This window comes from Streptosporangium sp. NPDC002721 (assembly GCF_042888905.1).
Lineage (GTDB): Bacteria > Actinomycetota > Actinomycetes > Streptosporangiales > Streptosporangiaceae > Streptosporangium.
Genome location: NZ_JBIAQI010000034.1, coordinates 1 through 57,671, shown reverse-complemented (window position 1 = coordinate 57,671; position 57,671 = coordinate 1). Strand labels below are relative to the sequence as shown.

The 57,671-nt window shown below is 68.0% G+C and carries 33 protein-coding genes (1 of these 33 running past the window's edge); 19 read left to right on the top strand and 14 right to left on the bottom strand.

Annotation, left to right across the window (positions count from 1 at the left end; all coding sequences use genetic code 11):
- The 3 genes in view from drmC to drmA are tightly spaced (at most 25 nt apart) and all read right to left on the bottom strand, a layout consistent with a single transcriptional unit that may run on beyond the window.
- On the bottom strand, nucleotides 1-503 hold the 5' portion of the coding sequence (gene drmC / locus ACFYWM_RS37765) for a DISARM system phospholipase D-like protein DrmC (RefSeq protein WP_389924357.1). 262 nt of this gene lie to the left of the window's left edge; the window shows 503 of its 765 coding nt (coding positions 1-503); the start codon lies at nucleotides 501-503; the stop codon falls past the left edge of the window.
- A 25-nt stretch (nucleotides 504-528) separates the two neighbouring features.
- Nucleotides 529-2,457: a DrmB family protein gene (gene drmB, locus ACFYWM_RS37760; protein ID WP_389924354.1), complete on the bottom strand. Its 1,929-nt coding sequence runs from the start codon at nucleotides 2,455-2,457 to the stop codon at nucleotides 529-531.
- A complete protein-coding gene (drmA, locus tag ACFYWM_RS37755) occupies nucleotides 2,457-6,356 on the bottom strand; it encodes a DISARM system helicase DrmA (protein WP_389924351.1) in 3,900 nt (1,299 codons plus the stop codon). Before drmA ends, drmB begins: the two co-directional genes overlap by 1 nt.
- Before the next feature lie 359 nt (nucleotides 6,357-6,715).
- On the opposite strand from drmA, the gene ACFYWM_RS37750 reads away from it, so the two are divergent.
- The 3 genes from ACFYWM_RS37750 to ACFYWM_RS37740 are packed head-to-tail and all read left to right on the top strand — an operon-like array spanning nucleotide 6,716 to nucleotide 9,802.
- Nucleotides 6,716-8,350, top strand: a complete 1,635-nt coding sequence (locus tag ACFYWM_RS37750) for an endonuclease NucS domain-containing protein (RefSeq protein WP_389924349.1) — start codon at nucleotides 6,716-6,718, stop codon at nucleotides 8,348-8,350.
- A 21-nt stretch (nucleotides 8,351-8,371) separates the two neighbouring features.
- Entirely contained in the window at nucleotides 8,372-8,845 is a 474-nt protein-coding gene (locus ACFYWM_RS37745) for a hypothetical protein (RefSeq protein ID WP_389924346.1), read from the top strand.
- Between the two features lie 57 nt (nucleotides 8,846-8,902).
- On the top strand, nucleotides 8,903-9,802 hold the full coding sequence (locus ACFYWM_RS37740) for a serine/threonine-protein kinase (RefSeq protein ID WP_389924343.1): 900 nt from the start codon (nucleotides 8,903-8,905) through the stop codon (nucleotides 9,800-9,802).
- Here ACFYWM_RS37740 and ACFYWM_RS37735 read toward each other — a convergent pair.
- Nucleotides 9,792-11,135 (bottom strand): serine/threonine-protein kinase, encoded by a 1,344-nt coding sequence (locus tag ACFYWM_RS37735; RefSeq protein WP_389924340.1) that lies wholly within the window; start codon nucleotides 11,133-11,135, stop codon nucleotides 9,792-9,794. The genes ACFYWM_RS37740 and ACFYWM_RS37735 overlap by 11 nt on opposite strands.
- A gap of 333 nt (nucleotides 11,136-11,468) precedes the next feature.
- Here ACFYWM_RS37735 and ACFYWM_RS37730 point away from each other — a divergent pair, with 333 nt between their 5' ends.
- Complete coding sequence (locus ACFYWM_RS37730; RefSeq protein ID WP_389924337.1) at nucleotides 11,469-12,122, top strand: hypothetical protein; 654 nt, start codon at nucleotides 11,469-11,471, stop codon at nucleotides 12,120-12,122.
- A gap of 20 nt (nucleotides 12,123-12,142) precedes the next feature.
- On the opposite strand, the gene ACFYWM_RS37725 is transcribed toward ACFYWM_RS37730, so the two are convergent.
- Nucleotides 12,143-12,946 (bottom strand): hypothetical protein, encoded by an 804-nt coding sequence (locus ACFYWM_RS37725; RefSeq protein WP_389924335.1) that lies wholly within the window; start codon nucleotides 12,944-12,946, stop codon nucleotides 12,143-12,145.
- On the bottom strand, nucleotides 12,943-14,439 hold the full coding sequence (locus ACFYWM_RS37720; protein ID WP_389924332.1) for a hypothetical protein: 1,497 nt from the start codon (nucleotides 14,437-14,439) through the stop codon (nucleotides 12,943-12,945). The genes ACFYWM_RS37725 and ACFYWM_RS37720 overlap by 4 nt, the downstream gene beginning before the upstream one ends.
- 269 nt (nucleotides 14,440-14,708) lie before the next feature.
- Between ACFYWM_RS37720 and ACFYWM_RS37715 the strand changes: the two genes are divergently transcribed.
- The 4 genes from ACFYWM_RS37715 (at nucleotide 14,709) to ACFYWM_RS37700 (ending at nucleotide 19,235) form a co-directional block, all read left to right on the top strand.
- Nucleotides 14,709-15,071 carry a GntR family transcriptional regulator gene (locus ACFYWM_RS37715; RefSeq protein WP_389924329.1) on the top strand — a complete coding sequence of 121 codons (363 nt, stop codon included), beginning with the start codon at nucleotides 14,709-14,711 and terminating at the stop codon, nucleotides 15,069-15,071.
- On the top strand, nucleotides 15,068-15,991 hold the full coding sequence (locus tag ACFYWM_RS37710) for an ATP-binding cassette domain-containing protein (protein WP_389924326.1): 924 nt from the start codon (nucleotides 15,068-15,070) through the stop codon (nucleotides 15,989-15,991). The genes ACFYWM_RS37715 and ACFYWM_RS37710 overlap by 4 nt, the downstream gene beginning before the upstream one ends.
- Nucleotides 15,988-16,692, top strand: a complete 705-nt coding sequence (locus tag ACFYWM_RS37705) for a hypothetical protein (RefSeq protein WP_389924323.1) — start codon at nucleotides 15,988-15,990, stop codon at nucleotides 16,690-16,692. Before ACFYWM_RS37710 ends, ACFYWM_RS37705 begins: the two co-directional genes overlap by 4 nt.
- 395 nt (nucleotides 16,693-17,087) lie before the next feature.
- A complete protein-coding gene (locus ACFYWM_RS37700; RefSeq protein WP_389924320.1) occupies nucleotides 17,088-19,235 on the top strand; it encodes a hypothetical protein in 2,148 nt (715 codons plus the stop codon).
- Nucleotide 19,236: 1 nt separating this feature from the next.
- On the opposite strand, the gene ACFYWM_RS37695 is transcribed toward ACFYWM_RS37700, so the two are convergent.
- Nucleotides 19,237-19,680: a hypothetical protein gene (locus tag ACFYWM_RS37695; protein ID WP_389924317.1), complete on the bottom strand. Its 444-nt coding sequence runs from the start codon at nucleotides 19,678-19,680 to the stop codon at nucleotides 19,237-19,239.
- Between the two features lie 85 nt (nucleotides 19,681-19,765).
- On the opposite strand from ACFYWM_RS37695, the gene ACFYWM_RS37690 reads away from it, so the two are divergent.
- Entirely contained in the window at nucleotides 19,766-20,056 is a 291-nt protein-coding gene (locus ACFYWM_RS37690) for a hypothetical protein (protein ID WP_389924313.1), read from the top strand.
- A gap of 27 nt (nucleotides 20,057-20,083) precedes the next feature.
- Here the strand turns inward: ACFYWM_RS37690 and ACFYWM_RS37685 are convergent, their stop codons facing one another.
- The 3 genes from ACFYWM_RS37685 to ACFYWM_RS37675 all read right to left on the bottom strand — a co-directional run bounded on the left by ACFYWM_RS37685 (nucleotide 20,084) and on the right by ACFYWM_RS37675 (nucleotide 22,513).
- Nucleotides 20,084-20,755: a hypothetical protein gene (locus ACFYWM_RS37685; protein WP_389924310.1), complete on the bottom strand. Its 672-nt coding sequence runs from the start codon at nucleotides 20,753-20,755 to the stop codon at nucleotides 20,084-20,086.
- Nucleotides 20,752-21,957, bottom strand: coding sequence for an AAA family ATPase (locus ACFYWM_RS37680; protein ID WP_389924308.1), 1,206 nt, complete (start codon nucleotides 21,955-21,957; stop codon nucleotides 20,752-20,754). Before ACFYWM_RS37680 ends, ACFYWM_RS37685 begins: the two co-directional genes overlap by 4 nt.
- Before the next feature lie 109 nt (nucleotides 21,958-22,066).
- On the bottom strand, nucleotides 22,067-22,513 hold the full coding sequence (locus ACFYWM_RS37675) for an ATP-binding protein (protein WP_389924306.1): 447 nt from the start codon (nucleotides 22,511-22,513) through the stop codon (nucleotides 22,067-22,069).
- Between the two features lie 353 nt (nucleotides 22,514-22,866).
- On the opposite strand from ACFYWM_RS37675, the gene ACFYWM_RS37670 reads away from it, so the two are divergent.
- Entirely contained in the window at nucleotides 22,867-23,757 is an 891-nt protein-coding gene (locus ACFYWM_RS37670) for a helix-turn-helix domain-containing protein (protein WP_389924455.1), read from the top strand.
- Nucleotides 23,758-23,771: 14 nt separating this feature from the next.
- Nucleotides 23,772-23,981 carry a DUF397 domain-containing protein gene (locus ACFYWM_RS37665; protein WP_389924303.1) on the top strand — a complete coding sequence of 70 codons (210 nt, stop codon included), beginning with the start codon at nucleotides 23,772-23,774 and terminating at the stop codon, nucleotides 23,979-23,981.
- A gap of 200 nt (nucleotides 23,982-24,181) precedes the next feature.
- Here the strand turns inward: ACFYWM_RS37665 and ACFYWM_RS37660 are convergent, their stop codons facing one another.
- From ACFYWM_RS37660 to ACFYWM_RS37650, 3 genes are all read right to left on the bottom strand, one after another.
- A complete protein-coding gene (locus ACFYWM_RS37660) occupies nucleotides 24,182-28,417 on the bottom strand; it encodes an Eco57I restriction-modification methylase domain-containing protein (protein ID WP_389924300.1) in 4,236 nt (1,411 codons plus the stop codon).
- Nucleotides 28,414-31,611 (bottom strand): DISARM system SNF2-like helicase DrmD, encoded by a 3,198-nt coding sequence (drmD, locus tag ACFYWM_RS37655; RefSeq protein ID WP_389924297.1) that lies wholly within the window; start codon nucleotides 31,609-31,611, stop codon nucleotides 28,414-28,416. Before drmD ends, ACFYWM_RS37660 begins: the two co-directional genes overlap by 4 nt.
- A 656-nt stretch (nucleotides 31,612-32,267) precedes the next feature.
- Nucleotides 32,268-32,564 carry a hypothetical protein gene (locus tag ACFYWM_RS37650; protein WP_389924294.1) on the bottom strand — a complete coding sequence of 99 codons (297 nt, stop codon included), beginning with the start codon at nucleotides 32,562-32,564 and terminating at the stop codon, nucleotides 32,268-32,270.
- A gap of 340 nt (nucleotides 32,565-32,904) precedes the next feature.
- On the opposite strand from ACFYWM_RS37650, the gene ACFYWM_RS37645 reads away from it, so the two are divergent.
- The 3 genes from ACFYWM_RS37645 (at nucleotide 32,905) to ACFYWM_RS37635 (ending at nucleotide 42,927) form a co-directional block, all read left to right on the top strand.
- Nucleotides 32,905-38,406 (top strand): hypothetical protein, encoded by a 5,502-nt coding sequence (locus tag ACFYWM_RS37645; RefSeq protein WP_389924291.1) that lies wholly within the window; start codon nucleotides 32,905-32,907, stop codon nucleotides 38,404-38,406.
- Nucleotides 38,403-40,430 (top strand): MBL fold metallo-hydrolase, encoded by a 2,028-nt coding sequence (locus ACFYWM_RS37640; RefSeq protein WP_389924289.1) that lies wholly within the window; start codon nucleotides 38,403-38,405, stop codon nucleotides 40,428-40,430. Before ACFYWM_RS37645 ends, ACFYWM_RS37640 begins: the two co-directional genes overlap by 4 nt.
- 370 nt (nucleotides 40,431-40,800) lie before the next feature.
- Complete coding sequence (locus ACFYWM_RS37635; RefSeq protein WP_389924286.1) at nucleotides 40,801-42,927, top strand: N-6 DNA methylase; 2,127 nt, start codon at nucleotides 40,801-40,803, stop codon at nucleotides 42,925-42,927.
- A 41-nt stretch (nucleotides 42,928-42,968) separates the two neighbouring features.
- On the opposite strand, the gene ACFYWM_RS37630 is transcribed toward ACFYWM_RS37635, so the two are convergent.
- Entirely contained in the window at nucleotides 42,969-44,474 is a 1,506-nt protein-coding gene (locus tag ACFYWM_RS37630) for a serine/threonine-protein kinase (protein ID WP_389924283.1), read from the bottom strand.
- A 205-nt stretch (nucleotides 44,475-44,679) separates the two neighbouring features.
- Between ACFYWM_RS37630 and ACFYWM_RS37625 the strand changes: the two genes are divergently transcribed.
- The 5 genes from ACFYWM_RS37625 to ACFYWM_RS37605 all read left to right on the top strand — a co-directional run bounded on the left by ACFYWM_RS37625 (nucleotide 44,680) and on the right by ACFYWM_RS37605 (nucleotide 57,597).
- A complete protein-coding gene (locus tag ACFYWM_RS37625) occupies nucleotides 44,680-46,380 on the top strand; it encodes a PD-(D/E)XK nuclease family protein (RefSeq protein ID WP_389924280.1) in 1,701 nt (566 codons plus the stop codon).
- 41 nt (nucleotides 46,381-46,421) lie between these two features.
- On the top strand, nucleotides 46,422-47,618 hold the full coding sequence (locus ACFYWM_RS37620) for a hypothetical protein (RefSeq protein WP_389924277.1): 1,197 nt from the start codon (nucleotides 46,422-46,424) through the stop codon (nucleotides 47,616-47,618).
- Nucleotides 47,611-51,297: a hypothetical protein gene (locus ACFYWM_RS37615; protein ID WP_389924274.1), complete on the top strand. Its 3,687-nt coding sequence runs from the start codon at nucleotides 47,611-47,613 to the stop codon at nucleotides 51,295-51,297. Before ACFYWM_RS37620 ends, ACFYWM_RS37615 begins: the two co-directional genes overlap by 8 nt.
- 29 nt (nucleotides 51,298-51,326) lie before the next feature.
- The gene (locus ACFYWM_RS37610; RefSeq protein ID WP_389924271.1) at nucleotides 51,327-54,290 is read left to right on the top strand and encodes a pPIWI_RE module domain-containing protein; all 2,964 of its coding nucleotides are present in this window, start codon (nucleotides 51,327-51,329) and stop codon (nucleotides 54,288-54,290) included.
- Between the two features lie 478 nt (nucleotides 54,291-54,768).
- Nucleotides 54,769-57,597, top strand: coding sequence for an AAA domain-containing protein (locus tag ACFYWM_RS37605; protein ID WP_389924269.1), 2,829 nt, complete (start codon nucleotides 54,769-54,771; stop codon nucleotides 57,595-57,597).
- Nucleotides 57,598-57,671 lie beyond the last annotated feature (74 nt).

Below are 57,671 nucleotides of genomic sequence, written 5' to 3'. Positions count from 1 at the left end.
GCGGGCTCCGCGCCGCCCAGCGCGGAGCCCGCACCTTGCAACGTCTCGACAACGGCCGTCACCGACACCCCACGTCGCACCGCCGAGGCGAGGGCGTCGACCAGAGGCGCGTACGGCGTCGCGGAGTAGGTCATGAGAAGCAATTCGTGTGACGCCTCCCCCACCAGGTCCACCAGAACCTGGGCGGTGGCCCGGACCGGCACGGGGTGGGTGCTCGGCCCGCTCCACACCGACTCCACCCGGATCACATCCGCCTGCTGCGCATACCCGTCGGCGACGCCCCGCAGATACGCCGCGGCCTCACCGTCCGGGATCCTGTCGTCCTCCTGCGCCGCCAGTACGGCCAGCGCCGCCTCGGCGAAGCCGGGGGCCGGAACCGACGAGGGGATCGCCGAGCGCAACCATCCTTCGGCGATCCGCCCCGCCAGGACGCGGAGCCGTACGGGTCCCAGACGGGCGGCGGCCTCCGCCACCGCCCGCACGAAACGCGAGTCCGGCGTCACGGGAGCTCGGGACGCAAACAGGGCTTCATGGAATCTCGGGGTAGAGGGCCAGATCGGGATCGCCGACCGGGACGACGAATCTGCGGTCGAGATAGCGGTTGCCCCGTTCGCAGGTCGTCTCCGAGACGAAGAGGCAGACGTGGCAGGCGGCCCCGTGCAGGAAGTCCTCGGGCCTGCGGGGCAGCCTCTCGGCGCACAGCGGGTCGGAGGAGCAGCGCCGGGCGTCCGACAGCGCGCGACGGGTCAGCCGTACGAGCTCGTCGGGCTCGGCGAGGGACACCAGGCCGCCCAGGGTACCCTCCGCGTCCGGCACCGCCGTGTAGATCAGCAGTCCGCTGCGCGGGTCGTCCTCGGTGCCCGCGTAGATCCGCTCGGACAGGCTCGCGGAGCTGTAGCCGCACTCCAGCGCGATCATACGGATCAGCAGGTGGGACAGGGTGTGCAGGGCGTAGTAGCGCAGGCCGGGCCAGCCGCGATACTTGTCGAAGCCCGCGGGGAGGCGGTCGGAGTAGCGGTGCTCGCGGAACCGGCCGTACGCCTCGCGGTGTTCCTCCGGAACCGAGTGCGTCTCGCGGCGCCCGTCCGCGAACGAGGAGCCGCGCACCCGCTTCTCCCACGCGGCCAGCAGGTCCTCGGGAACCCGCAGGAAGATGCCCTCACCGCGTACCTCGCTCGCCGGCACCCAGGCGGGCTTGGACCGGGCGAGCGGGGCCCGGATCACCAGTTCGGGGTCCTCGAAGTCGGGGGCGTCCAGCCGGGTGAAGCCGACCATCGCGCGAACCTCGCGCAGGCGCTCGGCCTGGACGACGTCCGCGTAGTAGCCCTTCAGCGGAGCGGGCACGCCGTCCGGATGCCGGTAGAGGGTGAAGTCGTCGCTCGGCTCGGGGAGCGTGGGACCGGAGAAGACCCGCCACTCGGGCGTGAGTAGATCGGTCCGGCTCTCCGGGGCGGTGCCCGCGCCGTCGAGCCGGTCTCGGTGGCGCTCGATGGCCGCCCAGAGCTCCCCGTTGTCGGGCCACTTCTCGAACTCGTAGGACAGCGGCGCCATCGTGCGCATGAACGGCAGGCTCTCCGGTCCGGGGACGTGCTGCAGGTTTCCCCAGAACTTCTCGATCCTGGCGTCGAGCTCGTTCGCCCCGCTCTCGGGTACGGCGAGCGCCGAGAGGGTCTGCGCGAACCACTGGTTGGAGGCGCCCACGACGAGGATGTGCGGCTGCTTGTCACAACCCTGCTCGGCGAACGTGCCGAGGTGGGGGTGGCGCCCCCGGCAGCTCGGCAGCTGGTCCCTGCCGCGCCGTCCCATGGCCTCGCGGATGTTGCGGTCGGCACCGCAGCGCTGGCAGACGATCCGCACGTTGGCGCCGATGTTTCCGCCGTAGTCCTCCATCAGGAGGTTGGGCTTGGCGACCTTGGCACACTCCTCGCCCCGGTGCACGAACTCCAGGTAGGGAAAGTCGTCCAGGTGTCCCGCCGCGCAGGCCAGCACGAAGCGGGCACCGACCACGCGACGTTTCTTGTTGCCGCGCCCGCACTCGTGGAAGAACTGGGCCTCGTGCGGCTTGCGCGCCTTGTCGTTCTGGAAGCCGAACGCCTGCGTGTCGATCGGCGCCAGCAGGTTGCAGGTGGTGCACCGCATCCAGCTCGGGAACGGGAAGACGGGCACCCCGACCCGCGAGGCGTCTCCGTTGGGGTTGGTGTCGATCCCCGGGAGCCACGGTGCGGGCCTGAGGTCCTTGACCGCCTTGCCGAGGATGGCCTGGACGGCGGCGAGCAGCCGGGGTTCGGCGATGGCCTGCGTGGCGTCGCCGAGATTGTCGTGCCGCCACTCGTCCACCCCCTTGACCAGCACCGAGAAGTTCGGCAGGTCGACGATGGAGCCGACGCCGGAGGTGAACATCAGGTGGCTGGGGCGCACCGCCCCCACCCGCCGCCGGTACGGTGCGGAGTCCGCCATCACTTGCCGCCCTTCTCGTCCAGCGTCGAGACACCCATCTCGTCGCCCTGGGGGATGTCCACGCCCTCGCCGTCGTCCTCGGGCGGGCGCAACGTCCACGGCGGCGCCGCGTAGGCGGGGGTGAAGATGTCCCCGCCGCCCGGCAGCAGCAGATTGATCTCGTTCTCCGTCTCGCGCATCGAGTTGCCGACCGTGAGGTCACCCCACCGGCCGTTGCTCGCGCGGTCCAGCAGACCGGCGACGATCTCCTTCGTGGTGCTCTTGCGCCGCTCGTAGCCCAGCCGCGCGGGACCGTTCTTGCGCAACTCCCAGGCGTCGGTCACGACCCTGATCCGCTCTCGCAGGTAGTCGCGGGCGCGGGTGTCACCGGCCGCCTCCGCGCGGGCGAGGAACCGGTCGACGATCCGGCCGACGACCTCGCCGGAGAGCGACACGTCCTCGGCGTCGCGGTTGCGCGCGTGGGACTCTTCCACGTTGCGCACCGCGGCGACGAACATTCCCGCCGTACCTCGGTCCAGGGCCCGGCGTGTGTACGGCGTGACCGACAGCGCCTCGACCTGGCGGTAGAAGGTGGCGTGGTAGTGCTCGAAGTCCTCGTAGTGCGCCAGGTCGCGGGGGCGCGACCAGTTGTAGAGCGTGATCACCAGGCCGGGACGCTCGGCGTCACGGCCGACCCGGGACGAGGCCTGGATGTACTCGGCGGTGTTCTTCGGCTGCCCGGTGACCACCATCAGCCCGAACCGGGAGACGTCGACACCGACCTGGAGCATCGACGTGGCGAGCACCACGTCGACGGGCTGCCGGGTCGCCCCCCGCCGGTACTGACGGTCCGCCAGCGGGTGGAAGGGCCGCCGCCTGTCCCTGTTCTTCTCCCTCATCACGTCACCGATCTCGGCGCGCACCTGTGAGCGCCGGACCGAGGTGTCCAACTCCTGATCGAAGCCGACCTCAAGCCGCCTGAGCACCTCGCTGATGTCCGCAGACGAGATCCGGGAGGTCAGCTCCACGATGGAGAGCATGTCGGCCGGGCTGAGAAGGCGATTCGACAGGCCCTTGCGCCTGCCGTGGGTCCGCACCCGCGTGGTCACGTCGTCGTCCATGTAGCGGCGCATGCCGGCGAGCTCGCGGGTGGCGTTGAAGTAACCGACGACGGTCATGTACGGGTCGGCGGGCTCGCCGTACCGGTCGAACATCGTCTGCCCGGCCAGGAACAGGATCTCGGCGAGCCTGATCTCGGCGGACTTGAGGCGCACCCCGTGCGCGCACACCCCGAGGTAACGGCGGCCGGGGGTCTTCGGGGTGACCGGCACCTGCCGGGAGAAGAACGTGTCGGCGACGTCGACGACCTGCGGCGGGAACACCGCGAGTCCCCGGCCGAAGACGCCGAGCACCTGGCGTTCGGCCCGCTTGGTGGTGGCGGTGGAAGCGATGATCTTCGGGCCGGTCGGCCGGCCCCGCGCCGGACTCCACGTACAGAGCTCGTCCACGGCCGCCTCGAACAGGCCGACCGTGGTGCCGAGCGCGCCGGAGATCAGGTGCAGCTCGTCTTGGATGATCATGTCCGGTGGCCGGAGCCGCACCACCGGGCGGCTGACGACCTTGGGCAGCCTCCCCTTGGCGTTGTGCCTGCCGCCGCAATTGACCTGGTCGTCCAGGTCGGCGTGGCGGTAGCCGTGCCGGGGACACCACTGGCCGACCCTGCCGAACAGGTGACCGGCGGCCCCCTTCCAGGGAAGCTGCGCCAGCTTGTCGACGGTGGCGATGACGAGGCTCGGCACCAGCCGGTAGATCTCCTCGTCGACGGTGAGGATCGGCAGGCCGTCCCTGCGCGCGGCGATCTCTCCGGGGTCGTCCAGCCGGGAGGTGAGCATGCGGTCCTCGCCGAGCCGCGAGAACGGGCAGAGGTCGGCGTCGCCCTCCCTGCCCCGGCCACAGTAAAGCAGCACCCGGTTGCGGTCCTCGTCGATGTCGAGGCTCCGGTCGCCGGTCAGCTTCTCCCCGCACCACGGGCAGGTGAGCGTCTGCAGCACGTTGGTCCTGCGGCTCGCGGGGGCCTGCCTGGCCTCGTCGATCTGGTCGGCCGCCTCCCTGAACGAGTTCGGAGAGACCGAGCCGCCGACCCACAGGCCGATGCGGAACGGCTCCTCGCCCCAGGTCGCCGGGTCCTCGCGGCGTTGCACCTCGGCGGCGCACACCAGGGCAGCGGCACGCTGGAACTGCTGCGCGGTGAGCAGCCGCAGGGTGTAGCGCATCAGCACCGACACCCCGGCCCGGCCGTCACGGGCGTCGGTGCCCGAGCCGACCAGCCCCTGGAGACGGCGGATCGCGAACGTGTAGGCGGTCAGGCCAAGGTAGGCCTCGGTCTTGCCGCCACCGGTCGGGAAGAACAGCAGGTCGACGGTCGCCGAGGAGTCAGCGGCCCGCTCCGGGTGCTCGGGATCGGTCAGTGACGGCAGGTTGAGCAGCACGAACGCGAGCTGGAAGGGCCGCCATCGCGCGGCCTTCGCCCCCTGCTCCTCGATCCTGGCCATGGCCTGCTCGTAGCTCAGGCCCAGCTCGTCGCGGAGCTTCCCGACGGCGGTACGGCGGCGCTGCGACGCCATCGCCGTACTGGCGAACCGGAACGCGGCCAGCGCGTCCGCGTGGTGCTCACGCTTCGGGTCGGTGAGCAGGTCGACGCCGTCGCGGATGCGGGCCGCGGCTCGCCTGGCCTTGAAGACGGCGACCTCGGCGGCTTCGCGGAGCGGTTCCGGCAACCCGGGGATGCGGCTCTCCTGCCCGTCCAGCCAGCCCGTGTAGCCGTCGGCGAGCGGCCTGAGCCCGGCCTTCAGCTCCTCGGGCGAGGCGACGGCGAGGGCGTCCATGGACAGCTCGACCTCGGCGAGGTCCGTGCCCTCGCCGTCCGGGGCGACGGTGGCGGGCACGTCGTGGGCGGGCAGCCAGGTCGTGCGCAGCCGCTCGGCGCACCGCTGCCCCTGCGGTACGTCCGCGTGCACGGCGACGTTACGGCCCGAGGCGTACCGGCGCTCGTCCCGGTAGAGCAGCCGCAAATGCCGCTCCTCCAAGTCCTCGCCGACGGCCTCCAGATCGTCCAGCGGGTCGTCGATCGGCAGGAAGACACAGGCACCGGGACCGGGCGCGGCGCGGTCGAGAATGTCATGGCCGGAGGCGGCACGATCGGGGGCGGTCACGGTCAGCTCGGCCTGGAACAGCCACGCGGTGTCGGTGTTGCGCTCCGGCTCGGCCTGCTGGTTGACCAGCGTCAGCTCGACGACCCGCCTGCCGTCCTGCTGTGGCCGTACGGCCATCCGCAGCAGGACGCCGGGATCGTCGGCACGTTCCATCGTGAGCGGGAGCCGCTGGGAGGGCGCGTCGTCGAGCCGGACCTCCCGGTCGTACCGGATCGGTTCTCGAGACCAGATCGGGACGGTCCGCTCCCTGCCTTTGGCGTCCTCGACCACGGTGTCGGCCTTGCCGTACCGGCCCCAGGAGGCGGTGACGGCGAGCACGTCGACATCGCCCGGCACCGCGAACGACAGCCCCATGGAGGAGGCCCAGATACGGCCGAGGTTCTGCGGGGTGAGCACCTCGGGCAGCTCGCCCTCGCTGCCGTCGCCCTCGGGACCGATCTCGGTCTCCGGCATCTCGCCGGCGTCCTCCCCGGGCAACCTGCGCGAGGGCTTGGGGCCGAGCATGCCGACGAGGTAACGCTCGCGCGGCCCGGACGCCCTGGGCGGGAGCTCCTCGGTGTCACCGCCCCACGGGCCGAGCAGGTCACGCCGGACGAGCTCCTCGAACGCGCCACGCACCTCAAAGGACGTGGCCTCCTCGAAAGCCTGCGGCACGTCCAGGGCATGCGGCGCCTTCTCCTGCTCGGCCGCGGCTGCGCCCCCGCCCATCAGGTCAAGCCCTTGCTGTTTGTCGCCTAAGTCCGGGAAAAGGTCCTCTTGGTCATTTATCACGCCCGTGGACACCTCTCGCCGAAGACCCCGCCTTGGCCGTTCATTACAGCAGAGTTTGCCTGCTCTTTGGCACGTCCGCGGACCGCGAACACACGGTCCGACAATGCCGGACCGGCCTTCGTCGCCCGTCCTCAGGCATCGACACGTGATCCGGCTCTCGCCACAACGCACCGGAGCTTTCCCGGTCCAATTCGTGAAAGCCGGCGAACCCGAAGTGCTTCACTCCGCCACGTCACCCGAATTGTCGTCCACGGCCTCTATGGTCGACGTTCCAGCGAGCAGCCAGGAGGCACAGTGTGACCACCACTCCCCACGAAAACCGCATCCGGGGGCTTCTCGCACAGCGACTGCATCTCCTTGAGTCAGGGCTGCGTCGTGTCGATGAGGAGTACGTCCTGGCGAACCCTCGGGGCACCGGCGGCCGGATCGACATCCTCGCTCGCGACCAGCACAACATGTGGGTGGTCATCGAACTGAAGCGGGCCAACCAGACGGCCCGCGAGGCCACACAGGAGATCGCGAAGTACGCCGAGCTACTCCAACGTGAGAAGGGGATTCGCGCCGACAGCATCAGGGTGATCGTGGTCGCCCTTGAACCGCAGTGGCAAGAACTCTTGGCCCCACTCAGCAATCTCGCCCGCGACTGGCAGCACGATCTTCGTGGGTACAGCCTGCGGATTGACGACGACGGGGTTCCACTTGATGCGCGACGGGTTGATCTTCTGCCGGAGCCGCTCGATCAGAGGCTGACGCCGATCCACTTCATCTATCTGTTCGAGCATCGCGACCGACGGGACAGGTGCTGGAAGCAGGTGGTTCGCCGCGCCGCCGAAGCGCACGTGGACGACCTTGTCGGTGTTGATCTCGACTACCGCGGCCCTTCGGGAATCGTGATGTATCCCCACGCCCTGTATCTGGGTTTCGGTCGCGTCAATTCTCGCAAGGGCCTCCTACCGTGTGGCGAGGACTGCGATCACGAGATCCTGGACGAAGCCGAACGTGACGAGTATGAACATCCTGATGAGTACGATGCGCTGTGCCACGTGACAAGTTCGGTTTTTGGTGACAGTGTCGCGACCGCCCATCCTGGAAAATTCTCCACCCTCGCCGACGATCCTCACTGGGTGGTCGATCAGGTTCGCACCTCGGGAGCTTTCACGCGCGGCCCGTACGAGACCCGCGATTTCATCAACGCCCTGCGCGGGAACGACGGCGGAGCACGGGTTCTCTTCCAAAGCAGCGCCAGCACAAAAATCATGTCGCGATGGAAGGAATTCCGACAGGCCGCGATGGAGTGCCTGGCCACCAATGAGGATTGGGCCGAGATTGTCGGCGGCTGGCTCGACCTTGTTGGCGAGCTGCCTGGCGAATACGACGTCAAACTGCACATCTACAATCCGTGCGATCTCATCGCGGCCTTGGTTCACGCGATGCCCCAGAGCATCAGGGAGTACCACGCGGAGACCCTGGCGAAGAGCCTGAGTGAGTGTGAGCCGATGGTCATGGCGATGGCTCAACCGCGCGACGAAGATCATCCGCACCACATATTGCGGGGTGCGCTTCGCTGGAACGGCATCGGCATACCCGACCTGCGCCGTCGCGTCGAACAGGTATTCCACGACAGCACGGACTGGCAACTTGCCAGGTGCGTTGACTTGGCCTGGCAAACCGACCACGAGCTGCTCAACCTTCTGGAAATGCGGTACGTAGCTCACGAGTCGATCCTCGTCCCGCGCACCCAGGGAGGATTCGAGAAACATGAGAGCATCATCCTGCCGAAGGACCTGAAGCCCGAAACCGTCGAAACCTGGGGCGGCCTGTTCTCCCTGACCGACTTCATCGAACGACATCGCGAAGAGATCTTCTTGCTTGTCCAGGAGTACAGGCGGCACATCCACACCCTAGACACCAGAAACCCGCCCTCCGTTTAGAACGGGAAACACTTCGAGGCCATGACGACCACCCTCTTCAGCACGCATTTCAAGGCCATTGTCTTCGCTTCTGCGACATTTACCTTGACGGCATGCGGTGCGCCCCACTGGGAGAATATCTATTTCACGACGCTGTCCGCCGACGAGTTGACCTTGACGGCGAATGTGATCTTCGGGGAACCCGCCGCAGACGGCACGCACTGCGAGCGAGTCACAAGGGCGGAGGTATCCGAATCCTCCTTCAAAGTGATCATCAGGGTCCAGGTGAGTGAAAGCGCCTGCCCCCACCTCTGGCCATGGGAAAGTGTCACCACCCACTCGATCGGCTACCTGCATCCTGTGCGGTTCCAGCTGAAGAAGCCACTCGCGGGGCGAACCGTCGTCGACGGCACAAGGCACAAAAAGATCGGAGGCAAACGATCGACGGACGCCTCCTGGCAGCCACCGGGCAGCCGGGGGACATCCCGGCTACCCGTTTTTTCGCAGTCGTCCTGATGCCTCTCACGAACGACCGATACCGAGCCTTCCCCCACATCTGAAAACCGGAGTTCAATGGTGGTCGCGCAGCGATACGAACTACGCCGGCCGATAGGCCGAGGCGGCATGGGTGAGCTCTGGGAAGGTGTCGACACCCGCCTGAGGCGCAGGGTGGCCGTCAAGCGCGTCCGGCGTGACCGGCTCGGCGAGGAGACCCTTCGGCGGTTCAGGCGTGAGGCCCGGGTCATGGCGTTGCTCCGCCATCCCGGTGTGCCCACCGTCTACGACTTCGGGGAGGACGAATACGGGTTCTTCCTCGTGATGGAGTTCGTCGACGGATGGGCGCTCACGCACGTGCTCGACGCGCACGAGAGGCTCCCTGTTTCGTGGGCCGCCCTGATCGGGGCACAGTTGTGCGCCGTGCTGTCGGCGACGCATTGTCATTCGCTCGTTCACCGGGATCTGAAGCCGGGCAATCTCATGCTCTGCCGGGACGCGACCCTCGTCGTCCTGGATTTCGGTGTCGCGACCGTCCTGAACTCATCGGACTTCTCGGTGATCACCGGGACGCTGGGGGCTCCGGGAACCGCCCGCTACATGGCTCCCGAGCATGTTCACAGCGGCAGGACCAGCGCGCTGACCGACCTGTACTCGGCGGGCTGCGTCCTCTACGAGATGCTCACCGGTGAGGGGGTGTTCCAGACGACGGGCCTCGTCGCCGAGGTTGGCGAACACGCTGGCCTCACCCCGATGCGTCCTGGAGCGCTCCGGGAGGCCTCGGTGCCCCGGGAGCTCGACGCGCTGGTGACGGCCCTGCTGGAAGAGGACCCCGACAAGCGCCCGCAACGCGCCGACGAGGTCTTTCGTCGGCTCCTGCCGTTCGTACGGGACCTGCCGCCGCTGCCGGGCGTCGTCGATCGCGTGACGAGGCCGATCCATCTGTACGCCGAGGCGGTGTCCCGGTTCAGCCGGTGACCGCCGTCATCACCTCGGCGGCCGTCGGCCGGTCCCGCGGGTCCTTGGCCAGGCAGGCGGCCACCGGGTTCCGGAGCGCCCCCGGTAGCACGGACAGGTCGGGACGGTGCTGGGTGATCATCCGGAAGATGTGCGGGTGGGAGGCGCCGTCGAAGGCGTGCCTGCCCGTGGCGCCGAAGAGCATGGTCGAAGCCCAGCTGAAGATGTCGGAGGCCGGTCCGACCGGATCGCCGGAGATCTGCTCGGGAGACATGTAGACCAGCGTGCCCCTGAGTCCACCCGAGGTCACCGTGAACCTGTCCACCGCTCTGGCGATCCCGAAATCGATCACCCGAGGGCCGTCCGGACCGATCAAGACGTTGGCGGGCTTGAAATCCCGGTGCACGACGTCCGCCGCGTGAATGCCGTTGAGCGCCGCCGCCGTCCCTATGGCCAGCCGGGTCAGACTGTCTCCGCCCCTTGGCCCCTCGTCTCGCACCAGCCGGTCCAGGGATGGGCCGGGCACGTATTCGCTGATGATGTAGGCCAGGTCCTCGACAACACCGACGTCGATCACCCTGGCCGTGGCGAAGGGACGCACCCGCCGAGCCATGGCCGCCTCTTTGACGAAGCTCTCGCGTTCGGCCGCGCCACCGATGATCCGGTCGTGCAGCACCTTGATCGCCACAGGTTGCCCGTCCGGGCCGTGCGCGAGGTGGACGGCGCCCTGGCCGCCCTCGCCGATCTTCCGGATCAGCACGTACCGCCCGATTCTGTCGATCCCGATCCCGTCGAGGGAGCCAAAGACGGGCATGGCGCCCATGTCGTTCCACGAAGGCCGGGGGGACGACGGGGGCGGTCCGGCGGGAACCCGGTAGGACGGCGCGGGTGGTGCGGGCGGAGCGGTGGAGCGTCGGTAGGGCGGCGGAGGTACGGGGTTGTGGCCCCGGTCCCACGCCGTCGAGGGAGCCGGACGCCTCGGGTGAGGGCGGAAGACCTTGGGCCGGAGGAACAACGCGTGCACCGTGCCGCCCAGCCAGCCCGCAAGAAGCCATACCCCTGCCGCCGCTGTCACCGGCGACTCCACCTCGGTCGCGGGGTTCCCGTCGTCCATGACACTGGCGATGGTGGCGTACGTGAGCAGGAACGCACCGTAGACGCCCGTCGCGAAGCCCAGGTTCCTGCTTCTCAGCCGTATGGCGGCGTGTCCGATGATGAAAGGAGCCGCGAATCCGCAGGTGTACAGCGGAGCGAATGCCCAGACGACACTGAGGGGAAAACCTCGCCAGGAGGACCGGTCGGGAATGCGCCTGTCGGCGCTGTGGCGAAAATCGGGGCCGCCGGTTGGAGACATGGTGTGAATGATACGGATCGTTCCATGCCCGGGGCGGTGAGGGCGAAGAATTCGTTACCGGACATCGGCTCGTTGAGCATCATCTCACCTGCCGGTTCGCGACAGCCGACCTCGACAACGTGATGTCCCTGGCTTGCAGGAGCGTGCGGTTCACGAAGACCTCGGTCGCGGCGCACGTCATGATGCCCGAGAAACCCGGCACCGCCAGGGAGCAGATCCAGGTAAAAGCACACGCTTCCTTTGTTGTCTTGTGCCGGGATTCTCTTTTCTCTCCTCTCTATCTTCGAACACGGCGCCAAAGAGGGCGCCCGTTCGAGATGAAAAGGATTTGACATGCCCACCGACATCGATCCCGGTAAGGGACCTCACACGACGCGAGGGAACAGGACGACGCGCAAAGCACTCCACCTCTCCCTGCTGGCCGGTCTCGCGAGCGCCGCGGTCGTCGCCACCCCCTCCGCCGGCCACGCCGCCGCCGGAGCCGAGGTCAAGGTTCACGAGAACACCATCAGTCACATGGCCGGGCCTGGGGAGGCCAACCGCGTCCGCTTCTACAGGAGCGGCACCAGGATCATGGTGCATGACGCGGTGCCCATCAGCGCGGGAGACGGCTGTGACCAGGTGGACGACCACAGGGTCAGCTGCACCTCCGACGGGGTGGGAGCGATCGTCGCCGAACTCGGCGACGGAAGCGACTCCATCGTGATCGACATTCCCCTGTCGAGCTACGTCGACGGCGGCGCCGGCTCCGACGCCTACTACGGGGGCACGGCCCCGGCCACGAGCCGGGTCTTCTACCTCGGCGGAGAGGGCAACGACTGGGTCAGCTACCAGCTCACCGCACAGCCCGTGAGCGTGACCCTGGACTACCGGAACAACGACGGCCGCGTCGGGCTCGACCAGGACAACATCCAGCCCAGCGTGGAGAACGTGATCCTGAACCAGGCCGTCACGACCGAGGGAATCCCTGCCGTACCGGCTGAATGAGAGACACATCGGCGAGCCGGTCACGGCCTGGTCCGCGCGCGGTGGACGACGACGTCGTCCCCGCGCCCCGGGTACACCATGATCAGCAGCCGCTGACCGGCGTACTTGTCGCCCTTCCAGGGGAGCCGGGCATGGTGGACGCGGATCCGATAGTCGCCCCTGCCGCGCACGGCGAGATCGGGCAGGTCGGATCTGTCCATCGGGTCCCTGAGCCTGATCTCGCCACCCGGGCTGTGGTAGCCGACCTCGACGACGTGGTGCCATCCCCTGGTTTCCACGGGCGGGCGGCGGGTGTACGTCTCGGTCGTGACACAACTCGCTGCGTCGGGGTGGATCCTGATCACCAGATGCCCGGGGAGCGCCGCCACCAGCCCGTTCTTCTGCGCGAGGTCGAGCAGGCCGTCCATGGAGGGATCACCGGCGTCCTCGGTCCCCTCGTACGCCTCCAGGACGCCGTGCTCCGTCCACAGGGGTGCCTCGTGCCTCGACACCGACTTCGCCCTGATCAGGGGGCGGCGTCGAGGCGCCTCAACGCATTTGCGCCGCTCCTCGACCTCCCACTCCAGCGTCTCGCGTTCCTCGGCGTCGCTCGCCACCTTCACGGCCGCCGCGGCGCGCGGGCAGATCCCGGCGAGGGCGGCGTTCAGGATCCGCACGTCGACGCCGGTCTCGCGGATGCGGGCGATCTCCTCCGGGTCGTTCCGCGTGTAGACGCCGCACAACCGGCGCCCGTACTCCACCAGCGCCAGGTCAGGGGTGCTTCGCGCGGACGGCAGCACGCCGGAGGTCCGCACCGCGCACACGAACGCCCGCTCACCGGTCACCGGGGACGGCTCGACGCGCTCCCCCGCCCTCTTTCCGGCGGCTCGCAGTCGCTCGCCATGGTGACCGGGCCGCGTGCCTGGTCCGCCACCGGGAGCAGGCAGAGCACCGCGACCAGCGCGAGGCACGCCGCCGCCACCCGGTACGGCGAGCGCCGGGCCGGACCCCAGCCGTACAGGGACATCAGGATGAGCGCGGACACGACGAGGGCCGCGCTGTGCCACAGCGGCGAGACACCGAGGACGAGGAAGCCGCCCTCCCCGGTGGGCGGGAACATCTCGTCGGGGTACATCCGCTCGCTCGCGTACAGAAAGGCCATGTCGGGGCTCGACAGCTCGGCGGCGGTGTAGGTGCCGGTCTCCCGGACGGTGGCCGCGGTGACGACCCCGGCCACGGCGGCGGCGAGCAGGACGCACGCCGTCGCCCGCACGCAGCGGCGCGTCCTCCGTGTCACCGCGGCCAGGACGAGGAGACCGAGACCACCGACCCCTACCAGGAGGTCGAACCACAACCACACCTGCGCCAGGCTCGCGAGGTGCGCGCGGACGGCGTACTCGATCGCTCCCCTCGGCCCGATCCAGAACGGCATGCCGTGGGCGAGATTGACGGCCACCGGGAGCAGCGGCAGCACAACCGCGACGACGGGCAGCGGCCACCGCCCCAACGACACCTTGACCGGAACCGGCCTCTCCTGCCGCTGTACGACCTTCACGCACGGACCGGCGAGATCGTGGGCGGACCGGGCCAACCACACCGGCAGCAAAACGCTGAGCAGGAGGTATGTCAGCGTGAAAAGGAAATCGCCGCCGAAGGGGAGAGCGAACGTCAGCGGCATGACGAGAAGCGGAAACGTCATGGACGCGGCCCCCGACCATACGGTGGCCCTCCCCCAGCGACCGTCCCGGGCCTGGGCGACGAGGGTCAGCAGCATCCAGAGAGCCCAGGCCAACCCATCCAGCTGGACAAGCTCGAAGATGTCCTCGACCGATCGAAAACCGAACTCGTCGGACACCCCTTCCCCGATCGAGCCCACCACGTCGAGCGTCCCGACCACGAGCGCGGTGAGCCGCAGGACGCGGGAGGCGCCGTCCAGCACCCGGTGGAACAGCACCACGAGAGCGAGCTGGCCGATCTCGACGACGACGTACGCCCACCAGGGCAGGTCGGACACGAACATGAGGACCGGATGGACGACCAGGTTGGCGTAGAGCGCCACGCGCAGCCGGCGGACGTGCCTCCCCGGCTCGCCCGGCTCTCCGGCCACCCGCCCGCGCAGGATCTGCCACAGGGCCCAGCCCTGCACCCCACCGGCCAGGACCAGGGGAAACACGTGCCACTTCGGGTGCTCGGACCACGGCCCCTCCCCGTGGAACACGAGTCGCCGGAGAAGGTCGCCGTCACCGGTGACCAGCGCGACGACAGCGGCCACGACGACCGCGGTCAGGTATCCGGCCGCGACGAAGGCCGCGGGACGGCCGAAACGATGGCGACGCACGCGCACTTCCCTGGGGAGAAAGGGGGAATAGGCGAAGCGCCCAACCCTAGCGAGTCACTCCCGTCTCCGGACGCGAACTGCCCGCACGTTGGGCACGAGAGCCCGCCGGAGCCCGCTGCCGGCCCCCGAAGCCCCGGACCATGGGATCCCAGAGCCTCGCCCGGCCTCGTCGCGAAGCCCCCACCCCTGCCGTGAAGCCGATGTTGACGCACGACCTCTTCGCTCCTATGGTTCATTACAAGAGTAATGAACCAACTAAGCGGGTGCCCATGTTCGATGACCAGAGCCCGATCTATCGGCAGATCGCCGATCGCATCAAGACCGAGGTGTTGAACGGCACGCTGGGCGGCGGCGACCAGGTCATGTCGACCAACCGGTACGCCGCCTTCTACCGGATCAATCCCGCCACGGCGGCCAAGGCGTTCCAGCAGCTGGTCGACGAGGGCGTTCTCTACAAGAAACGAGGCATCGGCATGTTCGTCAGTCCGGACGCCCGGGAGGCGCTCAGGAACCAGCGGCGGGAGAGCTTCTTCGCCGAGGTGGTCGCCCCGATGGTGGCCGAGGCGAAGGTGATCGGCATCCCCCTCACCGACATCGTCAAGAGGATCCACGAGTTGGAGGAGCGCGCATGAACATCGTGGCCGACGGCCTGCGAGTCGACTACGGCACCGTCAGGGCGGTCGACGACGTCACGTTCTCCCTCGACGGCGGCAAGATATACGGCCTCCTGGGGCGCAACGGGTCGGGCAAGACCAGCCTGCTGTCGGTGCTGGCCGCCTTCCGCAGGGAGTCGGGGGGCACGGTGCGGGTCGGGGGCCGTCCCGTGTTCGAGAACGCCGCCGTCACCCGTGACATCTGCCTGATCCGCGACGCGGGCGAGACGATCGACATCGGCACCGCCGCGGACGCGCTCGACTTCGCCGAGTCGCTCCGCCCGAACTGGGACGCGGCGTACGCCCGCACGCTGATGGACAGGTTCGCGCTGAAGGGGAAGGCCAATGTGAAGGCCATGTCCAAGGGGCAGCGGTCGGCGCTGGGAGTGGTGGTGGGGCTGGCCGCGCGGGCGCCGCTGACCATGTTCGACGAGTCCTACATCGGGATGGACGCCCCCTCCCGCTACGCCTTCTACGACGCCCTGCTCGCCGACTACATGGAGCACCCGCGCACGATCATCCTCTCCACCCACCTGATCGAGGAGGTCAGCTCGCTGTTCGAGGAGGTCCTGATCATCAACCGGGGCAGGCTGCTCCTGCACGAGCGGAGCGAGACCCTGCTCGCGCGCGGCACCTCGGTCACCGGGCCGATCGCCGAGGTCGACGCCTTCACCGCCGGGCTCACGGTGCTAAACACAAAAACCCTGGGCCCGACCAAGGTCGCCATGGTCTACGGCGACCTTGACGCCACCTCGCGCGCCAGGGCGGCCCAGGCCGGGCTGGAGCTCGGCCCGATCGCCATGCAGGACCTGTTCGTCCACCTCACCGGCCCCGACCCCGAAGCCCCCGCCCCCCTCGCCGCCCCCGTCCCCACCGAGCCCGCCGGAGACGTCCGATGAGATTCCCGACCCGCCTTCTGGGCGCCCCCCTGGTCTACACCGCCTTCCTGTGGGCGGGGTTCTACGTGCTGGTCGTCCTGCTCACGGTCGGCGTGGCGATGTTCGGAACACTCAGGATCAGCACGTGGGAGGTCGCCACGCAGATCCCCCGCTGGCTCGTCCTGTTCATCGGCGTCTCCCTGATGAGGGAGTTCCTCCCGCTCTACATCGCGCACGGGCAGACCCGCAGGCAGTTCGGCGCGCAGGCCGCGGTGACCGTCGTGCTGTACGCGCCGGCGTTCTCCGCCCTGATCACCCTGGGCTACCTGCTGGAGGCGCTCCTGTACAACCTGCTCGACCGGCCGCAGACCCTGATGAGCGCCCACCTGTTCTCCTCGCCGACTCAGGTGCCGCTGATCTTCGCCGAGTACCTCGTCCAGGGCCTGGCCTGGATGGTCGCGGGGACCCTCATGGGGGCGGCGTTCTACCGCTGGCAGGCCGGCGGGGTGCTCTCCCTGCCGTTCGGCGTCGCGCTGGTCGTGCTGGGCGAGTCGGCCATCGGCGGAAACCTGAGGCTGCCGTTCTTCAGCTCGGAGCTGGGCTTCGACCTCACGCCGGGTGTCACGACGGCCCTGGTGGCCGGTCTTGCCTGCCTTCTGCTCGGCCTGGCGATGACCTGGCCGCTCATCCGCGACGTCCCGCTTCGCAACAGGATCTCCTGAGCACGGGTCGCTTCCCGGTGGGGCCGCCGCACACGCCGGCCCCGCCGTCTTCCGCCTCCTCGACGAGCGAACGCGCAATTGAAGGGCTGACGCATCCTGTGGGGCGGAAATTCGCGACGCCCATTTAGCGTGCGGCCATAAATTCGCTGAATAGGTGACCGGAAATATCTTTAACCGCTTTTGGACCTTGTCGCGCTACCGAGACCCGGAGGTGGGGACGAGCTGTCCTGAATCGAGTTCACATTGAGGAGAGCTGATTGCCGCACGGTGACGGCGTGTGACGCCTGCCGGATAGACCATAAAAGCCTTAGGCGATCTGTTCTGCCAGATGAAAATCACTCGGTATGGAACTAGAGTGAAACAATTAAAAATAGGTCGAGGAGATGGTGGAGTCGATGTCGCCGGGAACGGGGCCCACGTCGCCGGACTTCACCGGAATCGACCCCGATCTGATGCGGAGCTTCGTCACGGCGCTGGAACGCGGCCGCGACGTGATCGGCGAGCAATCCGAGCGGATCCGGCAACTACTCGCGGCAGCTGAGGTGTCGGCGGCGGGACTGGGGCCGATCCGGGAGGTTGACGGCTGGGTCGGCGACGAGCTGCCGAAACTGCGCGAACGCCTGGAGACGATCAACCAGGACCTCCCCATGCTGGGAGAGGACCCCGGCGTTCCTGGACGGGCATCGACATGGACCGGCGACCGGTTCAACAACCCGTTCGAGTGGGGGCTGCTGCCCTACGACGAGAAGACGGGAAAGTCACCGGCGGGCAACGCCAAGAAGGGCACCGACCTCGCCGCCGAGTTCCGCCGCCTTCCCGAGTCCTCCCTCGGCCTGCCCAACGCCGCCTACAACCGGGTTCTCGAAAAGCTCGCCGACGGGCAGAAGGACGGCTACCTCACCGCCGGGTTCTTCCGGTCCATCGGCCCGGAGGGCGTGCTCAGCATGATCGGTCGCCTGGAGAGGTACGACAAGAAGGTGGCCGACAAGCACCGCAAGGTCATAGGCGACGCGCTGGGCACGGCGGTCGGCGCGCAACCTGCTCTCCTCGGCTCCGCCTGGCAGGCGGACAACCTCAAGAAAGCCCCGAAAACCCAATTGGCGGGCCTGCTCGCGTACGGCACCTTCCCCGTCCCGTGGCTCACCCAGATGCTGCGAGGCGGAGTGGGAAAGCCGATCGGTGCCGGCGACGGTAGCCGCCCCCGGCGATGGAAGACCGACCTCGTCCCGTTCCTGCCCGCCCTGGCGAACAACCCCGAGGTGGCCAGAGGCCTGTTCAACCCCATGTCACGTGAGGACCTCAGAGATCTGTTCACCGAGTTCAACCGCATAGAAGACTCCTTCCCCAACGCGAGACCCTGGGGCTTTGAGCACGAGATCAGCATTGAATACGGAAGGTCCAGCAGCCAGCCCTGGAAAACGGACTTCGATGTCCACACGGAGTTCGGCCGGATGCTCGCCGCCGGAGGCGGGGCCTACGAGAAGGGCCCGCACAGCCCCGAGGCCGCGAAGTTCGCCTTCAACGTCATGACCATCATGGGAAACCTCAAGGACACCGACGGCACCAGGGACTCTCCAGCCACCCCGATGGAGGTCGCGCCGGAAGTCAGGCCTTTCATGTCGACGCTGGCCGGCGCCTACGCCGCCGAGATCACCGAAGGTGCGAACATCGGTGACGCGAACATGACCGAGGAGAGCACGCTGAAGCCCTTCACCTCGGCGTTCGGCATGACGGCGGCGTTCACCCTGAGCCCGAAGGACACCTACCGCTTCCTGAAGATCTTCGCCGACTCCCCGGCGAACCTCGCCCCGTTCGACCGGGCGATGGGCGGCTTCTCCCAGAAACTCATCGCCAACGCCTCGGAAAAGGCCCGGCGCACCGAGAGTGTTGGCGACCTGTTGAAGGTGTTCAAAGCCCTGGGCAACGTACGCGGCTTCGAGCTGGCCGCCGTCGAGAAGGTCCAGGGCAACCTGGACGCGATCGACAAGCAGCAGAAGGACACGTTCAACTTCTTCCGCGACGCCACCATCGGCCTGGCGAGCATGTACATCGGATCCGGCCCGGTCTGGGCCTACACCTGGTACGCGCTGAGCACCGGCCTCTCCGCCGAGAGCGCCTTCGGCGAAGAGGACGAGACTCGGATGGACCGGGTCGACGAGGCGGACAGGGTGGCGACCCTCGGCCGCCAGCACATGTACGCGCAAATACTCATGGCCAATGGCTTCGTCCCCAAGGTGACACCCGCCGAGTTCCAGGCCGGACGCGAGTCCATCACCGACGCCAAGGGCAACCTCAAACCGTTCTCCGAGCTGATCAAGCCACCTGACGTTCCTCTCACCGATGCCAAGGGCAGCCTCAAGTCACCCTCCGAATTGCTCAAGGAGGGGAACGAGGGGCTTGAGGCATTCGAGAGGTGGGCAGTGGTCAACGGGATGGGCAGCGACGAAGATCTTTCTGTAGGAAAACTGTCCGACGACACGGCGAACCAGTTCGAGGCCGGCAACAAGCGAGGCCGAGCACGTGGCCTGGCCTTCGATAACTAACTCATGAGGTCGGTAGACACTCGGTTTCACCTCTCACCGCATATTGCCCATTGCCCGGCGACTCCAAAGTCATCCTTGTCTTGTACTCGTCATTGGCGAGCTTGAGAGGAGCGTCGCCGCGATCCTCAACGATGCGATAGGGGGCCACGCCGGAAAGCGAGCCCAACAGAAGGTCGTTAAGGCTGTCCGACTCTAGCTTCTCCGTTCCGTACCTACCGGTGGCCGCAAAAGTGCGCTTGACCTTACCTTCTCCACAAGGGATATCACGCCCACCAGAATCAGTGATTCGGACGTCCAGAGCGTGGCGTTCCTTCATCAACTCGGTGATGTGCGATTTGAGGGTCTCCCCCGCTTCGGCTGCCGTGGGGCCACTATCCCCACATCCGGACACTGTCAGCACCATCGCCGCGCAGACCAAAATCCCGCGCCATGCAAAACTTGTCATCCATTCCTCCGGGGCTGGCCGAGGTGCCACAGATCCAATAATGTCCAATAGTCCACCCGATGTATCGGCATCCGAAGAGGGACAGATGAATCCTGGCCCGGAAGATCTGGTGCCCAACCCGCGGCGTCAGGTGCTGGAGCAGACATTGGTGGAGCTCAGGGCGCGAGTCGCCATCCTTGAAGCCGCACTCGACCCGGCTCACGGCCAGTTCACCGGCCAGTCGGTGTGGGTCGGGCCGAAGGCCCGGACGTTCACCGAAGATCTCACCGCCCGCCGCACCCGACTGCGCCAGGCGGCCAGGGCACTCGTCGAGGCCCTCGAAGAGGAGATCCGGTCCGCCCCAGCGAAGGTTCCGCCGTCCGTCGCGCGGCAGTGACACGCCTGGCTCGACCGCACGCGGCGTTCAAGCGGATATGTGCTCCGAGCAGCAACGTTCGGCGTCGTCGCGTAGTTGCAGCCAAGAGCGGTTCGAGCCCACGGGACTTTTGAGCTTGCCGAGGGCTACGGCTTTCTCCAGGACGTCGGGGGCGTCGGACTCCCGATACCTGCGACCCTGCCGACTGACCTCGTCCATGAGGATCCGCTTGGGGTCGGTGAGCCTGCCGGTGTCCTTCCCTCGGTACTTCTGGGGGAGCTTCCACCCCGACACCAATGCTTCCAGCGCGTCGGGGAACAGCAGGAGCCACGCCTCCGTCTCCCAGACCGCGAGCACGTGGTGGGCGGAGGTGAACGCCTTCCCCAGTGCCCCGTCCACACGTTCCCGTATGGCGCGGTAGTCCGTACCGTCCGGCCTGTCGAGATCCTCATGCACGAACACGCACGCGACCTCGGCGCTCTCCCGCGCGGCCCGCGCGTTCACCAGTCTTCTGAGCCTTTCGACCCGTCTCTCCAACTCGACGCCCGTCGCGTCGCTGAGGCGCAGGGTGCCGTTGATCTCCACCAGACGGCCGCGCATGTCCGGGCAGTACGCCTCCAGGAGAATGCGCAGGCACCGACGGTCGTTACCGTCCTCCCCCGCGAGTACCACGATCGGCCGCCGGGTCGCGGCTATCCGCGTGCCACCCTTCCGGCTCACAGATCACCGCCCAGCGCCCCGGCGAACCACAGCTCTCCCAGCGGCTCCCCCTCACTGGCGGCGACGATCTCACGGATGCGCTGGGTGGAGAGCGCCGGAATCGCGGAGGATCCGTCATCCCGCCGCTCGCAGATCACCAGCTCTTCGGGCCTCAACCGGTCGGCGAAGGCCGGAGAGTGCGTGGCGATGAGAAACTGGGTCCGCTCGCTCGCCTCGCGAAGCCTCTCCACCAGCAGCTCCAGTGCCTGCGGATGGAGGCCGTGGTCGATCTCCTCCACACAGGTCAACGCCGGAGGGGACGGGTCGTAGAGCAGGGCCAGCAGGCCGAGAAGCCGGATCGTGCCGTAGGAGGCGTCGGCGAGCTGGGTGGGCCGGCGAAGCCCGCGCTCGTGCAGGATGACGACCACCTCGTGTGCCGCACCCGACGGATACTCGAAGCCGATGGACTCAAGCTGAGGAAGCACCGCGATGGCGTCCTCCTCAAGTCGTCTCCAGGTATCCCCGTCGTCCTTGCTGAGCATGAGCAGGGAGGCGGCGAGGTTGGCGGCATCGGCCCGGAGATCGGACGCACCTTGAGCAAGTCTGGACGGCTGCCGTGCGGCGTCGACACTCACGTCGAAAACACGGAGCCTGCCCAGGCGCGAGGCAAGGGTGCGCACCTCCTGCGCCCCGGCCTCCTTCGAAAGGCGCGGCAACGTTGACAGGCCGCTGCTGGCCCTGCTGATTCCGGTGGTGTACCGCACGTCGGGTGAAACGGGATCCAGCAGGCCGAGCTGGGAAACCTCGACCAGCTCATCGCTGACGACGATCCGACGCCACCCCTCCGGGTTCGGAAAGCCGAACCGCTCATGTCTGGTGAGCTCGGTCAAAGATCCGTGGTCGCCGGACGCGACCCTCAGCTCATATTCGTCGACCTTCTCAAGGCCCGCATGTGGCGTCCACGCCGCGGACAATTTGATCCGGAAGTGGTCGGGAACGACCTCACCGCCCCGGAACAGAAGCTCGTCGAAGCCACCGCGCTGATCCACCGCCGGGACCAGATCGGTGAGCACCATGTCGGCGAGAAACTGAAAGACCTTGAGCACGTTGGTCTTGCCCGCGCCGTTGGGGCCGACGAGCACGTTCAGCGGGCCCAGCGGGAGCTTGACGCTCCGCAGGCTCCGGAAGTTCTCCACCTCAAGCTCGACGAGCCGTTTCTCCACGGTCCACACCCCCACGAGTACCGATCGCCGTGAGACGGTCGCGGCTACCTGACAGGATCTACAGAGACTTACTTACACCACCGTGCCCGCGTACGGCGGACGCCTCCGTTCACTCCTCAGGAGACGCCGGTGGAGCCAGGGTGCACCAGACGATCTTTCCGCCCGGGGACGGGCGGTAGTAGCCCCACTCGCTCGCGAGCAGGTCGACGAGGTGGAGGCCGCGACCGCTCTCGTCGTCCGGACCGGGGTCACGGATCACCGGCGTGAGGGGGCTGGCGTCCCAGACGCGGAGCACGATCGTCTCTCCGACCCGGTAGAGGTCCATCCAGATGTGGTCCGGGTCGGCCTGGGCCGCCGCCTCCGTGGTCGCGGGGCACGAGGCGTGCGCCTTGACCGCGTTGGAGACCAGCTCGGAGGTGACGAGCACGGCGGTCTCGATCAGGTCGTCCCGGTGCCAGCTCTCCAGAACCCGCTGGACGTGCACGCGGGCGTAGTAGGCCGACGTCGGGAAGACGGAGAGTTTCAAATACTGCTCACTGCCGGTAACACCGGTCATTTTCACCCGCTCCTGATGGGCACGTCGGACATAGGACCGGCACCGTTCGCAGACGGGGGACGCCGCTCACCCCACGGGGGACGGGGGCACGATGCCGGTCCTACGGGAAGCACGGCCGGGGAGCGTCGCAGATGTGTCGCCGGTCGTACCACTGAGGCCGGACGGGCACCCGGTACGGGGTGGGGCCGCCTCGGGAGGGAAGATCGTCCGCCCGGCCGTCTGGGGAAATCACACGTTTCGCCTTCCAGCGGGGAGCCCAACTGGAAAACTTAACTCTGCGAGCATGCACTATCACGCTCAGTAAAAGCAACATGGCTTTTGCATTGCGTACATGATCCAGAAAGGTGCTGAAGATGCGGGAGAGAGATGAGATGGGCGGAATCACGCCTCCGCCACCCCGACGTCAACCACCCACGGTACGGCTGCGCCGTCTGGCAGCTGAGCTGCGTCGCCTTCGCCAGGAGGCTGGACTGGCCCAGAACGAAGTGACCGATAAGACCGACCTCAACCTCGCCACGCTCTATCGAATCGAGACGGCCAAGACCAAGCCACAACTCCGGACGCTCAATGCCCTGCTCGACCTCTACGGCGTCACCGGTAGCCAGCGCACTGACCTGGTGTCTTTACAAAAGGAAGCCAGACAGCGTGGCTGGCTGAACGGCTTCGAGGCCAATCTCAGTGATCAGTACACCGCCCTCATCAGCCTGGAAGCCGAGGCCGAGCAAGCCATCAACTACGAATCGCTGTTCATCCCCGGCCTGCTACAGACCGAGGACTACGCACGAGCAGTGATCCAGGCTGTGCCCCCAACCGCTACCGATGCCCAGGTTGAAAACCGCGTTACTGCCCGACTGCAGCGGCAAGCTCTTTTGGAAGGGGAGACACCGCTCCGTCTGTGGGCAATCCTTGACCAGGCTGCTCTCTACCGGACGGTTGGCAGTGATGCCATCATGCGCAATCAACTCGCGCATCTCGCCCGGCAGGCCCAACGCCCGCACATCACCATCCAGGTCATCCCGTTCTCCGCCGGAGCCCACTCTGGGATGTTGGGCAGCTTCATCCTCCTGAAGTTCGCCCGGGGTAACTCCGATGTGATCTACATCGACAGCATGGCCGGCGACCTGTTCCTTGAGAAGGAAACGGATATCGCGAGGTATAACGATATGTGTGAGCATCTTCGTGCGATAGCACTCAGCCCTGCTGACACGGCTGCGTTACTCGCATCCTCACGCGAAGATCACTAAAGGAAGGAAGCAGGATGCAGCAACCTGACCTCTCCGGTGCGCCTTGGCGCAAGAGCAGCCTCAGCGGCGAAGGCGCAAGCTGCGTCGAGATGGCATTCGTCGGCAAGGACGTCGCCGTCCGTGACACCAAGGACCGCGACGGCGGCACCCTCATCTTCCGCCGTAATGACTGGACCACCTTCATCAACGGCATCAAGAACGGCGCCCTCGACAGCCTCACCTGACAAGCCGCTCTGCCAAGAACATGACCATCTCCAGCAGGCTTCGCTTACAGAAAGCGCCGAACCGACGGGTTGAGATCAGCCCAGCGGACCAGGCGCGTCCAGAACCGGCGAGCGACGGGAGATCCGGACCGTCGACATGCGTGTGAACCGGAGGTCACGCAGATCGCCCCTACAGGGTCACAAACTTGGCGGAACGCGCTTCACCACAGGCCGCCCTCGGCTGCGGGCTTCTTCGCAGTCCGGGGGAGTTTGGGCTTGGCACCCTTGTTGTGCAGGCCCTTGGCGACCTCTTCGGCATAGCGGGCGTGGTTGAGCTCCAGCAGCCGGTCCACCAACTCCCGCTGCGCGAAGGGGCCAACGGTGTAACGGGTCTCCCGGCCCACGCTGTGGTGACCGTGGTCTAGCTGGTCGATCAAGTCATCCCAGCCATAGGCACGACAGACCGCCTCGTCGATCGCCTTGTGAATGCGACGGAGTTCCACGATGTCGTCGTCATGGCACTTGGGGTCGTTGACCAGGTTGTAGGTCACGGTCAGCCCGGCCTGCCGAGAGAGCATGAGGTTCCGGCGGAAGGTGTCGAGCTGATTGCCAAGATCGCGCATTTCTTGGGTGAGATCCGAGAGGGGCAACGTCTCGAACACGTCCGATGGCGAGTAGTTAATGTCCGTCTTCATCGTCGAACTGCGACTAACTGTCCACCAGTAGTGCGGGGCACTGGACAACAGCGCCAGCATCGCCGTGTCATCCGTCGCGAAGACGCCAAGCTTGTGGGCAAACACCTGCCCAGTCGGCACCATCACCGGCATCACGATCTTGCTCACTAGCGTGATTACAACTACCTGTTTCAACTCAGCAATAGCCTTTACTAATGCAGGCCGCTTGTCCGCATACTGCCAGTAGCGCTCCGGCAGTGGATTGCGCAATGCATAATTTCCATCTGACTTCTTACGCTGACGCTCAGACTTCACTTCACGATCGACAATCGCAAAGACATCCGAGTAGACCTCGGCCTTCTCCCTGGGCCAGTCATGAAAATTGATCACCCAACGACTGGCCGAGCAGTCTGGTCGCGAATTTAGGTCTTGTCCGTTGACATAAGGAAATAGCACCTCAGCGTTCTGGGGGTTATTTCCGATTAACGCCTTCGCGTCGCCAGGGTCCATCACAAAACCCATGCCAAGAACATATGACCCGATGAATGAGATCCCGGAGTTAACAAAAAGTCGATGCGGATTCCCAGTAACACGTGACTCAGGTTCAAGAGAAGGCGAGATAGCCGAGACCACGACACCATCCACGACTCGCTCAGCCTTCTCGCCAAGCGGAGCCCGACTGGTCCACACAGCACAGTACTCCAGCACCGCACTCCTTGATGGCCATGGCCTGCTCTTCACAGCCTGATGAATTTCGACTCCATCTGCTACGAGTTGATCAAGCCCAACTTCTCGCGTGTCTCCCTGAGCAAGCGTGTTGGTCGCGATCAGCCCTGCCTGTCCACTTGAATTGAGCAGGGCATGCGCTCGCAGCACAAAATAAGCGACAACATCCGCATGACCACGAGCCCCTCCCCCGATCGACTCGACGAGATACTCACGATAGGCAGAACCCAGTGATCCGCTGATCTTCTTTCCGCCAAGGAAAGGCGGGTTTCCAATGACTGCGTCGAAGCCAGAATTATCCGATCCAGACCGGCCCGGGAGATCGATCTCAAAATCCCCCGCGACCTTCCTCTTAAAGACCTCAGGGAAGACCAATGGCCAGTGAATCGGATGACGATCGAAGGAGCCCTCAATCTGATCAGCGGCGAGCCACTTGCGTCGTTGCTCGCGAGCGCTCACTTCAGCTTGCTCCGCTTTCTTGCTCACCGCATCGGCGATTTCAGCAGCTTTGAGTGAGGCAATATCCACACTTACTTTTCGGCCTTCGACTGTCGAACCGTATTGGCCATGATTGCCGCCAGAGCCGCTGATGTCATAAATCTCTCGTGCCAACGCACCACCGACAGCGAGATCAGCGAAAAGCCGAAGTTGCGCGGAAGTAACCTCCACATCAGCGAGCCGTGCCCGCTTCCTGGCGAGCGCCGCCAAAGGGTCGTCGCCCAACTCAATCTCCGCGATCCCCCGCCGCTTCTCAGCCAACTCGGCGACCTTCTCCCGCACCCCGGCCGTCCAGTTGAAGAGATCCTCGTGGATCTTCCGCCCCTTTACCGGGTCCATGTGCATGTATTCGAGCTGCTCGATCGACGTGATCCCCAGCAGCGAGTCCCCCGCCACCAGCCGGTCGTCCACGAACGTGAACGGCCTGGCCGGGTCCATGGAGACGAGCCATAGGGACAGTTTGGCCATCTCGACGGCCATCGGGTTGATGTCGGCGCCGTACAGGCAGTGTTCGATGACCTGGCGGCGGGCCTCGATGACGAGCGGGTCGGCGTCGGCGTCGGCCGTGCGTTCAGGGGCGCTCTCGCGGTAAGCAACGGCGCGCTCGTCGCCCTCGCGGGACCAGGCGTCGACCAGGGCCTCACCGAGATAGCGGGCTGCGGCGACGAGGAAGGCGGCCGAGCCCATCGCGATGTCGGCGACCTTCAGCGACAGGATCTCTTTGGACGTCTTCGGCTTCCACTGCGACCGGTCGGCGGTCTGCAGCGGCCCGACCGTGTAGATCAGCGGCTCCAGGGCTCCCTCGACGACCGACTCGGCGAGCTTCCTCGGCGTGTAGTGGGTGCCGGTGTTCTTGCGCAGTGCCGACTCGGTGACGTACAGCGTGCCGGGCAGGATGACGACGGGCAGGCCGCGCAGGTCGTCGCGGATGATCCCGGCGAACGGCAGCAGCCGCCGGGTCAGCTCGGCGTCGCCGCCGGTAACGGCGAGGAGCCTGCGGGTGGCCTCCAGCTCGGCGGCCTCGTCGCGCGGGGCCAGGTGCCGGGCGAGCGCTCCGGCGGTGCCGACGCCGGAGTCCTTGTAGGTCTCGGCGAGCTTGGCGGCGAACCCGTCGCCCGTCGCGCCGCCGAACCCGGCGGCGAGGTTTTCCAGGGAGGCCAGCTCGACCTCCGCCTCCCTGCCGGACTTGCCGACGAGCCCGACGACCGTGTCGGCCGCGCGGAAGCCCTCGTACGACAGCAGGCCCTCGTAGACGTAGCCGATCTGCTCGACGTCCAGGGAGCGGAAGCTGAGCCTGCGGCGCTCGCGGTTCTTGCCCTTGCCGACCTGGACGTACTGGACGGCCTGGAGCATGTGCAGGACGGTGCGGTCGTCGATGGTGAGCGGCATCCAGGTGGAGGGGTGCGGGTCGAACAGCGAGCCGTCGTGCGGGTGCATGCTGAGGCGGGGGTGCTCGACGCCCCGGTAGACGGCCTCGAAGACGGCGAGCAGCCGGTGCCAGGCGCCGTAGGCGTTCTCCAGCTCGGTCTCGCTGCCCTCGACGGCGCGCTGTTCCAGCTCGGCGCAGAGCCGTCCGGCGGAGTAGGAGGCGGCGTAGACCTCGTTGTCGGCGGGCAGCAGGCCGCGTTCCTCGGCGAACAGCAGGAAGACGATGCGCATCATCACCGCCACCGAGCCCCGGTAGACGTCGTGCGCGCCGATGTCGTCGCGGACGCCCGCGCGGCCGATGGCGGTGACGAGCAGCTCGACGGCCTGGCGCACCTGGACGCCGAGGGCCTCGGTGATCTCCTCCTGGCTGTCGAGGCTCGCGGCCAGCAGCGCGGGCAGCCGCTCGCCGGCGGGCACCTCGAAGAAACGGCGCAGGCCGAGCAGCGAGACGAACGCCCGGACGACGTCGCGTTCGGCGGCCTCGGGCCAGGGCATCGCGTCGAAGACGGCCGTGGTGGTGACGCCGCCCTTGGGCGCCCAGACCAGGGCCCACCAGCGGCCGTCGGTGACCAGGCCCAGCTCGACGCCGTGGTGGCGGCACAGGTGGGCCATCCGGTCGACGGGGGTGGCGGCCCAGGTGGAGGACTTCATCCGGGCGGCGGGGTGGCCACTGGTGATCATCCCGAGGAGACGGATGTCCTCGGTCGTACCCGGGCCGGGCGCGATGCCAGCCGCGTCCGAGTCCGGCGCGGGCTCGCCCCGCGCGGCGGCGGGCTCACCGCCCGGTACGGACAGCGCGAAGATGGGGGTGAGGGAGGTGTCGTGCTCGGGCACCTGGACGGTGAGCCGGTCGAGCCCGCCGATCTCGACGGCGTCGCCCCAGCCGAGCAGCTCGCGCAGGACGTACGCGATCCAGGGTCTGCGCCTCTTGTCGGCCTGCCAGGTGGCGTGCTCGACGCGGAGCCGCTCGCGCTCCCGCTTGTCCAGCGGGTCGAGGGCGGGCCAGGCCGAGCGCAGCACGGGCAGGCTGAGGAACGGGCCGGAGACCTCGACGAGGCTCAGCCAGTCTTGGTGCCGGCGCCCGGAGTCGCGCTCCGCGCCGAAGGACCTGCCGAAACCTGACCTGCTCATCGGGTGGCCTCCCGCTTCGGCACGACGAAGACCACGGCCACCGGGAACCGGTGCGGCTGCGGGGCGCGGTAGCGGGACGCGATCGTCTCAAGCTCGCGGTCGCGTTCCTCGGCGAGGCGGGACAAACGGTCCTCCCATGATCTGCGGTCCTTGCGGTACTGGTCGAGCTCTTCCTTGCTCTGGGCCGCCTCGATGCGGCTGAACAGGGCGTCGTCGTCCTCGTTCTCGGCGAGCCTGGCGCGGAGCGCGGTCTCGAACCGGGCCAGGTTGTCGGCGACCCTGCTCTGCTCGGCCTCCATCCGCTGGACGAGCTTGCGCTCCAGCTGGTCGCGCTTCTGGTCCTTGCCGTCGACGCGCCAGTCGATCGACTGCAGGACGGCCTCGCCGACCCTCGGCCAGAGCCCGGCCAGGCGGTGCCGTACCGGAGCGGAGGCGGGGGTGCCGCCGGTGAGCGCCCGGTCCAGGAGGCCGCCGAGCACGGTCAGGTTCTCCAGCCGCCGGAAGCGGCCGCTCTCGGGGATCCAGCCTCCGGCGTGCAGGACCTCCTCGTGCAGCCGTACGCCGTCGCCGCCGACCAGGACGAAGCGGAAGAACGCCCCGACCAGCACGGTCTCCAGGGCGGGGTCGTCGCTGACCACCGCGGTCACCCGGTGCAGGCCGACCTCCGGGTTGGAGACGGCGGTGCGCAGCAGGCGGGTGGACATGGCGACGAGCGGGTGGTTCAGGTGGGCGAGGACCACGTCGTCGCGGACCCTGCCGTGCGGGTCGAGGGTCGCCTTCTCGTCGAACGTGACCGGTCGCTGCCTGGGCGGCTCGTCAGCCCTTCTGAGCTTGCCGGCGAGCCCGGCCGTGGCCCGCTCCCAGGAGCCGGTGAGCGGCTGCACGTCGTGCAAGCCCTCGGCGAGGTGCTTGTCGTCCACGTGGACGCGGAGCGGCTGCTGGCGGGCCAGGTCGAGCGCGGTGTCGACGACCCGCTTCACCTTGGCCGGGGTGATGCCGAGCTCGCGTACGGTGTCGTCGAGGTTGGCGCGGAGCCTGCGGACCTGCTCGCCGACGTTCGTCTCGGCCTGGACGGTCTGCCGGGACTCCCTGGCGGCGGCGCGCTCCACGTCGTAGTCGGAGATGTCGCCCAGCATGCGCCGCTGGACGGCCTCGGCGAGCACCGCGTTGACGGAGCCGAGGTCCTCCTCCATCTGGGCGACCTTCCCGGCGACCCGGGAGAGGAACTCAAGGTCGGCCTCGTAGGAGTCGACCGCCTTCTCCCAGCCGGTGCCGACGAAGTGGCGGATGTCGGGGTTGTGCTTCTGGCCCCACCGGTCGACCCGGCCGATGCGCTGCTCCAGCTTGTTGGGGTTGAACGGGATGTCGTAGTTGACCAGCCGGTGGCAGTGGTTCTGCAGGTCGATGCCCTCGCTCGCGGCGTCGGTGGCGAGCAGGACGCGGACGGGGTGCTCGGCGGGGTCGGTCTGGAAGGCGATGCGGAGTTGTTCGCGCTCGTCGGCGGCGATCCCACCGTGCAGGATCGCGAGCCGGTCTCCGGCCAGGTCCTCCTGGCGGAGCAGCTCGGCCAGCCACTTCTGGGTGTCGCGGTACTCGGTGAAGACGACGACCCGCTCGTTGGTCCAGTCCTTGTCAGGACGGCAGACGGCCCTGAGGTAGGTGATCAGCTCGCGGGCCTTGGCGTCGGGGGCGGAGGCGTAGTCGAGGGCCCAGCCTCGCATGCGGGTGAGCAGCGCGACCTCCTCCCCGGTGGCTGCGCCCTGGAGCGGTGCGGCCATGCCGACGGCGGCGTCCTCGGCCTCGGCCAGCGGCTCGTCGTCGAGGGTCGCCGTGTCCTCCCAGTAGTCCTCCATCCAGTCGGGGACCTCGTCGCCCTCGCCGTCCTCGTCGTCCCTGTCGGGAGCGGCCTGGGCGGTGGAGGTGACGGTGCTCAGGTAGACGCCGACCGTGTGGGCGAACGCGGCGGGGCTGGAGAACAGGCGCTTCTTGAGCAGCAGCGTGACCAGGTCGGCGGCCTTGCGGCCCTTCCTGCTCCGGTTGAGCCGGGCCCGGCGCAGCGCGGCGAACTCCTTGAGCAGGCCGTGGACCTCGCGCTCGTCGTCGGGGTAGCGCACCGGGACGGCGTGGGCGGCGCGTTCCAGGAAGCGCTTCCTGCCCTCGCCGTCGACGATGTGCCGCTTGAGGCGGCGTACGACGGTCTCCTTGACGGCGGCGGGATCCGGGGTGACGCCCCGGGCGAAACGCTGGTCGTCGAGGATCTCCAGCAGCGCGGTGAAGCTCGCCTGGTAGCCGTTGTGCGGGGTCGCCGACAGGAAGAGCCGGTGGGTGAAGTGCGGGGCGAGGCGGCGGACCAGCCGGGTCTGCTGGGAGTCGACCGCGTAGACCTGCTTGGGCGCGGCGGGGGCGACATGGTGGGCCTCGTCCAGGATGAGCAGGTCGAAGCGGCGCTCCAGCCCGGCCGGGTCGAGCATCTCGTCCAGCAGCCGCTGCGCCTTCTGGCCGCGCAGCCACGGCAGGCTGACGATCGTCAGCGGATAGACCTGGAACGGGTTGGCGGCGGAGCCGTAGGTGCGGCGCACGACCGCGCAGCGCTCGGTGTCGACGATCGTGAAGTCCAGGCCGAACTTCTCGGCCATCTCGTCGCGCCACTTGAGGGTGAGACCCGCCGGGCAGACGATCATGACGCGGCGGGCGCGGTTGCGAAGCAGCAGCTCCTGGGCGACGAGCCCGGCCTCGATGGTCTTGCCGAGGCCGACGTCGTCGGCGAGCAGCAGGTTCACCCGGGGCGCGTCGAGGGCGCGGGCCACCGGCTCCAGCTGGTAGTCCTCGATGGCGACGCCGGAGCGGAACGGCGCCTGGAGCGTCTTGACGTCGGCGCTTGCCACCGCCGACCAGCGGACGGCGTCGAGGAAGGCGGCCAGCCGCTCGGGCGGGTCGAAACCGTCGGGTGTCACGTCGGGCAGCGAGCCGCTGGGCAGGACGCGGCGGCCGGGCTCGATCTCCCAGATGACGTCGAGCCGGTCGCCGTAGCGTCCGTCCTCGACACTCTGCAGGCTCACCAAAGTGTTGGCGTCGCTCGTCTTGACGTCGCCGACCACCCAGCGCTGCCCGCGGACCGCCACCAGGGCACCGATCGCCGGCCCTTCCACGGCCGCCTGCCTCGGGGGCGTCTTCAGGGGCGTCGCGCTCGTCACCATTCACTCCTCGCCAACGGCTTCCCACCTGCGGCGCTCACGACCGCCGCCCTGCGGCCACGGAAAAAAGCGCGGTCAACCAGTCTGGCAGGCCTCAAGCGCCCGCAAAGTCGATCGCCCGGGAACGTTCCGCCAGAGACGTGAAGCGGACTGTACGCTCATCTCCGCCCCATGTCCACACAAAAAATAACTGTGGACTTAGTTCACATTTTTCCCAAGATGGTCTACGTTCCATGATGTGACGCGGCGCACATCGAAGACCGGAACGATGGCTCCGTCACGAGGACCGCGTCCAGTGGACGGGGCAGTTCGGTCGCCGCCGAATCGGACTGCGGCACGGACTCCGGCCGTCGGTCACTGGCCGCACGCACCGAACCGTACCTTCACTCCTCGCGGCCCGACATCACCTCTCCCGAGAGAATGCACTTTATCCATAAACAAGGAATCCAAGAAGACGAAACCCTACGATATGGGTCGGCAGTACGGAAGGTGGAGGCGCCGACAGTGCAGCACTGCACCAAGAAGAACTTACACACCCCCCACCCTGCACCTTTTGGTTATTTAAGCGCGCAAAAGGTATTTACCAACGCCGACTTGGTCGTAACGGAGATAGCGGCCAGGATCACCGCAGAAGATCTTCTGTCGAGCGTTGTCAGCTACCCTCCGGTTCTCCGCAAGCAGATATTGCGACATGTGGGGCTTTCGGACATGCGGTCGATCAGCAAATCAGCGGCGACCAGCCTTGTGCACGCGCTCAGGGGAAACGACAGGAAGCGAAGCACGTCACTCACCCATGTTCTCAGCTTGCCCTTCATCAGCGGGTTCGAGAACCACGACGAGCTCACCGCGGATACCTGTGCGAGGCTGCTCCGACCGGGTTCCGCCGCCGAGGCGATGTCCTCGGCGTCCTCGGCGTCCTCGGCGTCCGCCTTCGTTGAGATGTTGGCGAACACGAGAGGCCTCACCGAGAACCTCGCCCATCTCGTCGTCGCGCACATCTGCCGGTGTGACGTACCGCTGTCTCCGATAGCCCTCGCACTGCTCGTCCCCGCCTCCGAACGTATGGACCCGGGCACCGCCGAAGCGGTCCGCACCGCCTGGCAGGAGTTTCGCACCCTGCATCCGGAACTTCCCGAAACACCGATCTCGCTCTCCGAACTTCGAGGTGCCGCCCAGCAGTCACTTCCAGCGGCGACACTCGAGAATTCGGATCTCAACGGGATCAAAGAACTCGACCACTACGAGCCCGAAGAGTCCGAGTTGACGACAGAACCAGAAGAGACCCGAGAGCCTGTGACGGACGACGCCCACATCCTCGCCGAGGATTCCATCGAGGCGTTACGGGAAGAGATGAGCCGTCTACGCCAGACGCTTCTGCAGGCCGCCGAGGCCGCTGGAAACGTGCAGCGAGCATGTGCCGACGCACGCCGGCCTCTCGACCACGACCTCGAAGTGATCGCGCGGAGCGTCATCGGCTTCGACGGGTTACGAGACAGGCTCGCGTCGGCGGCCGGCTCCACGATCGCCGACGACGGCACGGTCGCCGCCCTCCAGCAAACCCTCGACCTTGTCGCGTCGGCGGGTTCCCGGCGTCGTCGAATACTCGCACTGGCTCACCTTGAGGGCCCGCCCGTCCTCGAAACACTGCTGGAGGAGGTCCGTGCCGCCGCCCGCGGTGAGTCTCCGATCCTGGAGACGCTCGCCGAGCTCATCCACCTCGCCGACGACGCCGACGCCTTCCTGCGGACATCCGAGTTGCATGATCGGTTCAGGCGGGAGGCACCGGACGGTTGGGCCGCCGTGGCCTTGGCCGCGGCGCAAGGTCGGCTGACGGTTCCCGAGCCACCGGACATCGCCTCGTCCATCCCCGCCGACAGCGGATTTTCCGAAGGGGATCCCCCCGACGAGGGCGAACGGGACGGCGGAGGAACGCCCCCCGCGAAGGACGAGCCGGAAACGCCGTCACCGACTCAGGGCGCCGCGCTTCCTCCTCCCACGGAGGATCAGAATGAGCTGGCCGACCTGGACGCCTTTCTGGAGGAAGGCTTGAGGCGGCCGGCGGAGTCATCCGTCCGGGAGCCCTCGACGTCAGAGCAGACTCCCTCGGACGAACCCGCCACAGCGGTGACCGGCGGTCCCGCCTTCCCTGATCTCCCCGCCGGGCCCGCGGCCGAGATCACACCGGCGAACGAGGAGTCCGAAGAACCGGCGCGCCCCGGGATGACAACGATCGACCATGTCTCTCCCTCTCCGTCGCCCACGGACCATCTGGCGGGACTTCCCCCGGAGGCGGCCGAGGCAGAGGCAGAGGCGATCCGTGCCGGACAGCTGGGCCTGGCCGCCTGGCTTCGCGTAGCAGCGGGCCGCCCCAGCGCCGAGGTCAACGCGCGACGGTGTGCGGCCATGGCCGCCGAGATGAGCGAGTTCGCCGGACGGCTGTCGGCCATGTTCACCGAATCGGTCGCGAACGTGACGTCGAAGGCCCTCGCCGAGGACACGGCCGGGCAGTTGCTCGGCTGGGCCGCGGCGATACGGGCGGGTCTGATCCATCCCACTCCGGAGACCGCTCCGCTGATCGAGGATCTCTCCCCCGTGGTCTCCGACTTCCCCGCGCTGACCGCGTACGGAAAGGCCTTCGCCAAGGTCGCCAAGGACGGCGCCTATCTCGTGCCGGGTCTGTCGGGGAGGTTGCAGAACGCCTCGCAGGCGGAGAACAACCGCAAAGACGCCTCCCTGGCCGCGTTGAGGTTTCTTGAGGAGGCCCCCTCTCAGACGATCAAATTTCAACGGGCCACCGAGGTATGGAAATTCCTGCTCCAGGAGAACGCCCCTCTGGGTGCTCTGCTCGCCGTCGCGGCTCGCGACGACGAGAACGAGATGCGGAACGCGAGGGCGAAGCTCAAGGAGCTCCGTGCCGGTCACATGATCGATCGGACGATCGACGCCGCGGCCAAGGAGCGGACGTCGAACCGCGGCAGCAGCCGGATCCACTCCAGCGCGCGGATCAAGCTGGTGGAGAAGGTCAACCGGGCTCTGGATCTCGTGGCGACCTGGGTGACGGCCGTCCACGAGGTGGAGGCGCTACGCACCGACGGCTTCGGCGTTCCCTCGGTCGTCGGGGCACTGAACGACCTCCGTGCGGTGGTCAATCAGAACAGAGTCCAGGCCGAGGAGGAGCTCGTACGGCTCGCCGAGTCCGCGGAGCCCTTGGCCGCTGCCGCGTCGGCCGCCTCGACGCTGGTCCGCGACACCCTCAGGTTGCTGGACGGAAGTCCCCCGCCGGAGTCCGAGCCCTCGATCGTCCACGTGCTCAACGGCGACCTCCTGTTCTCTCCCACGATCAGAGTCGACGCCGACACTCTGGCCCCGTACGACACCCCTGCCCTGAGCGAGCTCACGCCCCTGTGCGGCGGAAGTGGCCGAGACTGGCGTGCGGCCTTTCTCGCGCGCGCCGATCTCGGCGACCACGAGGGCACCCAAGCCGTCATCGCCGTCCTGTCCGCCCAGGACCGGGCACTCGCGGCCGAGCTCCGAAACCACCGGGAGAAGCTCGTCTCCGCCGCCAGGAGCGAGCGTGGCGATCGGATCGAGAACATTCGTGACCAGATCGCGGAGTGGCGCCGAGACGGTGTGCTCCCCGAGATCGCCTCGACCCGCTTCTCCGCGACGCTCCAGACGCTGGCCGGTGACGAGCGGGATGACTTCGGCGTTATTTTCCACGCTTTGGAGGAGCTGAAGCGGGAAGCGGAGAAAATCCGTGATGACAGGATCGCCGTGGAGCAGGAGCGGCTGGCCGCCCTCAGCGCCGAGAACTCCAACGTCGCCGACGTGCAGGAGCGGATCAAGGGCTTCATCGACGTGGGCGACCTGACCACGGCTCACGAGTTCATCGCGCAGGCACAGGCCGGCAAGCCGCTTCCCGAACGCTCCGACGCCGTCGACCATCTCAGCAGGTTCTTCCCCCACTTCCCCAGGGCCTTCGAGGGGATGTCCTCCCGCTCATCGAGACGGCAGCGGCCGGAGAGCGACGACTGGCTCCAGAAGCTCAAGGAGGCCCTCAAGTTCAAGAACGACGTCACCGATCCCGAGTTGGGTGACGTCCTGGCACAGGCCGGACTTTCGGTCTCCGGTATCCCCAGAGGCCGGTTCGGAGTGTCGGAATACGGCCTGCGCTTCTGGCAGACCATGTCCCAGGGCCCCAAGGCCGCAGGCAACCTGAAAAGCGCCATCGCGCCGGTGTTGCAGATGATCGGACTTGAGGCCGACCAGGAGGCCGGCCACAACGAGGCGCAGAACCGGACCTGGGTCGCCCTCAACAATGTCAGCACGATAGGCGAGGCCCTGCTGCCGGCGTTCGGATCCAGGATGAGCCCGTCGGGTGACCGCCTCAAGCTGCTGCTCGTGTGGAAGTCACCGGGGCCGCAGCAGGTCGTCGAATGGCTGAAGGAGCAGCCGGAGGACCAGACCGTCCTGGTCTTCTACTTCGGTGTCCTCACCGTGGAGCAGCGGCGCCAGCTGATCGCGGTCAGCCGCAAACGCCCCATTCCGGTGACGGCCGTCATCGACGACGCCGCGGTCAGCTATCTCGCGTTACTGCCCGAGGCCAATTGGACCTCCACGGTGAGCCTGCTCGCGCCGTTCAGCTCCGCCAACCCGTACGCGCCCACCGGGGACGTACCAGAGGAGATGTTCTACGGACGTTCCGACCAGTTGCAGGAGGTCACCAGCCGGACGGGCTCCTCGTTCGTCTACGGCGGCAGGCAGCTCGGCAAGTCCGCCCTGCTCCGCAAGGCCGAACGGCAGATCCGCAAGTCCGACCCGGACCGGAAGATCATCTTCGAGATCATCCAGGACATCGGCCGAATGGTCCCTGTGGAGTCGCTCTGGCCCATGCTCGCCGGCAAACTCGCCGCCGCCGAGATCCTTCCGCAGTCGGCGAGGACACTCTCCGACCCGAAGGAGATCTGCCACGGTGTGAAGGAGTGGATCGAGGAAGATCCGGCGCGGCAGTTGCTGATCCTGCTGGACGAGGCCGACGAGTTCCTCAACGAGGACGCTCGGCGCGCGTTCAGCAACGTCATCGCCCTGCGCAACCTGATGAACGAGACCGACCACAGGGTGAAGGTCGTCTTCGCCGGGCTGCACAAGACCGCCCGCTTCGACAGCCTGTCGAACCAGCCACTGGCACATCTCGGAGAACACATCGCCATCGGGCCCCTCGACCCGCAGGACGCGTTCAACCTGCTGACCAGGCCGCTGGCCGCGCTCGGCCTGCGCTTCCCCGCCACCCTCGCCTCACGGGTGATCGCGGAGGCCAACAACGCCCCCGCCCTGATCCAGCTCTTCGCGGAGTCCCTGCTGACCCGCCTGCGACGGCTTCCCGCCCCGCAGGCGGCATTGCCCTACGAGATCACCCGCGAGGATGTGGACGCCGTCTGGCGGGACAACAAACTGGCCGGCGGTTTCCGTCACCGCTTCGAGCTGACGCTCAACCTGGACAAACGGTACAAGGTCATCGCCTACGTGGTGGCGTTCCACTCTCTCGACGCGGGCGCGGACGCCACGATGACGGCCGGCGAGCTGCGAGTCGCCTGTCAGGGATGGTGGCCCCAAGGGTTCAAGGACTCCTCCAGTGACGGTTTTCGCGGGCTCCTGGAGGAGTGCGTCAACCTCGGCGTTCTCGCCGCCGACCGGGAACGTTACCGGCTGCGCACCCCGCACATCCTCAACCTGCTCGGCGGCACCGACGAGGTCGAGGCCGTCCTCGAACAGGCCGAGAGTTTCGAACAAGCCGACTCCTTCGACGCGCAGTCCTATCGTGCCGCCTATTTGGGACACCGCGAGCGCTCCCCGCTGACCGGCAGTCAGGTCTCCTGGCTGTTGCGCCGGCGGAACGTGCTCCACCTGATCGCCGGCTCGAAGGCGCTGCAGCTCGACCGGGTGGCCGCCGCGCTTCAGGACGAAGCCAGGCGGCACGGTCAGGCGCAGACATGGCGGGTCGGCGAGAACGGCCTCACCTTCGACGGAGCGATACAGCGGGCGAGCAACAACTCGGGACACAACCTTGTCATCGTCGATCTTTCCGGCCTCTCGCACATCAAGGGGACCGGCATCATGCGCTCGGCCTCGCGCGCGGTCTCGCTGTCCAGTGGCGGCACTCTCGCCATCGCCGTCATCGCCCCACCGGAACACGCCCTTCAGTGGCTGACGGTCGGCCGCGGGGCGGACACGGCCAAAGACGAGATCGACGATCTGACCAGCACGGCCAACCTCGTGGAGCTGCAGCCGTTCAACCGGCCGGGAGTTCGGCAGTGGATGTACGAGGAAGGGCTGGGATTCCAGGACGAGACCAGTCAGGGGGCACTGTTGCGGGTCACCGGCGGATGGCCGGTTCTGATCAGCAAGGTGATCCAGGACCTGAGCAGGCCCGACGTCGATCGCGAACACGCCTTGGAGACATGCCGGACCTATCTCCACCAAAGGCCAGATGATTTCGTCAAGTCCACGGGGGTTCTCTCCGGCATGGCTCTGGGATCCGCCTGGCGTGAGCTTGTGCGGCTGACCGAGATCGCCGACGACTCGGAGACGATCTCGGACCTTCTGGCTCTGGCCGGAGCGGAGGAGGACGGACATCCGCTCTCCGAATCCCATCTGCGGGAGGAAGGCTACATCTCCACCGCGGACCTGGTCGAGGTGCTCCGTACCCTGGGTGCGCTCGTACCCCGCACCGACGGAAAGCTCGAACGCGAATCCGTTCTCATGAACGCGACCCGGCGGATGGAGCGGTCTCGGTGACACCGGATCCGCTGCTGCCGATCCTCCGTGCGGTGGCCGAGGTGTTCCTGTCCCGGCCCGCCCTGGCCGGACGGGAACACGACGTCGACCAGCTCGTCACCGCCCAGCGGGAAACGCTCATCGAGGCACTGGTCAGGTTCCAGGGACTCCGGGATCGTCTCCGGAGAGATCTCCGGATTCCCGACGACCAGCCGGAGTCACGGGCTCTCGCGACGCTGCTGCTCTCTTCTGACCACGATGTCCTCCAGGCGGGACTCCGACTGGCGGAACAGCTGAACAGAGCGAACCGCCTCCAGCAGACCCGGCTGCGGAGACACCAGAGAAAGGTCGACGACCTCCGGGCCCGGCTGGAGCGGGCCAACGGCCGAAACGAGCACACCGCCGCGGATCTTCGGAACACCAGGGCCACCCTTGAGGAAGCCGAGAAGCGCGCCGAGGAGCTGGACATCCAGGTGTCGGCCCTCCAGCGGCGTCTCGATGATCCGGACTTGAGCGTCGCCGACCTTCTCGACGCCCTGCGACGTACGTTCGACACGCCTGACGGCGACCCCGTACCCGATCGGCGGACCTCCGCCGTCGCTCCGCTCGTCGCACTCGCGGCGAAGGTCACGGGCATCGAGCCCGAAGCGCTTGTCACGGCGCTTCAGACGATCATGTCCCCACCGGACATCACACCGGAGCCCCGGGTGGCCGTCACCCGGGAACTCCAGCTGCGCGTCCTGCCTCTGGGGGGCGCCACCGAGATCGGCGGCTCGTGCGTGCTGATCGAGGCCGGTGGCACCCGCCTGCTCGTCGACGCCGGGCTACGTCCCGGTGATCCGGCCCAGCCGCCGCGCGACATCGATCAGGCCCTGAGTGGACCGATCGACGCCGTGGTGGTCACCCATGCGCACACCGACCACTGTGGGTACGTCCCCGCCCTGGTCGAGCGGATGCCGAGGCTGCGAGTGATCGCGACCCCGGCGACCGTGCGGCTCATGCCCGCCATGTGGACCGACTCCGCGAAACTGATGGACCTGCGACGGCGTACCCATCGCGAGTGGGGGGCGAGCGGCGAGGCGCTTTACCACGGCGACATCGTCAAGGCCGCGGTCCAGCGCTGCGAGGAGGTCCCGTACGGCGCGCGGCGTCAGATCGGGAACATCACGCTTGAGCTCTTCCCCGCGGGACACATCCTCGGGGCTGCCGGGGTCGTCGTCCAGGCGGGTGACCGGCGCGTCGTCATCACCGGCGACATCTCCGGGTTCCGCCAGGAGACCGTGGACGGCTACGAGATCCCGGATGCGGCACGCGAAGCGGACGTGCTCGTGATGGAGTCCACCTGCTGTGCCGAAATCCACGATGCGCGAGAGACGCGCGTCAACGACCTGGTCCGAGCCGTCGAAGACGTCTACTCGGCCGGTGGACGTGTTCTCATCCCGGCCTTCGCACTCGGCCGCGCCCAGGAGCTCGCGCTGATCATGCGGAACAGGCTGCCCCACATACCGGTGCTTCTCGACGGGATGGCCGCGGACATCACATCTTCGTTCGAATCCATCACCGCGGACCGTGAATCCCCGCTGCGCATCGTCGGCGAGAATGTGAAACGAGCCAACCGCCCCGACGACCTTGACCGGTTCATCTCCGGGGTGGTGATCACCACGTCGGGCATGCTCACCGGAGGACCGGCCGTGCAGTGGGCGGCTCGCATCCTGCCGGAAGCCAACAGCGCTCTGTTTCTCTCCGGATACCAGGATGAGGAATCCGGGGGCGCCAGGTTGCTCAGACTCGCCGAGGAGCACGCCTCGTACCTGCCCATCGACGACCACGGCGTAGAGAAGAAGATTCCCCTCAGAGCCCGTATCGAGATGATGCGGCTCTCGGCGCACGCCGACAAGCGGGGCCTGCTCGAGATCGCCGACGAGGTCGCGGCTCAGCAGGTGATGCTGGTGCACGGTATCCCGTCGCGTCAAAGAGATTTCGCCAGGATCCTGGAGATACGCCACCACCGCATGACTCCAACCGGCCTCTGGCATAACGGCTGACGTGAGGCACCCGGTTCACCGCCCCCTGACCTACCTCTCGAGTACATCGGGAGCGGTGAGGGCGACGGCAACAGGCGGCTGTTCCATCTGTTTCCTCAAGCCCCGGAGCCCGCGTGGGCTCCGGCGATGCCGGCCACTGCCTTCGACATCACGACGATCTGGAGGGACGGCACCGGGTGGGCCGGAGAGGATCTCGCCGTCGCCCTTGGTCAGGATTCCGCGGCCGGGTCGACTCCCGGGTGAACTGAGTCAACGGATAGGCTGCGAAAGGACCTTCCTGGAAAGTCACGGCGCCTACCTGGGTATACGCCGTTATCGTGCCTTCCAGCGGGGAAGGTCGTCACCGTCCTGTCCCCTACCCGGAGACCCCATGCCTCCTTCTGCCGACCCATCCGTCTCCGTCACCCTGGCGGAGATAGCCAGGATCGCCGGTGTCGGGCGCGCGGCCGTCAGCAACTGGCGCCGCCGTCACGACAGCTTCCCCGCGCCGGTCGGCGGCACGGACACCAGCCCGCAGTTCGCGCTGTCACAGGTGGAGGAGTGGCTGAGACGGCAGGGGAAGCTCGACGAGGTCGGCAGCCGGGAACGGCTCTGGCCGGAGTTCGAGGCGCTCGGGGACCGCGACACGATGGGGACGGCGATCGCCGCGGCCGGTGCCCGGCTCGCCCGGGAGGAGGCGGGGCACGCGGCGGGTCCGCCCGACGCCGACACGGCCGAGGGACTTCCGTACCACACCGGCCTCTCCGAGGCCCAGCGGTCCCTGGTGGAGCGCGCGGTCGGCCTGGCGAGGAAACACGGGGCCCGGGACACCTTCGACTTCCTGCTCGGCCGCTGGCTCGACACCCACGTCCGGCAGATCGGCGTCACGCCGCGCCCGCTGGCGGCTCTGATGGCGAAGGTCGCCGAGCTGTCGCGCGACGGTGAGGTGGGCGATGTCGGCACCGTGCTCGACCCCGCGTGCGGCACGGGCGGTCTCCTGCTCGCCGCCGCCCGGCAGTGGGCCGGCAAGGTGGACGCGCACCCCTCGGGTGTCCCACTGAAACTACTCGGCCAGGACGTCGACCCGACCCAGGCGGCGCTGGCCGCCGTACGGATCCTGCTCGCCGGCCACTCGCCGGGGCGTGAGGCCGTATGGGAGGTGGACGTCCGGTCCGGGAACACGCTGCGCGCCGACCCCCATCCCGATGTCCGCGCCGATGTGGTGCTGTGCAACCCGCCGTTCAACGAACGCGACTGGGGATACGAGGAACTCGCCACCGACGCCCGCTGGACGTACGGCCTGCCTCCCCGCACCGAACCGGAACTCGCCTGGACGCAGCACGCGTTGAGCCGCCTGGCGCCCGGTGGGACGGCGGTGCTGCTGATGCCGCCCGGTGTCGCCTCCCGCAGGGCGGGGCGCCGGGTCCGGGCCGGGCTGCTCCGCAGTGGCGTGCTGCGCGCGGTGGTCGCCCTGCCACCGGGGGCCGCGCCCCCGCACAGCGTCGCGCTGCACCTGTGGATCCTGCGGGCACCGGCCGCAGGCGGAGCGGGGACGGAGGCCGGGGTGCTCCTGGTCGACGCGGCCGGGATCCAGCCGGAGCTGTCGGGGGGAACGCAGAGAACGGGCAGGGCGGCGATCGACTGGCCCCTCCTGCACAGGCGCGTGGTGTCGGCCATCCAGCCGGGAGACAAGGACAGGGACCGGCCGGCCGACCACGCCGTGGTCCCGGTGATCGATCTCCTGGACGACGAGGTGGATCTCACCCCCGCACGGCACGTCCCGAAGCCGGGAACCTCCGCGAATCTAGGCCTGCGGCACTCGTGGAACCGGTTCGGCACCCTGCTCCATGAGCTGCGCGATCTGACCGCGACCCTGTCCGCACTCGAACTGAGCGGCGAGGAGCCGGCGGGCCAGGGCACAGTGACCGTGGGCGACCTGCTCCGGGCGGGCGCGATGACGATGCGGGCCGGACAGCAACCGGCGGACGGCGCGGTGCGCACCGGTGACGCCCCCGACGACGCCGTACCCGTGCTCACCGTCACCGACGTGCTGGCCGGAGGCAGGCCGTCCGGCTGGCTACCCGCGAGTGAGGCCTCCGCGGGAGAGACGGCGGGCACCCTCACCGTGACCGTCCCGGAGGAGGTGGTGGTCGTCGGGGCCTACCGGGCGTTCGGCGCCTGGGTCGACACCGACGCCCCCACGGTGCTGGGCTCGCAGCTGTTCGCCCTCCGGGCGGATCCGACACTGCTCGACCCCTGGTTCCTGGCCGGTTGCCTACGCGCCCCGGCCAACGCGAGGCAGGCCGGAACCCACGCCTCGACCTCCTCCCGCATCGACGTCCGCAGGTTGCAGGTGCTGCGGCTTCCCCTTGCGGAGCAGCGCCGTTACGGCGAGGCCTTCCGGCGGCTCACCGCCTTCGAACGGTCGCTGCGGGAGGCGCGGACGATCGGCGGGGAGCTGGTCGACGGGCTGACCGACGGACTGGCCGCCGGGACGATGCCCCGCGACTGGTCGTGAACGACCGCCCCGGGGCATGTGACAGGGCGGACCCGGGGGCGTCAGGACGCGCGGCGCGGCAGGAGGGCGAGGATCTCCTTCACCTCCTCGCCCCGGCCGAGCTCGGACAGTTCTACGCCCAGGTCCTCACAGCGCGAGCCGACCGTGTCGGCGAGTCCGGCGGGCAGCACCCCCGCCTGGGACACCACGGCACGCAGGCCCTCCAGTGCCGCGTCAAGCTCTCCGAACGGGATACGGCACTCGGCCACGCCCAGCCTGGCGATCAATGCCATGGCCAGGGAAGGCGGATCGGTCACGTGACCGAGATCGTCGACCTGCTGCCGGTAGAGGACTCCGGCTCTGCCACAGTCTCCCGCGATGCGCAGACTGTCCGCGCACGCGATCAGCGCGGCCCTGACGAGCGGGTCGGCGCCGAACTGCCGTCGCGCGTCGGGAAGGAGAGCCACGAGCCGCTCTGTGGCGGGCCCTGCCTCTCCCACGACGAGTTCGTTCCCGACGTCGGCCAGGATCTCCTCGACGCTCCGGCGGCTGACCCACGTCGCGGTCCGGTGCGAACGGGCGGGTAGCGGGGAGTGGGCGGAACGCCCCCCATCCGTCGGGCCCGCGCGGCGAGGAAGACCACCCGGCTCCCTGAAGGGGAGCGTGGGGTCCGGGTCGACCCGGGGAGAGGGAGCCGGGGTTCCCGGACCGGGAAGGTGGGAACTCAGCGCCTCCAGAACCTCTCCCGCGTCGAGAGGCCGGTCGCACGGGGCCTTGGCGAGCAGCCTTCCGGTGAGCTCGGCCAGGTCATCCGGTACGCCGGAGACGAAATCGTGGACCGACGGCGGCTCACTGTGCAGGTGCTGGACGATGATGCCGCCGTCGGCATCGGCGTCGAACGGCTGCCGGCCGGTGAACAACTCGAAGAGCACACAGCCGAGCGCGTACAGATCGGTGTGGGGGGTGAGCTGCTCCTCCCTGATCTGCTCGGGTGCCATGTAACCCCTGCTGCCGAGGGTGGCCCCCCGCGCCGTGTAGCGGGTGACACCGGGACGCAGCGGCATCGCGATCCCGAAGTCGATGAGAACGACGGTGCCGTCACGGTCGATGATCACGTTCTGCGGTTTGAGATCGCGGTGGACCACGGGGACCTCGTGGGCGCGCCTGAGCGCGGCGGCGATCTGGGAGGCGATCGCCACCACCACCGGACGCGGAAGCGGGCGGTGCGCCGCAAGGAACCGGTGGAGCGGGCTGCCGTCGACCAGCCGCATGACGATGTAGGGACGGTCCCCGTGGGTGCCCCGGTCATACAACTCGGGGATGCCGGGATGGTCGAGGTCGGCGAGCAGTGCCCCCTCTCTGCGAAACCGGCCGTGCAGTTCGGCCCGGCCCTCGTTCATGTCGTCGGTGTCGAACCAGTCCGCGAGCTCCGGAAGGGGACGCACCAACTTGACGGCGACCTCGCGCTTCGAAGCGCTGTCGTAGGCCTTCCAGACCTCGGCCATGCCGCCCTTACCGAGAAGCTCCATCAGCCGGTACCGGCCGTTCAGGACATCACCAGGCTTCATGTTCACCTTCCGGCCCGTGTTCACACAGATCCCATGAATCGCTCGCACCGCTCTCCGTAACGGCACGAACAGCCTAGCGTGAATCCTTAGAGCGAGATAACGTCACTTGACTCAGTTCACAGATTCATGTTCCCTGGAGACTGCTTCTCCTGGAGATTCCCGGTGAAGTCCGCGTCCGCATGCTCTTAACGACAGAGGGGATCCGATGACCGTCTGGCTTCCACCGCCCGGCACCACCGGTGACGGCTCAGCTGTGCGCACTGGGCTGCCGGTGACCCGGGAGGACCCGCGTGACTGTCCCACCGCCGTCGCCGCCGGGGCTCGCATCTGGCTTCGCGCGACCCCCGAGCCACCTCGTCGCCGCGACCCCCTGCAGAGCTTCACGTTGAAGCCGTTCATGGACGCCCTTGATCTGATTGAACATCGGGGAGTGCCGACCGCGCAGGCGATGGCGGAACTTCACCGGACACAGGGCACCTTCAGCGGAAAAGGCCGCCCCCCGGCTCACCCCGGGCTGATCGAGTGGACCGCCGCGGCGGTACCTCGCTACCTCGCGGCCCGCGAGGCCGAGAACGCCTCGGGGACGGCGCGCACCTATCCCGTTCCCGAGGAATGGGTGGTTCGGCGCGACCTCAGGTCACCCGACCGGCGTGGGGCCGCGCACTACGAACAGACCGCGTGGGGGCGCCGTTACGTCTCCGCCGACGGCGGTGTGCGCGAACTGCGACTGCTGTCCTTCGGCACCGCCAAGAAGGAACGCTCCAACGCCGAGAGGGCCGCGGCGGCCCACACCGCCGCCTTCGGCTTTCCGAGCGCATCGGGATACGGCGAGCTCTACCGGCCGGTGAGGGGCCTGCCCGCCGCCCGTACCGCCCGTCCCCGGCGGGTCCGGGTCGTGGACGTCGGCTGCGGCGACGGCAGCAGCACTGTCCTGGCCGACTGGGACCTGGAGGAGACCTTGCGACGCTATGCCGAGCACACCGTGCCGGCCCTGGGCCGCGCGGTGGACGCCACCGGGCACGTCCCCGGCTCCGGATGCGTCGGATGCAAGGCCCTGAACGGCTGCACGACGTTGCACCAGGCCCCCGGGATGCTTGGTCTCGCCGCCGACCTGTCACGCCCCCGGCGTAGCGTGTCGGCCAGCGATCTGCGGACACACCTGGAGTGTCCCGCCCGCTTCCATCTCACCAGGCAACTGAAGCTGAGATCACCACGTCCTGAGAACGCCGCGATCCTGCGCGGTCGAGCCGTCGACGCCTGGCTGAACGAGCGGCACGCGACCCGTCCCCTCACGGGATGCGGGCACTCACCGGGACCCGAGAATCCGGGCGACTGGTCCGCCGGAGGACACGTCCTCACCGGCGAGGAAGCCGAAGCGGGTGCCCGCATGATCGCCGAGCACGCGGCCCTGTGCCCGCTCGACGGGCTCGATCCCGGCGAGCGGGTGCGCGTGCAGCCGCAGCTGACCTGCTACGACCCCGAGCTCGACGTCGTCGTCATCGCCACCCCCGACCTTCTCCACACCCGCGAGGGCGGATGGATCTGGCGGGAGACGAAGACCGCAGGCAGGCATCTGTGGGAGGAAAGAGCGCTGATGCGTACATACCCCCAGCTCGCCCTCGCCGTCCTCATGATGGCCTCCGGGGTGCTCGGCGGGGACATGCGCCGCTCCCGGGTCGAGCTGGAGATGCTCTATCCGGACGACGGGGGCCTGGAGGTGCTGGACCCCGGCCTCCCCTCCGTCGTCGACGAGGCTCGCGCGGTGATCGCCGAGATGGCCGGCCCCTGGCAGCGGGACACCTCCTACTCACCGGTTCCCGGCAGGCACTGCGGCGGCTGCGAGGCCCTCGACTGGTGCCGTCCCGGTCGCGAGCACCTCGCACCTTCGCCGGACCCCGCGACCTGACACCGTCCCGTTTCCCGCGGAAACCCTGAGGAGCCAGTTTCATGTCACCGCCCCCGCCTTCCTCGTCACTCGCGGACTGGTCCGCGCACGCCGGTGTCCCACTGCTGCAAACGCTCGCCACGGCCGTCCTGCGACTCGCCGACATGACCGGCCTGGAGGCGTTCACGCTCCCCTATCCCGCCGAGGCCCAACGCGCCCTGGACCGCACGGTGCTCGCCTGCCTGCTGCGGGGCGCCCAACCTCCGGGGAGCGTGCCCGAACTCCTCGCCTGGTGCCGGACCCGTCCGATCGAGGACTGGCCACTCGACCTCCCCCAGGACGCCTTCGGGCCGGATGACCTCCTCATCGATCCTGTTTCCGCCAAGCCCACCCAGCTGTGCCACGAATGGTGGACCCGTGCCCGTGACAGCGCGGCGGAACACTACGACCGTACGGTGATCTCCTCCGCGATGCGGCTGTGCCGTGAGCGCGAGGCCCCCGAGTCCTACACCGCCTTCCGCCGCCTGCTGGTGGAGCGTCCCGTCCTCACCGGCGGCGACATGTTCGAGGTCGCCACCGACCTCTTCCTGGATCCGGTCAGGGAGCTCGTCGAGCAGATATACCAGCGCGTCCCCGACAGTTTCTGCAGCGACGGTGCGTACGTCGCGTGCGCCCGCTGCCTGACCCTGCTCGTCCCCCTCACCGACGGCGGCCGGTGGTGCGAGCGCGACCGATGCCGGCGGCAGGGACAACCCCCGCCGGGGCGGACGCTGCGCGCCGACGAGACCGGTGCGCTGTGGCAGCTCAGCCGTCCGCTGCGGCAGTTCGTCACCGGCCCCGGCCGGGCGGAGGTCGATCTGGAGAGGGAACTGCGGGCCCTTCGTCTCCCGGTCGAGATGTGGCCCGGCTTCGACGCCTACGACCTTCGGATCACCTTCCCCGACGGCTGGGTCTGGGCGATCGACGTCAAGGACTGGGCCCACCCGGGCCTTCTCGGTCAGGCCGCCACCGAGGTCCGGCAGCAGCCTCCGTACGACGAAGCCTGTTGGGTGGTCCCCCGGTACCGCGTCGACGCCCGCCCGGACTACCTGCGGGTGTACGCCCGCAATCGCACGCCCGCGGCGGGCGGCCTCCCCCTGCTCACCGACCGGCAACTGGTCGCGGCCGCGCGGGCCCGGTTGCGCGGCGACACCGGCCCCACCGCCCGCCTGACGCAGGTCGAGGGCGACACATACGCGAACGGAGCCTTCGATGCGTGACACGGAAAGCTGGTACCGGCATCTCGTCTCCGACATTTCGGGGTTCTGGCCTCGGGAACACGGCGGGATCAAGCCCTCTCTGCTTTTCCAGGTGGAACTCGGCCTGCGGCTCATGGAACGCCTCGACCCCGAGCGGCCCGCCGACGGCGTATGGGTGCTCCTCGGCGGTTACCCGTTCGCCCGCGCCGGCGGCCTCGCCACCACCCCGGACGAGGAGAGGCTGCTCGTCTCCGCCCGCCACCTGCTGTGGACCCTGCGCCGACGCAGGATGTGGCTGCAGAGCCTGGAGGCGTACCGGGAACTTCCGGAACGGCTGCACGGTTACCGCCTGCCGTCGGCGGGCGATCCCGCCCGGCAGGTGGAACCCTTCGTCGCGACCGGTCGCTTCGCGACGTACGACGCCGCCCTGCAGGGCATGCCCGGTTTCGCCCGGCGTGAGCTGCCCCTCGCGAGTCCCGGCTCGCACCGTTTCGTCGAACGCCGCCGGATCACCTCCGTCACCCTCCCCGAGTCGCTGCGCCCGACACCCGCTCCAGGTCACGGACTCACTACGAGAGACACCCACAGGGAGCGGCCTCTGCACGTACCTCTGGCGGAACTCGCGGACACCGCCCGATGGATGGACGACACCGAACGGCAGGTCGGCCGGCCTCCCGGCGACTGGGAGCGGCGCCTTGCCGCCCTGAGCCTGGACACACGTACCGACGACGGCCGGGGTTTCGCGCCCGCCGAGGTGCTCGGCCTCGACGGGTTGCTGCACCTGGTCGGCATGGTCGGAGCGGGCAAGAGCACGTTGATGTCGCTGATCGCGGTCTGGGCCGCGGCGCGAGGCATGCGGACCACCCTGGTGGTCGGCGACGTCGCCGAGCAGCTCGCGCTGACCGCTCTCTTCCGCGAGCTCGGCCTGGCCGCCGCTCCTGTGCTGGGCACCACCACCCGGGAGACCCATGTGCAGCGACTGCACCGCCGCCTCGCCGCCCGTACTTCCGGGTCCCTGCTCACCCACGACCACCCGGGCTTCGACGACCTGAGCACCGTCTGCGTCGTCGACGCTCTGCGCGGCAACGAGGCCGTCGAACCACTCTGTTACGCGGACGCCCCGTGCACCGGCCTTCACCCCGCCCGCAAGACGTCTGAGCCCGCCGCCGACCGGATACTGTCCGACCTCGATCCGATCGGTGAAACGGTCCGGAACGAGCAGCCTCCGGACCGGCTCGGCAGAGCACACGGCTGCCCGATCTGGAGCGCCTGCCCCCGGCACAGTGCCGCCCGGGAGCTGGTCGACGCCCTGATCTGGGTCGCGAACCCCGCCAGCCTCGTGCAGAGCCCCGTGCCAAACCACCTCAACAAGGAACGGCTGCGCTATCTGGAGCTGGCCTGCCTGCGCAGCGACATCATGATCGTGGACGAGGCCGACCGGGTGCAGATGCAATTGGACACCATGTTCGCCCCGTCGGCGACCCTGGTGACCAGGGGACCGGAGTCCTGGCTCGACAAGCTGCACACCCACAAGATCGACGAGCTGGCCAGGCAGGGACGACTCCCACTCTCCGAACGCGACGTCGAGCGCTGGGCCGTCTCCCTCGACGTGGTGAGCGTAGCCACCAACCGGTTGTACGCCATGCTGATGAGTGACGAGGACCTGCGTAGCTGGGCCGACATCGAATACTTCAGCGCCTGGACCCTGCAGGAGAAACTGATCGCCGGCTGGTATCCCGCTCCCGGCGAGACCTCCCCAGACATTCCGGCCGCCTCCGGCCTCACCGACGACGTGCCCGACGAGACAATCCTCTACGAAGACGACGAACGACTCGCGCGGCGCGAAACGGCGTCCCAGCCGGTCTCGCAGGAAGCCTCTCCGCGGGCCGGCCGCAGGCAGGAGGTGACCGCCGTCCTGGACGCCTTCCGTGACGACCCGCTCGGTGACCGTGGGCCCTACGGAACGGACACCGACCGCCTCGTCCAGGCCACCCATGACCTGCTGCACACCCTGAACGAAAACGGCACACGGCAGCGGGTGCGTGGGGTTCTGGACCTGCTTCTCGAAGGCTCTCCGCTGCTGGACGGCTCCCTGCCACCGCCCGCCCGCCGACACACCGGAGAACCCGACCCGGCCGACGTTCCCGGCAGTCTCCCCTGGTACGACCGCACCACCAAGCGGCTGGAGTTCACCCTTCTGCTTGCCGCGCTGCACCAGCGCCTCGACCGGCTCACCTTCCTGTGGCCCCAGGTCGAGGCCGCGCTCAACCTCGACTCCACCGACAACGAGCTCTCCAGGCGCCCACCGCTCGACTACGCCCCGATCGTCCCCGAAGCCCCGATGGGCAACGTCATCGGTTTCCAGTACCTGCCCGAGGAGCAGGACCGGGATCCCGAGGGCCGCCGCAGCGGCACCCTGCGGTTCTTCCGATGTGCCGGGGTGGGCCGGGAGCTGCTGCTGTCGCTGCCCAGCCTGGGCGCCGTCCCCTCCACCGGGCACCCGGGACCCCATGTGTTGTTGATGTCGGGCACCAGTTGGGCGGGCACGTCCACACGCGCCCATGTCCTGGCCCCCGTCAAGGCGGTGCTCAAGCCGGATCCCCATGCCCTCGAAGCCATCCGGAACACCGTCTTCCGTACGCACTTCCTCTATGACGACGACAACACCCCGCTGAGCCTGTCGGGCCAGGACCAGGCCGTGCGACCGGCGGTGCTGCGCCAGATGATCGCTCGCCTCGGCCGTCCCGGTCGTGGCGGGTTGCCCGGCCCGCTCGAACAGGAGCTCGCCCTGATCGGCGACGACAGCCGCCGCAGGGCCCTGATGCTGGTCGGCAGTTACCGGGAGGCGACCGCCGCCGCGGACATGCTGCAGGAGATGGAGCGCTGGCGCGGCCGGGTCCGGGTGCTCGCCGCCGACGACGCCGACCTGGAGCAGGCCGTACGGGGCGGGGGCCTCGGCTCCGACGGCCGCGTCCACGCCGCCGCCGTACGCCGGGGAGACCTGGCCTCCTTCGCCGAGGACCCGGACGCCGAGCTTCTGGTAGCCCCGCTGATGGCGATCGAACGGGGTCACAACATCCTCAACGCGCGACGCACCGCCGCCTTCGGAACCGTCCTCTTCCTTGCTCGCCCTCATCCCCGGCCCGACGACCTGTCCCTGTCGATCTTCGCGATCAACGACTGGGTGGCCCGCTTCGTACGCGACCACCCCGACCTCGTAGGAGCCACCTTCGGGGATCTGGTGGCCAAGGCGGAGGGTCTCGACGCGGCGGGGCTCGCCTTCCGCCACGAGGCCCGCCGTGAGTGGCGCAGGCTGCTCTCCCGCCGCTACGTCTACTCCCGGCTCGCTCCCGCGGAGAAGCGGGCCTTCGCCTGGGACCAGCTGGTGGCGATCTGGCAGGTCATCGGACGCCTGGTGCGTGGTGGCGTCCCGGCCAGGGTGGTCTTCGTGGATGCCAGGTTCGCCCCGCGATACGCGACGGCGACCGCACCGGGAGCCGGCACCGCGCGGACCGCTCGTCTCAGCGGCCCCGGCGACGGCCTGCTGGCCGAGCTTCGGGCCGTTCTCGCCCCCTATTTCGCCGCCGACGCCGACCTCGGACTCTTCGCCGACCCGGCGGACCCCGCCCTCGTACAGATGCTCTATCAGCCGCTCTACGACGCGCTCTGCGGAATGACCGCCGGTCCCGCCCGTCCCTGACAGAACCCTCACACCCCAGGAGCCCCCCGATGGGATTCACCTACGACGAGATCCGCCGCGCCGCCTACCTCCTCGCCCCTGGCGCCGCACCGCTGACCGCCCGGTACCGTGCCCTGCCCTTTCCCGAACAGTGGCGCGACAGCCTGCTGGCATTGTGCAATACGGGCCGGGACACCGAAGCGGAGCCGTACCGCACCGTCCCCACCTACCGCATGGACGGCGTGCTGCAGAGTCTCGCCCCCGACCTGGTGGTGCGAGGGCGAGGCTCGGAGAAGCACGGCCAGGAGAAGGACTTCTGGCTCTATGCGCCCGCCGACATCCCCCACCCGCTGCCGGAGGCGGCGTTCGAGCGACTGCTCACCGCCTGGGTGCGCAATCTGCGCCCGGAGCCGGAACACCGTGCGAGAGTCGTCGAGACCCTCGCCGAACTGCGCGCCGACCCGCCGCGCTGGTCCGAGGTGGAGGTGGATCTGCTGGGCTGCGACACCACCGACGGAGGCACCGCGCTCCCCCTCGGCAGGCAGTTCCAGCTCGCCACCGACCATCTGGCACGCCGCGTCCTCGCCTTGCCGCCCTACGACACGGGCGCCGGGCTTCTGCGGTTCAGGGCCGTTCCGCGCGGCCCCCGTCAGCAGGGCGCGGAGCTGATGTCGCAACCTCTGCCGCACCAGGGCAAGGACCGCACCTGGTGGTTCTCCGTCGTCATCAACATCTCTTTGCACACCGTCCCGTTCTCACCGCACCCCCGACTGCACATCCACACGAGCCTGAGGCGGTGGGCCACCCATCCCGGCTCGAACGGCCGCCTCTATCTCCCCTTCCGCCGCGACACGTCGGTCTACCTGCGCCCGACCGTACCCTGGCTTCCGGGAACACCCACCTGCGAGCGTTACGCGGTGGCCCGGCTCACCTGGAACCGCGACGAGCGGGCCCACGGCTGGCGCGAGGCGGGCCCCGCCGGAATCCTGCGGGCCATCGCCCTCGGGCACCCCTTCCCCGACCCTGCGGAGTTGCTCACCGCGCCCGAGCGATGGATCGGCGAGGGGTCCGGTGTGCGTGCCGCCGTGGTGCACAGCAACCACATGGGCCAGCACGGTGTCAAAGCCGGTCTGATGCCCAACCAACGCTCGCAGATCGTCGAGTGGGCCGAACAGGCACTTCCCGCGGGGCTGCTGCGCGCTCCCGACCTGAGGCGCAGCGGAATCTCCTCGAATACGCCGGCCAACGCGCGTCCCAAGCCTCGGGGAGACGCCAAGAAGGCTGAGGAGGTGCGAACCGCCCATGCTCGCCGCGCCGCCCTCGCGGTCGCCATACGATCCCTGTCTGGCGAAGAGACACCGTCTACCGGCGCCCCGGTCATGGAGGCCCGTCTCCTGTGGCAGACCGCCACCATGCGCGACACGGCCATCGCAGCCCTTGCCGAGGTGCTCGCCCTGGATGGTGACGGCGACACTCCCGCTGTTGAGGCCTTCGACACGGCCAAGCCCGGTGACCCGGTCCTCCTCCGCTGGGAGACGCCTGAACTCGCCGTCCGGCTGCGTTGCCTGCCTCTGTCCGGAGGTCTCGCCGATTCCCTCGGCATCGACCCGGCGACCCGCGGCAGGGAGCGGGCTCTCGCCGCGGCCATCACCGCCCGCCGGGCCGCCGTGGCCGATTTCCTGACCGCCGACGGCGCCGATCCGGACTCCGCGGCCCTCGCTCTGGTGGAGATCGACCGGCGGGCCGACTTCACGACCCCGGCCCACGATCCCAAGTTCGCCCTGCGGCTGGGCTGTGCCGACGCCGGAGTGGTCACCCAGTTCACCGCCGTCCCTCGAAAGGCGAGGGGCTACAACTCCGAGAAGAACGCGGCGCACCGCGCCCGTTCGGCCTGGCTGGACGGGCTCCGCCAGCTTGGTGTGCGGGTGGTACCCGAGCACACACTGGGAGACCGGCTTCCCTCCGATCTCCACTATGCCGCCGTGTGGATGGTGAAGCGTCGTGCCGACGGTCCCACCCGGGTGGCCCGGCACACCCCGGTCACCGTCCTGGTGAGTCCTTCGGAGCCTGGATCAGGCCAGGCCGTGATCCGTGGCTGGGACCCGGAACAGCGCGCCTGGATCCCGTACCCGAAATTCCTGCTCCGGCTGACCAGGATCGCCGAGCTCCCCGGCATGCCGGACGAGATCGACGAGGGCCGCGCACCCGGCGCGTCAGACGAGGTCGAGGATGATCCCGCGCTCGGCACGGAGATGTCCCCGCCTCCGGTTGGCGACGGGCGCCCCCAGCCCCGCGTCACCTTCCAGGAACGGCGCCGGAAAGGGAACGAACAACGCGCGCAGACCGCCCGTTACCTGCAGAAGATGCTCCGCTCCCTGCACGGCCGCCCCACCCTGCTGCTCGCCCACTCCCAGAACGGCCGGGCGCACTGGCCCTGGCTCCAGGACGGTCAGGTCGTACAGGATCTGATCAGGGCTGGTCACGCGTCGGCCGGTCGGCTCGACCCTGATCTGCGGCTGGTCCGGGTGCGCGACGCGAGCGGGCGCGAGACGCCTCAGTGGTGGGGAATCGGCAATCCCTCCGGGGTCAACGGCCTCGCCGCCGGCCTGTGGACCGAGGCCCCTGGTTCGCGGGTCTTCTACAGCACCAGCGACAAGGCCGGAACCTTTCGTGCCTCCTCTGTGGAGGCCGACAAACTTGCCCCTCGCCCGCTGCGAATGGGAACACGTAAAGGCGAGCTGACCATCGACACCGAGATTCCCGCCTGGAACCCCGCCCTCATGGAGGTCACCGTCCTGGGCTGCCACCCGGCCTTTTCCAACGAAGAGGGAGACACTCCCGAAGCCCTGGCCATGGCCGTCCACCAGCTGCGTCAGGCGGCCGACTATCTCGACGCCCTGTCCCTGCCTCTTCCCCTGCACCTGGCGGCGCTCGCCCAAGAGTACGTACTTCCCACACTCCCAGAGGAAGAGGAGGCCGTCGACGATCCAGCCGGCACCGATGATCGGGGGTAGACCGCGTGTTTCCTGTCCGCGGACGGCACGCAGCAGCACCGACCGGTCTGTGGTCTTGCCCTCCGCTCCCGATCTACTCAGCTAATCCGGTAATAGCGATAGATAACGCACAACGGGCGAAACCACAGGCCCCCATGGCGGAGAATGCGGGGTTTACGCGTCGCTTTCTTGTGACAAAACTACACAATTTACGTTTTTCGTATGATTTGCAACATCTCGCAAGGATGATGCGTAACGGCAGAGCCGTCTCATTATGGGAACGGTCCATGCACAAGCAGCCTTGCAACTACTAACATCTCGCCCACCAGAGGCCGTTTCCATGAAGAGAGGCTCCTGTTCGCGCGCGACCTGCGGTCTTCTCCGGTCTTTTCGTCGATCCCTGACGGCGTTCGCGACGCCGAGGCGTTACCTTGCCGAGCCCCCTTCCTGGCCTGCGCCGGCCCCGAGACACAAGCCATACGACTCGAAGGAGAGCTGAGTGAGTGCGCAGCAGTCCCTGGCCCGCGACCCCCAGCTGGTCGACTCCACCACGCGGCTGGTCGAGTTTCTCCGTGACCTGGCATCGGCTCGTCGCGTCCCGATCAGGGATCTTCGCAACTACAGTCAGGTCCTGTGGCTGATAGACCTGCCGAACGAGGTCGAACCACACAGCGAGGCCGGACCGGGCGAGGTGTTCCTCTCCATCGATCACATTCGGAACACACCGCCTCTCAGCCTCCCGGACGAACTTCACGGATGGATACGCCACGAGGAGATCATCGACGCCGAACTGGACGCTCCCCAACTGTCCAAAACCGGTCCGCGTCGCGTCGAGGAAACCGACGAGAACGGGAAGACGGTGTCTCGATGGGAGACCCAACAGGACCGGCCCGATGTGGTCAGGGCCTACGACAGGTGGGTGCCCCACTGGCAGGTGTGGGCTGATCGGGAACGCGATCACCTACGGCAGCAGCGCTGGCACCGTGATCTCTACTCGATCTCCAATCAACTGGACCAGATCGACGATGAGTGGGAACTGGTGCTGGCGACCGGCTTGCTCTCCTGGATCGCCCCCGGCGGCACGCGTATCCGGAATCATCTCCTCACCACACGTCTTCACATTCGGGTCGATCAGGACACCGAACGGGTGCATGTTCTGCTGGGTGAGACGGCACCCATTCTCGAAGACCGTGAACTGCTGGCCGATCTCGATGCGTTCTTCCCGCAGCGGACCGACCATCTCCGTCGCCGCGTCAGGGAGGGCGAAGGCATCGGACTGCGGAGTTCGGTGCCCCAGGTGCTGGAATCGTGGTGCGATCGTGCCCTGAACACGAATCCTCAACCCCGATACCAGCACGACTGGTCCCCTAACGCCATGTCCGCCAAAGAGGCGGAGATACGGCTGGCACCCGCGCTCGTACTCCGCAGGCGGAACCACGGCTCCCTGATCTCTTACTACGACCAGATGATTTCCACGCTGACCGGACCGGACGCCCAGACACCCCTCGGACTGGCACAACTCGTCAGCCCCCTCGAACCGGCGGAGCGTATGGCCTTCCTTCGAGAGAGGGAGAGCACACCGGGAGACACCCTCAGGCGGGATCCACTGTTCCCACTCGCCGCCAACCCCGAGCAGCAGACGATCATGACGCGTCTGCGCTCGGACAACGGCGTCGTCGTCCAGGGTCCGCCCGGAACCGGAAAGACCCACAGCATCGCCAACCTGCTGTCGGCACTGCTCGCGCAAGGACAGCGTGTGCTGGTCACCAGCCAGAAAGGCCAGGCACTCCGAGTCCTGCGGGACAAGCTCCCACCGGAGATAGCCGCGCTGTGTGTCTCCATGACCGATCTCGGCCGCGGCGGCTCCGCGGAACTCGAGGGCGGCATCAAGGCACTGTCGAACCGCTTCTCGTCCTTCGACCCCGTCCGCCAGGCCAAGAGCATCGCCGAGAAGCGACACCAACTCGAATCCGCCCGCCGTATGACCGCGGAACTGACCGAGCGGGTCCGCGCGTTGCGTGAGTCCGAGACCTATCAACATCCCGAGATCGCCACCGGCTACTCCGGGACCCTCTCCGCCGTGGTCCGGCACCTGCGGCAGGAAGAACCAGATTGCCGGTGGATGCCGGTCCCTCTGTCGGCCTCGGCTTCGCCCGCACCGCCCATCTCCCCCGGTGAGGCCGCGGAGCTCATCACCCTGCTCTCCGAAGAGACTCCTCGGCGCAGAGCCAGGGTCGCGCAGCGAATCCCCGATGTGACGACACTCCCGGGGGCGGAGACGCTCAAGGCACTGATCGCGGCAGAGGCCGCTGCCCAGAACATGGCCCGGCAGGCACAAACGGATATCTCCGCACGACTTGAGCACCTCGACTTCGAACTGATCACCCGGCTGGAAACCATCGCGGCCAATGTCACTCTCCGTCTGCGACAGCTCGGCCTGCCCGAGGACGCATCCGTCTGGGATCCGTCCGACTGGACGGTTCGCGCACTGGCCGACGGGTTCGGTGGACGCGAGACCGCCGTGTGGAATCAGCTGGCGGCCCACACCGATCGCCTTGACGCGGCCCGGAACGCGATCCACCACATCGGCTACCGCGAAATCCAGCACCCCTCGTTGGACACGCCGGGCGCGACGGGCTCCTATCTTGAGGCCATTCGAGGGCTGCACGACCACCTCGCCGCGGGCAATCAGCTCAAACGCGGCCCGTTCCGGCCGGCCGTACAAAAGCAGGCGGAGCCGTGGCTGGCCGGCATGTCGGTCGACGGGATCACACCGTCCAACGCAGAGCTTCTGTCCCTGGCCATCACCGAGGTGGAAGGCCGGGCGGCGGTCGGCGAGCTTCTGCGCGGGTGGGGGTTGGTCGGGGTGACGTTTCCACAGGACCAGTCCCTGCACCGTACGGTCGCACAACTGAGCGACGCCTTCGACCGGCTCCGCCAGGTGCGTCAGATCATGCCGGGAGTGGCGGAGACGGGACAGCTTCTCGCTTCGACCGGCATACACATCAGACTCGACACTCCCGCGGAATGGTCGTCGTACGTGACGGCCCTGCACGCCGTTCGGCTTCAGATAGAAGCAGAGCGGGCCACTTCGGCACTCGACGACCTCCACGTGGCGCTCCAGCACGAAGCTCGTCTCGGCGCTCCGCCCCCGGAACTCCTGGAGGCCGGACACGCGGTGGCCGTACGCGATGGCATCACCTACCAGCTGTGCCTGACCTCTCTCATCGACGCACACCGCGAACAGGCCGAGCAGCGACGCTGCGACGAGCTCGCGAGCCGAGTGCGCGACACCCACCCCGCCCTGCTAGGGCCTGTACGGGGTTGAGATCAGAAGGATTCGTATGCGCGGTGCTCTGCCGTGCTGGTAGGCCATCACCATGGCGCGTGGAGACCTCACCG

Excerpts from the sequence above, each read along its gene's own strand:
- ACFYWM_RS37735 (WP_389924340.1), bottom strand. The coding sequence starts at position 11,135 with ATGTCTCCAACCGGCGGCCCCGATTTTCGCCACAGCGCCGACAGGCGC.
- ACFYWM_RS37740 (WP_389924343.1), top strand. The coding sequence starts at position 8,903 with ATGGTGGTCGCGCAGCGATACGAACTACGCCGGCCGATAGGCCGAGGC.
- ACFYWM_RS37660 (WP_389924300.1), bottom strand. The coding sequence starts at position 28,417 with ATGAGCAGGTCAGGTTTCGGCAGGTCCTTCGGCGCGGAGCGCGACTCC.
- ACFYWM_RS37715 (WP_389924329.1), top strand. The coding sequence starts at position 14,709 with ATGTTCGATGACCAGAGCCCGATCTATCGGCAGATCGCCGATCGCATC.
- ACFYWM_RS37665 (WP_389924303.1), top strand. The coding sequence starts at position 23,772 with ATGCAGCAACCTGACCTCTCCGGTGCGCCTTGGCGCAAGAGCAGCCTC.
- ACFYWM_RS37620 (WP_389924277.1), top strand. The coding sequence starts at position 46,422 with ATGTCACCGCCCCCGCCTTCCTCGTCACTCGCGGACTGGTCCGCGCAC.
- ACFYWM_RS37745 (WP_389924346.1), top strand. The coding sequence starts at position 8,372 with ATGACGACCACCCTCTTCAGCACGCATTTCAAGGCCATTGTCTTCGCT.
- ACFYWM_RS37730 (WP_389924337.1), top strand. The coding sequence starts at position 11,469 with ATGCCCACCGACATCGATCCCGGTAAGGGACCTCACACGACGCGAGGG.
- drmB (WP_389924354.1), bottom strand. The coding sequence starts at position 2,457 with ATGGCGGACTCCGCACCGTACCGGCGGCGGGTGGGGGCGGTGCGCCCC.
- ACFYWM_RS37670 (WP_389924455.1), top strand. The coding sequence starts at position 22,867 with ATGCGGGAGAGAGATGAGATGGGCGGAATCACGCCTCCGCCACCCCGA.
- ACFYWM_RS37615 (WP_389924274.1), top strand. The coding sequence starts at position 47,611 with ATGCGTGACACGGAAAGCTGGTACCGGCATCTCGTCTCCGACATTTCG.
- ACFYWM_RS37630 (WP_389924283.1), bottom strand. The coding sequence starts at position 44,474 with ATGAAGCCTGGTGATGTCCTGAACGGCCGGTACCGGCTGATGGAGCTT.
- ACFYWM_RS37705 (WP_389924323.1), top strand. The coding sequence starts at position 15,988 with ATGAGATTCCCGACCCGCCTTCTGGGCGCCCCCCTGGTCTACACCGCC.
- ACFYWM_RS37690 (WP_389924313.1), top strand. The coding sequence starts at position 19,766 with ATGAATCCTGGCCCGGAAGATCTGGTGCCCAACCCGCGGCGTCAGGTG.
- ACFYWM_RS37700 (WP_389924320.1), top strand. The coding sequence starts at position 17,088 with ATGTCGCCGGGAACGGGGCCCACGTCGCCGGACTTCACCGGAATCGAC.
- ACFYWM_RS37635 (WP_389924286.1), top strand. The coding sequence starts at position 40,801 with ATGCCTCCTTCTGCCGACCCATCCGTCTCCGTCACCCTGGCGGAGATA.
- ACFYWM_RS37710 (WP_389924326.1), top strand. The coding sequence starts at position 15,068 with ATGAACATCGTGGCCGACGGCCTGCGAGTCGACTACGGCACCGTCAGG.
- drmA (WP_389924351.1), bottom strand. The coding sequence starts at position 6,356 with ATGGGCGGGGGCGCAGCCGCGGCCGAGCAGGAGAAGGCGCCGCATGCC.
- ACFYWM_RS37695 (WP_389924317.1), bottom strand. The coding sequence starts at position 19,680 with ATGACAAGTTTTGCATGGCGCGGGATTTTGGTCTGCGCGGCGATGGTG.
- ACFYWM_RS37610 (WP_389924271.1), top strand. The coding sequence starts at position 51,327 with ATGGGATTCACCTACGACGAGATCCGCCGCGCCGCCTACCTCCTCGCC.
- ACFYWM_RS37625 (WP_389924280.1), top strand. The coding sequence starts at position 44,680 with ATGACCGTCTGGCTTCCACCGCCCGGCACCACCGGTGACGGCTCAGCT.
- ACFYWM_RS37675 (WP_389924306.1), bottom strand. The coding sequence starts at position 22,513 with ATGACCGGTGTTACCGGCAGTGAGCAGTATTTGAAACTCTCCGTCTTC.